The 56,375-nt window shown below is 70.9% G+C and carries 54 protein-coding genes (2 of these 54 cut by a window edge); 33 read left to right on the top strand and 21 right to left on the bottom strand.

Annotated elements, in window-relative coordinates:
• Window positions 1–1,293 carry the 5' portion of a thiamine pyrophosphate-dependent enzyme gene (locus tag JIG36_RS46700; RefSeq protein WP_203383363.1) on the bottom strand. It extends 978 nt beyond the left edge of the window, so only the first 1,293 of its 2,271 coding nucleotides appear in the window; its start codon is at window positions 1,291–1,293; the stop codon falls past the left edge of the window.
• A 54-nt stretch (window positions 1,294–1,347) separates the two neighbouring features.
• Here JIG36_RS46700 and JIG36_RS46695 point away from each other — a divergent pair, with 54 nt between their 5' ends.
• The 3 genes from JIG36_RS46695 (at window position 1,348) to JIG36_RS46685 (ending at window position 6,877) form a co-directional block, all read left to right on the top strand.
• Window positions 1,348–1,752, top strand: a complete 405-nt coding sequence (locus JIG36_RS46695; RefSeq protein ID WP_203383362.1) for a YjbQ family protein — start codon at window positions 1,348–1,350, stop codon at window positions 1,750–1,752.
• A 158-nt stretch (window positions 1,753–1,910) separates the two neighbouring features.
• On the top strand, window positions 1,911–4,649 hold the full coding sequence (aceE, locus tag JIG36_RS46690) for a pyruvate dehydrogenase (acetyl-transferring), homodimeric type (protein ID WP_203383361.1): 2,739 nt from the start codon (window positions 1,911–1,913) through the stop codon (window positions 4,647–4,649).
• Window positions 4,650–4,762: 113 nt separating this feature from the next.
• Entirely contained in the window at window positions 4,763–6,877 is a 2,115-nt protein-coding gene (locus tag JIG36_RS46685; RefSeq protein WP_203383360.1) for a methyl-accepting chemotaxis protein, read from the top strand.
• Here the strand turns inward: JIG36_RS46685 and JIG36_RS46680 are convergent.
• Entirely contained in the window at window positions 6,867–7,403 is a 537-nt protein-coding gene (locus JIG36_RS46680) for a dihydrofolate reductase family protein (RefSeq protein ID WP_203383359.1), read from the bottom strand. The two genes, JIG36_RS46685 and JIG36_RS46680, sit on opposite strands and share 11 nt — an antisense overlap.
• Window positions 7,404–7,613: 210 nt before the next feature.
• Between JIG36_RS46680 and JIG36_RS46675 the strand changes: the two genes are divergently transcribed.
• From JIG36_RS46675 to JIG36_RS46665, 3 genes are all read left to right on the top strand, one after another.
• Window positions 7,614–8,855: an MFS transporter gene (locus tag JIG36_RS46675; protein WP_203383358.1), complete on the top strand. Its 1,242-nt coding sequence runs from the start codon at window positions 7,614–7,616 to the stop codon at window positions 8,853–8,855.
• Between the two features lie 13 nt (window positions 8,856–8,868).
• Entirely contained in the window at window positions 8,869–10,275 is a 1,407-nt protein-coding gene (gene gltX, locus JIG36_RS46670) for a glutamate--tRNA ligase (protein ID WP_203383357.1), read from the top strand.
• A 307-nt stretch (window positions 10,276–10,582) separates the two neighbouring features.
• On the top strand, window positions 10,583–11,251 hold the full coding sequence (locus JIG36_RS46665; RefSeq protein ID WP_236049714.1) for a hypothetical protein: 669 nt from the start codon (window positions 10,583–10,585) through the stop codon (window positions 11,249–11,251).
• A gap of 25 nt (window positions 11,252–11,276) precedes the next feature.
• On the opposite strand, the gene JIG36_RS46660 is transcribed toward JIG36_RS46665, so the two are convergent.
• From JIG36_RS46660 to JIG36_RS46645, 4 genes are all read right to left on the bottom strand, one after another.
• Window positions 11,277–12,077, bottom strand: a complete 801-nt coding sequence (locus JIG36_RS46660; protein WP_203383356.1) for a hypothetical protein — start codon at window positions 12,075–12,077, stop codon at window positions 11,277–11,279.
• Window positions 12,074–12,553: an RNA polymerase sigma factor gene (locus JIG36_RS46655; RefSeq protein WP_203383355.1), complete on the bottom strand. Its 480-nt coding sequence runs from the start codon at window positions 12,551–12,553 to the stop codon at window positions 12,074–12,076. Before JIG36_RS46655 ends, JIG36_RS46660 begins: the two co-directional genes overlap by 4 nt.
• A 47-nt stretch (window positions 12,554–12,600) precedes the next feature.
• Window positions 12,601–13,146 (bottom strand): TetR/AcrR family transcriptional regulator, encoded by a 546-nt coding sequence (locus tag JIG36_RS46650; protein WP_203383354.1) that lies wholly within the window; start codon window positions 13,144–13,146, stop codon window positions 12,601–12,603.
• A gap of 96 nt (window positions 13,147–13,242) precedes the next feature.
• Window positions 13,243–13,482, bottom strand: a complete 240-nt coding sequence (locus JIG36_RS46645) for a hypothetical protein (RefSeq protein ID WP_203383353.1) — start codon at window positions 13,480–13,482, stop codon at window positions 13,243–13,245.
• A 311-nt stretch (window positions 13,483–13,793) separates the two neighbouring features.
• Between JIG36_RS46645 and JIG36_RS46640 the strand changes: the two genes are divergently transcribed.
• The 5 genes from JIG36_RS46640 (at window position 13,794) to fabF (ending at window position 18,499) form a co-directional block, all read left to right on the top strand.
• Entirely contained in the window at window positions 13,794–14,882 is a 1,089-nt protein-coding gene (locus JIG36_RS46640; RefSeq protein ID WP_307873195.1) for a PucR family transcriptional regulator, read from the top strand.
• A 204-nt stretch (window positions 14,883–15,086) separates the two neighbouring features.
• The gene (locus JIG36_RS46635; protein WP_203383351.1) at window positions 15,087–16,031 is read left to right on the top strand and encodes an ACP S-malonyltransferase; all 945 of its coding nucleotides are present in this window, start codon (window positions 15,087–15,089) and stop codon (window positions 16,029–16,031) included.
• The gene (locus tag JIG36_RS46630) at window positions 16,028–16,978 is read left to right on the top strand and encodes a beta-ketoacyl-ACP synthase III (RefSeq protein ID WP_203383350.1); all 951 of its coding nucleotides are present in this window, start codon (window positions 16,028–16,030) and stop codon (window positions 16,976–16,978) included. The genes JIG36_RS46635 and JIG36_RS46630 overlap by 4 nt, the downstream gene beginning before the upstream one ends.
• A gap of 50 nt (window positions 16,979–17,028) precedes the next feature.
• Complete coding sequence (locus JIG36_RS46625; protein WP_184953034.1) at window positions 17,029–17,271, top strand: acyl carrier protein; 243 nt, start codon at window positions 17,029–17,031, stop codon at window positions 17,269–17,271.
• A gap of 1 nt (window position 17,272) precedes the next feature.
• Window positions 17,273–18,499: a beta-ketoacyl-ACP synthase II gene (gene fabF, locus JIG36_RS46620; protein WP_203383349.1), complete on the top strand. Its 1,227-nt coding sequence runs from the start codon at window positions 17,273–17,275 to the stop codon at window positions 18,497–18,499.
• A 227-nt stretch (window positions 18,500–18,726) separates the two neighbouring features.
• On the opposite strand, the gene JIG36_RS46615 is transcribed toward fabF, so the two are convergent.
• Window positions 18,727–20,454, bottom strand: coding sequence for a glycoside hydrolase family 3 protein (locus JIG36_RS46615; protein ID WP_203383348.1), 1,728 nt, complete (start codon window positions 20,452–20,454; stop codon window positions 18,727–18,729).
• A 40-nt stretch (window positions 20,455–20,494) separates the two neighbouring features.
• On the bottom strand, window positions 20,495–20,986 hold the full coding sequence (locus tag JIG36_RS46610; RefSeq protein ID WP_203383347.1) for a DUF3145 domain-containing protein: 492 nt from the start codon (window positions 20,984–20,986) through the stop codon (window positions 20,495–20,497).
• Between the two features lie 234 nt (window positions 20,987–21,220).
• Here JIG36_RS46610 and JIG36_RS46605 point away from each other — a divergent pair, with 234 nt between their 5' ends.
• The gene (locus JIG36_RS46605) at window positions 21,221–21,547 is read left to right on the top strand and encodes a hypothetical protein (RefSeq protein ID WP_203383346.1); all 327 of its coding nucleotides are present in this window, start codon (window positions 21,221–21,223) and stop codon (window positions 21,545–21,547) included.
• Between the two features lie 200 nt (window positions 21,548–21,747).
• Here JIG36_RS46605 and JIG36_RS46600 read toward each other — a convergent pair whose 3' ends face one another.
• Window positions 21,748–22,368, bottom strand: a complete 621-nt coding sequence (locus tag JIG36_RS46600) for a carbonic anhydrase (RefSeq protein WP_203383345.1) — start codon at window positions 22,366–22,368, stop codon at window positions 21,748–21,750.
• Between the two features lie 170 nt (window positions 22,369–22,538).
• Here JIG36_RS46600 and JIG36_RS46595 point away from each other — a divergent pair, with 170 nt between their 5' ends.
• On the top strand, window positions 22,539–23,489 hold the full coding sequence (locus JIG36_RS46595; protein WP_203383376.1) for an alpha/beta fold hydrolase: 951 nt from the start codon (window positions 22,539–22,541) through the stop codon (window positions 23,487–23,489).
• A gap of 186 nt (window positions 23,490–23,675) precedes the next feature.
• The gene (locus JIG36_RS46590) at window positions 23,676–25,799 is read left to right on the top strand and encodes a HelD family protein (protein ID WP_203383344.1); all 2,124 of its coding nucleotides are present in this window, start codon (window positions 23,676–23,678) and stop codon (window positions 25,797–25,799) included.
• A 3-nt stretch (window positions 25,800–25,802) separates the two neighbouring features.
• Here the strand turns inward: JIG36_RS46590 and JIG36_RS46585 are convergent, their stop codons facing one another.
• On the bottom strand, window positions 25,803–26,726 hold the full coding sequence (locus JIG36_RS46585) for an SMP-30/gluconolactonase/LRE family protein (protein WP_203383343.1): 924 nt from the start codon (window positions 26,724–26,726) through the stop codon (window positions 25,803–25,805).
• A gap of 253 nt (window positions 26,727–26,979) precedes the next feature.
• On the opposite strand from JIG36_RS46585, the gene JIG36_RS46580 reads away from it, so the two are divergent.
• The 3 genes from JIG36_RS46580 (at window position 26,980) to surE (ending at window position 29,139) form a co-directional block, all read left to right on the top strand.
• A complete protein-coding gene (locus JIG36_RS46580) occupies window positions 26,980–27,309 on the top strand; it encodes a hypothetical protein (RefSeq protein ID WP_236049712.1) in 330 nt (109 codons plus the stop codon).
• Between the two features lie 61 nt (window positions 27,310–27,370).
• On the top strand, window positions 27,371–28,303 hold the full coding sequence (locus JIG36_RS46575) for a 1-phosphofructokinase family hexose kinase (RefSeq protein WP_203383342.1): 933 nt from the start codon (window positions 27,371–27,373) through the stop codon (window positions 28,301–28,303).
• Window positions 28,300–29,139, top strand: a complete 840-nt coding sequence (gene surE / locus JIG36_RS46570; RefSeq protein WP_203383341.1) for a 5'/3'-nucleotidase SurE — start codon at window positions 28,300–28,302, stop codon at window positions 29,137–29,139. The genes JIG36_RS46575 and surE overlap by 4 nt, the downstream gene beginning before the upstream one ends.
• A gap of 247 nt (window positions 29,140–29,386) precedes the next feature.
• Here surE and JIG36_RS46565 read toward each other — a convergent pair whose 3' ends face one another.
• Complete coding sequence (locus tag JIG36_RS46565; protein WP_203383374.1) at window positions 29,387–29,749, bottom strand: STAS domain-containing protein; 363 nt, start codon at window positions 29,747–29,749, stop codon at window positions 29,387–29,389.
• Between the two features lie 315 nt (window positions 29,750–30,064).
• Between JIG36_RS46565 and JIG36_RS46560 the strand changes: the two genes are divergently transcribed.
• The 5 genes from JIG36_RS46560 (at window position 30,065) to JIG36_RS46540 (ending at window position 34,062) form a co-directional block, all read left to right on the top strand.
• Window positions 30,065–30,481 (top strand): hypothetical protein, encoded by a 417-nt coding sequence (locus JIG36_RS46560; protein ID WP_203383340.1) that lies wholly within the window; start codon window positions 30,065–30,067, stop codon window positions 30,479–30,481.
• A 188-nt stretch (window positions 30,482–30,669) separates the two neighbouring features.
• A complete protein-coding gene (locus JIG36_RS46555; RefSeq protein WP_203383339.1) occupies window positions 30,670–32,103 on the top strand; it encodes a serine/threonine-protein kinase in 1,434 nt (477 codons plus the stop codon).
• 110 nt (window positions 32,104–32,213) lie between these two features.
• Window positions 32,214–32,564: a hypothetical protein gene (locus JIG36_RS46550; protein ID WP_203383338.1), complete on the top strand. Its 351-nt coding sequence runs from the start codon at window positions 32,214–32,216 to the stop codon at window positions 32,562–32,564.
• A 56-nt stretch (window positions 32,565–32,620) separates the two neighbouring features.
• The gene (locus JIG36_RS46545) at window positions 32,621–33,475 is read left to right on the top strand and encodes a MerR family transcriptional regulator (protein ID WP_203383337.1); all 855 of its coding nucleotides are present in this window, start codon (window positions 32,621–32,623) and stop codon (window positions 33,473–33,475) included.
• A 245-nt stretch (window positions 33,476–33,720) separates the two neighbouring features.
• Window positions 33,721–34,062, top strand: coding sequence for a hypothetical protein (locus JIG36_RS46540; RefSeq protein WP_203383336.1), 342 nt, complete (start codon window positions 33,721–33,723; stop codon window positions 34,060–34,062).
• Between the two features lie 68 nt (window positions 34,063–34,130).
• Here the strand turns inward: JIG36_RS46540 and JIG36_RS46535 are convergent, their stop codons facing one another.
• Both JIG36_RS46535 and argS read right to left on the bottom strand, forming a co-directional pair.
• Window positions 34,131–35,897 carry a bifunctional metallophosphatase/5'-nucleotidase gene (locus JIG36_RS46535; protein WP_203383335.1) on the bottom strand — a complete coding sequence of 589 codons (1,767 nt, stop codon included), beginning with the start codon at window positions 35,895–35,897 and terminating at the stop codon, window positions 34,131–34,133.
• Between the two features lie 135 nt (window positions 35,898–36,032).
• Window positions 36,033–37,631, bottom strand: a complete 1,599-nt coding sequence (argS, locus tag JIG36_RS46530) for an arginine--tRNA ligase (RefSeq protein ID WP_203383334.1) — start codon at window positions 37,629–37,631, stop codon at window positions 36,033–36,035.
• 190 nt (window positions 37,632–37,821) lie between these two features.
• Here argS and JIG36_RS46525 point away from each other — a divergent pair, with 190 nt between their 5' ends.
• Window positions 37,822–38,214, top strand: a complete 393-nt coding sequence (locus JIG36_RS46525) for a protein-tyrosine phosphatase family protein (protein ID WP_203383373.1) — start codon at window positions 37,822–37,824, stop codon at window positions 38,212–38,214.
• 68 nt (window positions 38,215–38,282) lie between these two features.
• A complete protein-coding gene (locus JIG36_RS46520; protein WP_203383333.1) occupies window positions 38,283–38,786 on the top strand; it encodes an SRPBCC family protein in 504 nt (167 codons plus the stop codon).
• Window positions 38,787–38,790: 4 nt separating this feature from the next.
• Here JIG36_RS46520 and JIG36_RS46515 read toward each other — a convergent pair whose 3' ends face one another.
• Window positions 38,791–39,600 (bottom strand): class I SAM-dependent methyltransferase, encoded by an 810-nt coding sequence (locus JIG36_RS46515; protein WP_203383332.1) that lies wholly within the window; start codon window positions 39,598–39,600, stop codon window positions 38,791–38,793.
• A gap of 385 nt (window positions 39,601–39,985) precedes the next feature.
• Here JIG36_RS46515 and urtA point away from each other — a divergent pair, with 385 nt between their 5' ends.
• The 8 genes from urtA to JIG36_RS46475 all read left to right on the top strand — a co-directional run bounded on the left by urtA (window position 39,986) and on the right by JIG36_RS46475 (window position 47,706).
• Window positions 39,986–41,263, top strand: coding sequence for an urea ABC transporter substrate-binding protein (gene urtA / locus JIG36_RS46510; RefSeq protein WP_203383331.1), 1,278 nt, complete (start codon window positions 39,986–39,988; stop codon window positions 41,261–41,263).
• Between the two features lie 78 nt (window positions 41,264–41,341).
• Window positions 41,342–42,226, top strand: a complete 885-nt coding sequence (gene urtB / locus JIG36_RS46505) for an urea ABC transporter permease subunit UrtB (protein ID WP_203383330.1) — start codon at window positions 41,342–41,344, stop codon at window positions 42,224–42,226.
• Window positions 42,223–43,317: an urea ABC transporter permease subunit UrtC gene (urtC, locus tag JIG36_RS46500; protein WP_203383329.1), complete on the top strand. Its 1,095-nt coding sequence runs from the start codon at window positions 42,223–42,225 to the stop codon at window positions 43,315–43,317. Before urtB ends, urtC begins: the two co-directional genes overlap by 4 nt.
• Window positions 43,314–44,117, top strand: a complete 804-nt coding sequence (urtD, locus tag JIG36_RS46495; RefSeq protein WP_203383328.1) for an urea ABC transporter ATP-binding protein UrtD — start codon at window positions 43,314–43,316, stop codon at window positions 44,115–44,117. Before urtC ends, urtD begins: the two co-directional genes overlap by 4 nt.
• Before the next feature lies 1 nt (window position 44,118).
• Window positions 44,119–44,802 (top strand): ATP-binding cassette domain-containing protein, encoded by a 684-nt coding sequence (locus tag JIG36_RS46490; RefSeq protein ID WP_203383327.1) that lies wholly within the window; start codon window positions 44,119–44,121, stop codon window positions 44,800–44,802.
• 56 nt (window positions 44,803–44,858) lie between these two features.
• Window positions 44,859–46,565 carry a purine-cytosine permease family protein gene (locus tag JIG36_RS46485; RefSeq protein ID WP_203383326.1) on the top strand — a complete coding sequence of 569 codons (1,707 nt, stop codon included), beginning with the start codon at window positions 44,859–44,861 and terminating at the stop codon, window positions 46,563–46,565.
• A complete protein-coding gene (locus JIG36_RS46480; protein ID WP_203383325.1) occupies window positions 46,565–47,131 on the top strand; it encodes a TetR/AcrR family transcriptional regulator in 567 nt (188 codons plus the stop codon). Before JIG36_RS46485 ends, JIG36_RS46480 begins: the two co-directional genes overlap by 1 nt.
• Complete coding sequence (locus tag JIG36_RS46475; RefSeq protein WP_203383324.1) at window positions 47,128–47,706, top strand: TetR/AcrR family transcriptional regulator; 579 nt, start codon at window positions 47,128–47,130, stop codon at window positions 47,704–47,706. The genes JIG36_RS46480 and JIG36_RS46475 overlap by 4 nt, the downstream gene beginning before the upstream one ends.
• Here the strand turns inward: JIG36_RS46475 and JIG36_RS46470 are convergent.
• From JIG36_RS46470 to JIG36_RS46440, 7 genes are all read right to left on the bottom strand, one after another.
• Window positions 47,703–50,261 carry an ATP-binding protein gene (locus JIG36_RS46470; protein ID WP_203383323.1) on the bottom strand — a complete coding sequence of 853 codons (2,559 nt, stop codon included), beginning with the start codon at window positions 50,259–50,261 and terminating at the stop codon, window positions 47,703–47,705. The two genes, JIG36_RS46475 and JIG36_RS46470, sit on opposite strands and share 4 nt — an antisense overlap.
• Window positions 50,262–50,300: 39 nt before the next feature.
• Entirely contained in the window at window positions 50,301–51,422 is a 1,122-nt protein-coding gene (locus tag JIG36_RS46465) for an FAD-dependent monooxygenase (protein ID WP_203383322.1), read from the bottom strand.
• Window positions 51,423–51,553: 131 nt separating this feature from the next.
• Entirely contained in the window at window positions 51,554–52,129 is a 576-nt protein-coding gene (locus JIG36_RS46460) for a PadR family transcriptional regulator (RefSeq protein WP_307873194.1), read from the bottom strand.
• 152 nt (window positions 52,130–52,281) lie between these two features.
• Window positions 52,282–53,904, bottom strand: coding sequence for a glycoside hydrolase family 3 protein (locus JIG36_RS46455; RefSeq protein WP_203383321.1), 1,623 nt, complete (start codon window positions 53,902–53,904; stop codon window positions 52,282–52,284).
• Between the two features lie 32 nt (window positions 53,905–53,936).
• Window positions 53,937–54,491 carry a flavoprotein gene (locus JIG36_RS46450; protein ID WP_203383320.1) on the bottom strand — a complete coding sequence of 185 codons (555 nt, stop codon included), beginning with the start codon at window positions 54,489–54,491 and terminating at the stop codon, window positions 53,937–53,939.
• Between the two features lie 3 nt (window positions 54,492–54,494).
• Window positions 54,495–54,881: a hypothetical protein gene (locus tag JIG36_RS46445; RefSeq protein WP_203383319.1), complete on the bottom strand. Its 387-nt coding sequence runs from the start codon at window positions 54,879–54,881 to the stop codon at window positions 54,495–54,497.
• The gene (locus JIG36_RS46440) at window positions 54,878–56,065 is read right to left on the bottom strand and encodes an extracellular solute-binding protein (protein ID WP_203383318.1); all 1,188 of its coding nucleotides are present in this window, start codon (window positions 56,063–56,065) and stop codon (window positions 54,878–54,880) included. Before JIG36_RS46440 ends, JIG36_RS46445 begins: the two co-directional genes overlap by 4 nt.
• Before the next feature lie 170 nt (window positions 56,066–56,235).
• On the opposite strand from JIG36_RS46440, the gene JIG36_RS46435 reads away from it, so the two are divergent.
• Window positions 56,236–56,375, top strand: the beginning of a protein-coding gene (locus tag JIG36_RS46435; protein ID WP_203383317.1) for a DoxX family protein. It continues 421 nt past the right edge of the window; 140 of the gene's 561 nt are visible here — the first part of the coding sequence; it begins with the start codon at window positions 56,236–56,238; its stop codon lies beyond the right edge, outside the window.

Raw genomic sequence — 56,375 nt, 5'->3', positions numbered from 1 at the left:
GGCCAGCGCGTCGGTGAGGGTCGCGTTGATGGTCTGGGCGAGGGTGAGCGGCCCGGACTGTTCGGGCAGCTTGCCGCCGAACGCGCGGGAGCGGGCGGCCGCGCCGGGGCCGAGGGCGCGGGTGGCGACCTCGGTGATGCGGTGGGCGGCGCGCAGCGGGCGGCGCGGGGCGAGCGGCGCCACCACCTCGGCCACGTTGGCCAGTTTGGGCTCGCCGAGCACCTCCTCGGCGACCTTGCGCACCTGCCAGCCGACCTCGTCGTAGCGCCCGATCACCTCTTCCGGTCCCAGCAGCCCGGCCTCGACGAGCAGGCGGGCCGTGCCGACCAGCGGGTCGCGGGCCAGGTCACGGGCGATCTCGTCGGCCGTGCGGTAGGCCACCTCGGCGTCGGCCCCGGCGTGTCCCATCAGGCGCACGGTCGACAGGTGGAGCACGGCCGGCCGGCGCTCGCGGCGCACGTAGCCGGCGGCCTCGGTCGCGGCGTCGTAGGTGGCGGCCAGGTCGCAGCCGTCGGCCGAGGTGTAACGCAGGCCGGGCCGGGACTCCAGCATGGCCGCCAGCCAGCCGTCGGGCGTGGGCACGCTGATCCCGAGCCCGTTGTCCTCACAGATCAACAGCAGAGGCAGCCGTACGCCGGAGTGTTCGAACCACCCGGCCGAGTTGAGCGCGGCCGTGGCCGCGGCGTGGTTGGCCGAGGCGTCGCCGAAGGAGGCCATGGCGATGGCGTCGCGCGGCCACCGGCTGTCGGAGCGCGGGCGCTCGATCGAGAAGGCCAGCCCGACCGCCCGGGGCAGGTGGGACGCCACGGTGGAGGTGGTCGGGACGATGTTGAGGTCGGCGCTGCCGAAGACCTTGTGCCGGCCGCCGGCGATGGGTTCGCGGGCCGAGGCGACCACGCCGCGCAGCACGTCGCGGGCGGCGTCGGGCAGGCTCTTGGCCCGGGCGCTGAAGAAGGCGGCCGAGCGGTAGTGCAGCAGGGCCGGGTCGGTGGGCAGCAGCGCGGCGGCCACGGCCGCGTTGCCCTCGTGGCCGGAGGATCCGATCGTGTAGAAGCCCTCGTTGAAGCTGCGCAGCCAGCGCGCGGCGAGGTCGAGGTGGCGGCTGGCCAGTTGGGCGTCGAACAGCTCGAGGGCGCGGGCGCCGGTGAGGGTGGAGCCGTCGCGGACGGCGTCGCCGGGAGCGCGGCGGGCCTCCGGGAGTGGCAGCGACGACACAGCGTCCCTGAAGCGCTCGTCGAGGTTCTGCGGGGTGGTCACCAGACCAGCATTACCGACATGAGCGAGCCTCGCCATGCCGGAAACTCGCCCACCCGCCGGGAGCTGCGGCGGGGCTGGCAGACTCGGCCCATGCGTACCGAAGTGATCACGGTCCGGACCGGCTCGCGTCCCGTGGTGCGGGACATCACGCGCGAGGCGGAGCGGTTCGTGGAGTCCGAAGGGGACGGGCTGCTGCACGTGTTCGTGCCGCACGCGACGGCCGGTCTGGCGATCCTGGAGACGGGCGCCGGCTCGGACGACGACCTGCTGGCCGCGATCGACCAGCTCCTGCCGGCCGAGGACCGGTGGCGGCATCGACACGGCTCGACGGGGCACGGGCGCGACCATGTGCTGCCGGCCTGGATTCCCCCGTACGCGTCCCTGCCCGTGATCGGCGGCCGGATCGCCCTCGGCACCTGGCAGTCGATCTGCCTGGTGGACACCAACGGTGACAACCCGGAACGCCAAGTAAGGTTCAGCTTCCTGCCCGGATGACCGGAAACATGAAGTTACTGGTCAGTACGTGTGTCGCGGATCGCGTACCCGTACGGTAGGCGTGACGATGCGCACGGCGAAGGGGCAGGATGGAGCTATACCCGAGCGACTCACACAATGGGCCGCCCGGTTCCGACACCCGACCAAGAGGAATGCCTGTGGCCACGGAGCGCAAGCGCCCGGTGATCAGCGACGGCCTGCCGAGCCAGCTTCCGGACATCGACCCCGAAGAAACCAATGAGTGGGTCGAGTCGCTCGACGGAGTCATCGACGAACGCGGCGCCAAGAGAGCCCGTTACGTTATGTTGCGCCTGCTCGAGCGGGCCCGGGAGCGACAGGTCGGCGTCCCGCCCCTGACCTCCACGGACTACATCAACACGATCCCGCCCGAGCAGGAACCCTGGTTCCCCGGCGACGAGTTCGTGGAGCGCCGGATCCGGGCGTACATCCGCTGGAACGCCGCGATGCTGGTGCACCGCGCGCAGCGCCCCGAGATCGGCGTGGGCGGCCACATCTCGACGTACGCGTCGAGCGCCAGCCTCTACGAGGTCGGCATGAACCACTTCTTCCGGGGCAAGGACCACCCGGGCGGCGGCGACCACATCTTCTACCAGGGCCACGCCTCCCCCGGCATGTACGCCCGGGCCTACCTCGAGGGCCGGCTCAGCGAGAACGACCTCGACGGCTTCCGGCAGGAGCTGTCGCACCCGGGTGGCGGCCTCCCGTCCTACCCGCACCCGCGTCTGATGCCGAACTTCTGGGAGTTCCCGACGGTCAGCATGGGTCTCGGCCCGCTGAACGCGATCTACCAGGCCCGCTACAACCGCTACCTGCACAACCGCGGCATCAAGGACACCAGCCAGCAGCACGTCTGGGCGTTCCTGGGCGACGGCGAGATGGACGAGGTCGAGTCGCTCGGCGCGATCGGCCTGGCCGCCCGCGAGGAGCTCGACAACCTCACGTTCGTGATCAACTGCAACCTGCAGCGCCTGGACGGACCCGTACGCGGAAACGGCAAGGTCATCCAGGAGCTCGAGGCCTTCTTCCGGGGCGCCGGCTGGAACGTCATCAAGGTCGTCTGGGGCCGGGAGTGGGACCCGCTGCTCGCCGCCGACACCGACGGCGCGCTGGTCAACCTGATGAACGTGACGCCCGACGGCGACTACCAGACCTACAAGGGCGAGTCCGGGGCGTACGTCCGCGAGAACTTCTTCGGCCGCGACCCGCGCACCCGCAAGCTGGTCGAGGGCATGAGCGACGACGAGGTCTGGAACCTCAAGCGCGGCGGCCACGACTACAAGAAGCTCTACGCGGCCTACAAGTCGGCCACCGAGCACACCGGCCAGCCGACCGTGATCCTGGCCAAGACCATCAAGGGCTGGACGCTGGGCTCGCACTTCGAGGCCCGCAACGCCACCCACCAGATGAAGAAGCTGACGCTGGACGACCTCAAGGGCTTCCGCGACCGGCTCTACCTCGACATCAGCGACAAGCAGCTCGAGGACAACCCGTACCTCCCGCCGTACTTCCACCCCGGTGAGAAGTCCGACGAGATGCAGTACATGCTCGAGCGCCGCCGGGAGCTGGGCGGGTCCATCCCGACCCGGCGCACCAAGGCCAAGGCGCTCAAAATCCCCGAGTCGAAGCAGTTCGGCGACATCAAGCGGGGCAGCGGCAAGCAGAAGATCGCCACCACGATGGCGTTCGTCCGCCTGCTCAAGGACCTCATGAAGGACAAGGAGTTCGGCGCCCGCTGGGTCCCGATCATCCCCGACGAGGCCCGCACGTTCGGCATGGACTCGCTCTTCCCGACCAAGAAGATCTACTCGCCGCACGGCCAGACCTACACGTCGGTCGACCGCGAGCTCTTCCTGTCGTACAAGGAGGCGACCAACGGCCAGATCCTGCACGAGGGGATCAACGAGGCCGGGTCGACCGCGAGCTTCATCGCCGCCGGCACGTCGTACGCCACGCACGACGAGCCGATGATCCCGCTCTACATCTTCTATTCGATGTTCGGGTTCCAGCGCACGGCCGACGAGCTGTGGGCGGCGGCCGACCAGATGACCCGCGGCTTCCTGCTCGGGGCCACCGCCGGGCGCACCACGCTCAACGGTGAGGGCCTGCAGCACGAGGACGGCCACTCGCTGCTGATCGCGGCGACCAACCCGGCCGTGGTGGCCTACGACCCGGCGTTCGCGTTCGAGATCGCGCACATCGTCGAGGACGGCCTGCACCGCATGTACGGCGAGAAGCAGGAGAACATCTTCTACTACCTCACCGTCTACAACGAGCCGGCCGTGCAGCCCGCCGAGCCCGAGAACGTCGACCGGGAGGGCCTGCTCAAGGGCATCTACCGGTACGCCGCGGCGCCCGAGACGAACGGCGCGAAGGCGCAGCTGCTGGCCTCCGGAACCGGCATGGCCTGGGCCCTGAAGGCGCAGACGCTGCTCGCCCAGGACTGGGGTGTCGGCGCCGACGTCTGGTCGGTCACCTCGTGGACCGAGCTGCGCCGCGACGCGGTCGAGGCCGAGGAGCACAACCTGCTCCACGTCGGTGACCAGCCCCGCAAGCCCTACATCCAGCAGAAGCTGGAGGGCACCGAGGGCCCGGTCATCGCGGTCAGCGACTTCATGCGGGCCGTGCCCGACCTGATCTCACGCTGGGTGCCGAACGACTACACGTCGCTGGGCACCGACGGCTTCGGCATGAGCGACACCCGGCACGCCCTGCGGCGCCACTTCCACGTCGACGCCGAGTCGGTCGTCGTGGCCACGCTGCGCCAGCTCGCGCTGCGCGGCAAGGTGCCGTCGCACGTGCCGGCCGAGGCGGCCAAGAAGTACGCGATCGACGACGTCAACGCGGCTCCGGTCGGGGAGACCGGCGGCGACAGCTAGACAAGATCAGACAAAGCGCCGGATCCGCCCGTACGGGGTGGGTCCGGCGTTTGTCGTCTCAGCCCCGGCCGGAGCGTGCCGATAGGGGCTGGGTGGGACGAAATCTCCGCGGCATGCAGATCAGTCACAAGCTCCTGGCCCTCGGGCTCAGCGGGGTGATCGTCACGGCCGCCGTCCTGGTCGGCGTGGGCGCCTGGGAGAGCGGCAACTTCGCCGACAACACCGAGCGCGAGGTGATCGCCCAGAACACCCGGACGCTCGACCGCCTCACCAGCAACATGACCACGCTGGTCCGCTCGGTCGGCGACGTGGTGCAGGACGGCGTCGACGCCCGCCTCGACGCCGCGGCCGGCCTGCTGAAGCAGCGCGGGGGCGTCCGGCTGACCGGCGGGACGGCGAGATGGACCGCCACCAACCAGGTGACCCAGGCCAAGACCTCGGTGACGCTGCCCCGCATGACGATCGGCGGCGACTGGCTCGGGCAGAACACCGACCTCCAGCGGCGTACGCCGTACGTCGACGACGCTCAGGCGGTGGCCGGCGGCGCGATCACCGTGTTCCAGCGGATGAACGCGGCGGGCGACCTGTTGCGGGTGGGTACGACCGTCAAGGCGGCGACCGGCCGCCGGGCGATCGGCACGTACATCCCCGCGGTGGGCGCCGACGGCAAGCCCAACCCGGTGGCCGCCGCGATCAAGGCCGGCAAGACCTACCGCGGTGTCGCCCTGGTCGTCGGAACCCCGTACATCACGACCTACGCGCCCATCAGGAACGCCTCGGGCGCCGTCATCGGCTCGCTGTTCGCCGGTGTGCCGCAGGCCGGGGCTCTCACCGACCTGACCGAGGCCGTGGCGGCGGGCGAGGTGGGCCGCAACGGCTGGGTGGCCGTCGTGAGCACCGCGCCGGCGGACGCGGGCCGGATCGTCGCCACCACCATCGAGGGCGGCGCCGAGGGCGTGGACCTCAGCGCGACCGATGCGACCGGCCGTAAGTACGTCGAGGAGATCGTCACCCGGGCGCCGGGCCTGACCGACGGCGAGGTCTGGCGGACGACCTACCAGCTGCCCGGTTCGGCCGGGGCGCCGGCCGGGCCCACCACGACCTCGGTCACCTACTACGCGCCCTATCAGTGGGCGATCGCGATCGGCGGCTACGACGCCGACGCCGCCGGGCCCGTCACGGCCGTGCGGGACGGCCGCCAGGAGATGCTGGTGATCTTCGGTGTGGCCGCTGTGCTGCTGGCCCTGATCGGTGGCGCGGTCGCGGCCGTGTTCGCCCGGCGCATCTCGAGCCGGCTCCGACGGCTGACCGGCGGACTGTCGCGTCTGGCCCATCGCGACCTGACGGTGACCGTGCCGGTGGAGGGCGCGGATGAGATCGCCGTCGCGGGGGCCGAGCTCAACAGCGCGGCAGCCGAGCTGCGGGCGGTGATGGTCGAGGTGACCAGCGCCTCGCACGACGTGACCTCGACCGCGGGGCAGGTGGCGGCGACCGGTGGCGAGCTGGCCGGTTCGGCCGAGGCCGCGGCGGGCCGGGCCGGAACGGTCAACCACGCCGCCGAGAGCGTCTCGACCGTGGTGCAGACGGTGGCGGCGGGCGCCGACGAGATGGGCGCCTCGATCCGCGAGATCTCGAGCAACGCGCAGGACGCGGCGGAGGCCGGCCGGGACGGCGTGGGCCTGACCGCGGCCGCGGCGGGAGTGATCGGGGAGCTGCGCGACTCCACCACCAAGATCGCGGACGTGGTGCGGCTGATCGCCAGCATCGCCGAGCAGACCAACCTGCTGGCGCTGAACGCGACCATCGAGGCGGCCCGGGCCGGCGAGACCGGCAAGGGCTTCGCCGTGGTCGCCAACGAGGTCAAGGAGCTGGCCCAGGAGACCGCGCGGGCCACCGAGGACGTGACCGCGCGGGTGGCCGCGATCGAGGGCGACACCACCCGGGCGGTCGACGCCATCGAGGCCATCACGGCCCGGATCGCGCAGGTCAACGACTATCAGACGGCGATCGCGGCGGCGGTCGAGGAACAGGCCGCGACGACCGCCGAGATGGCCCGCAACATCGCCGAGGTGGCCTCGGGCAGCCGGGACATCGCCGAGGGCATCGGCGTGGTCAGCGGCGCCGTGGAGGGCACCCGGGCCTCGGTCACGGTGTCGCACCAGGCCGCGGACGAGCTCAACGCCACCGCCCGGCGACTGACCGGTCTGGTCAACCGGTTCACGGTGTAGGCACGTAGGTCACCACGTCGACGCCGGTCTTGGTCTGCCACGAGCCGGTGAGGGTCAGCGCGATCTTGGTGCCCTCGGCCCACAGCCGGCGGCCCTCGCCCTGCACCACGGGGTAGACCATGATGCGGTACTCGTCGATCAGGTTGTGCCGCGTGAGGTGGTTGACCAGGTCGGCGCTGCCGTTGATGAGCAGGCTCGGCGAACCCTCCTTGAGCTCGCGCACGGCGTCGACGACCTCGCCCCGCAGGAAAGTCGCGTTCCATTCGGGCCGGGTGAGCGTGGTGGTGGCGACGTGTTTGGGCATCGAGTTCATCTTCTCGCCGAAGAAGCCGGTCTCGGACTCCATCTGCGGCCAGGCCGCCTTGAAGCCCTCGTACGTCTTGCGGCCGAGCAGCAGGGCGTCGGCCTCCCTCAGGTTGCCGGCCTGCCAGTTGCCGAGCTCGTCGTTGAAATAGGGCCCGCTCCAGGACGGCTCCTCGAAGACACCGTCGAGCGTCACGTATTCCACTGCCACGATCCTGCCCATGATCACTCCTTTTCGAAGGACAGGCCGACCGTAGCGGACCGCCGATGACAGTGCGGTCACGCACGTTAAGTGTTCGTTCGAATGCGTTCCGGAGTATGGACCGGTGGTGCGAGATTTCCGTAAGCTGCCCGCGTGGGTGGCAATGGGGCCTTCCCGGAAGATCGGTGATCCTCTAATCTCCGAGGAAAATGCGCCCCACGAGGAGGCCGGATGGCCGTCGCTCACGGAGTCCCCGTCCTCGCCACACCCGTCGAGCCCGTTCGACGCTCGTGGATCGGGTTGCTGTTCGCGGCCAACCTGGGCCTGTGGATGGCGTACTTCACGCCCATCCAGGTGCTGCTGCCCGAACAGGTCGCCGAGATCACGCCGGACAGCAAAGAGCTGTGGCTGGGCATCGTCACCGGGATCGGCGCGATCGTCGCCATCGTGGTCAATCCGCTGGCGGGGGCGCTCTCCGACCGTACGAGAATCAAGCTCTTCGGACGCCCGTACGGCCGCCGGCACATCTGGACGCTGGCCGGCTGCGCCCTCTCGGTGCTGTCGATCGCGGTGCTGGCCGAGGCGACCAACCTGCTCACGGTGATCGTGGCCTGGTGCTTCGTCACGGTCGGGATCAACATCATGCTCGCCTCGCTGACCGCCGCGGTGCCCGACCGGGTGCCGGTGGCCCAGCGCGGGCTGGTCTCGGGCTGGATCGGCATGCCGCAGGCGCTCGGCCTGGTCATCGGGGCCATCCTGGTCACGGCCGTGTTCACCGACATCGGTCCCGGCTACATCGCCCTCGGCCTCGGCCTGGTCGTGCTGGGTGTGCCGTTCGCGCTGCTCACCAAGGACGACCCGCTGCCGCCGGGCCACAAGGTGCGGGCGCACTGGAAGATCGATCTGCGCGGCCACCCCGACTACATGTGGGCCTGGGGCACCCGGTTCCTGGTGCAGCTGGGCAACGCGCTGGGCACGCTCTACCTGCTCTACTTCCTCGACGACGCGGTCGGGCTGGACGACCCCGACACCGGCCTGCTCTACATGATCCTGCTCTACACGGTCGGCATGATCGCGACGGCGATGGTGGGCGGCTGGCTCTCCGACCGCGTCGGCCGGCGCAAGATCTTCGTGATCTGGTCGGGTGTGCTGATCGCGATCGCCGCCACCCTGCTCGCGATCTGGCCCACCTGGGCGATCTCCCTGGTGGCGGCGTTCCTGTTCGGCATGGGGTTCGGGGTCTACCTGGCCGTCGACACCGCGCTGATCACCCAGGTGCTGCCCAACGAGGCCGACCGGGCCAAGGACCTCGGCGTCATCAACATCGCCAGCGCCGCCCCGCAGGCGCTGGGCCCGCTGCTGGCCGCCCCGATCGTGACCAGCCTGGGCGGCTACCCGACGCTGTTCGCGCTCACCGCGCTGGTCAGTCTGGTCGGGGCCGTGGCCGTGGTGAAAATCCGTTCTGTTCCCTAGGTAGTCTGAGCGGGTGACTGTTCGCGTACGCTTCGCCCCCTCCCCGACCGGCATGTTCCACGTCGGCGGCGCCCGCACGGCGCTGCAGAACTGGGTCTATGCCAAGCAGCACGACGGTGTCTTCGTGCTCCGGATCGAGGACACCGACGCCGCCCGAAACCGTCCCGAGTGGACCGAGGGCATCCTCTCGGCGCTCGACTGGATCGGGATCGAACGCGGGTCGTACGAGGGTCCGTACTACCAGTCCTCCTACGCGCAGGACCACACCGCCGCCGCCACCCGCCTCTACGGCGAGGGCAAGGCGTATTACTGCGACTGCAAGCGTGAGGACGTCATCGCCCGCACCGGCAACCAGCACACCGGCTACGACGGCTTCTGCCGCGACCGGGGCCTGGGGCCGGGCGAGGGCCGCGCGCTGCGCTTCCGCACGCCCGACGAGGGCGAGACGGTGGTCGTCGACCTGGTGCGCGGCAAGCCCACCTTCGAGAACAAGCTGATCGAAGACTTCGTCATCGCGCGCAGCGACGGCTCGCCGCTGTTCCTGCTGGCCAACGTCGTCGACGACATGACCATGGAGATCAACCTGGTCATCCGGGCCGAGGAGCACCTGCCCAACACCCCCAAGCAGCAGCTGCTGTGGGAGGCGCTGGGCCACACGCCGCCGACCTGGGCCCACGTGCCGGTCATCGTCAACGAGAAGCGGCAGAAGCTGTCCAAGCGCCGCGACAAGGTGGCCCTGGAGAGCTACCGCGACGAGGGCTACCTGGCCGCCACGATGAAGAACTACCTGATGCTGCTCGGCTGGGCGCCCAGCGGTGACCGCGAGATCGTGCCGTGGCAGGTCATCGAGGACGAATACCGCCTCGAGGAGGTCAACCACGCCTCCGCGTTCTTCGACATCAAGAAGCTGCGCGCGTTCAACGGCGACTACATCCGCGCGCTCTCGGTCGAGGAGTTCATCCAGCTCTGCACGCCGTGGCTGAGCGGCACCGACACGATCCCGGCCCCGCCGTGGGCGCCGGCCGCGTTCGACGCCGAGGTGTTCACGGCCGTGGCGCCGCTCGCCCAGACCCGCATCGCGGTGCTCTCCGAGATCGTGGACTACGTCGACTTCTTCTTCCTCGACGAGCCCGCGACCGACGAGGCGTCGTGGGCCAAGGCGATGAAGGAGGGCGCGGCCGACATCCTGGACGCCACCGCCGCCGCGTTCGAGGCCCTGCCGGAGTGGTCGGCCGAGCCGCTGAAGGCCGCGCTGGAAGAGGTGGGCCTGGCTCGCGAGCTCAAGCTCGGCAAGACCCAGGCTCCCGTACGGGTCGCGGTGACCGGCCGCTCGGTCGGGCTCCCCCTGTTCGAGTCGATCGAGGTGCTGGGCAAGGAGCGCACGCTCGCCCGCCTGCGGGCGGCCCGGGCGCGCCTCTGACCCGCATTTGTCCTCTTTACCGCATCTGGGGTCCGGTCGGCCATTCGCCCGCCGCCGTAACGGTGGTGAAATCCGCTGAGCGGGTGACCGGGCCCCTTCCGGGTTGCGGCGACTAGGTACTATCTCGCCACTGATCAACGGCCGTCGTCGTCTCGGATGTCATCCTGCGGATGGCAACAATTCGTGCGGCCCGAGATGCGCCCGGGCGTCTGCTCGGGAAGGCTGAAGGCCTCGGTCGTTCCACGGTTCGCGTGGGCGGCGGATGGCTCGCGAAGCCATGTCCACCACGGGGCGGGGAGGCCGGACGATGGTTCGAGGAGCGATCACGCGGTTCGTTGCGGCGACCGGAGTGCTCGCGGCTACGGCCGTGGCGGCGATCGGGCTCGCACCCGCCGCCGCCTATGCGGAGGGCGCGCCCAAGCCGGCCCCGAAGCCGAACATCATCCAGATCACCGGCAAGGGCATCGACGAGAAGATCGTCATCACCCAGGCCGAGAGCAAGCGGCTCTTCTCGAGCCTGCTCAGCGAGGTCAACTGGATGGCCTCGGCCCGCTCGCAGACCGCCGCCCTCGCGGCCGACAAGCTCGGCGCGAAATACACGGTCACCGTGTTGTCCGGCAAGACGGGCCTGCAGAGCTACGAGCTCTTCCCGTCGGCCGTCGGTGGCCCCCGGGCGCACCGCACGGCCAAGCAGCCGAACGGCAAGAAGGGCAGCGAGGGCTGGTTCTACGGCCGGCTCACCATGCCCGAGACGCTGCGGGTCAGCGGGGTGCCGCTCGAGGCGAAGCCCGACATCATCGGCGGCGGCATCGGCGGCGGCGTGGGTGAAGACCTCGACGACCCCGAGACCGAGGCCGCGGGCGTCGACGGGGTGTTCGGCCAGATGCGCCAGCTCTACCTGCTCAACGGCGCCGTCCTGATCGTCATCTTCGTCGGCCTGGCCGGCATCGCGTTCCTGATCCGCCGCCGGGTCTAGTCGGCGTCCTGGTCCGCCGCCGGGTCTAGTCGGCGTCCTGGTCGATGACCGGGGTCGGGAAGTCGGGGCAGCCGTCCTCGCAGTTCTCCCTCTTGCCGAACGCGTCGAAGATCCGCTCGTCGGTCGCCACCTGCTCGACCTGGGCGCCGGTGAGTCCCGGCTTGCCCCGCTGGGCTCCGGCGTCGCGTTCCCCGGCTGCCATCACCGCCACCGTACGGTCGTCGTCGAGCCGCTGGGCGATGGTCTGACGCACCTGCCGGTCGGGGTCGCTCACGTCGTCGTAGCGGACGAATTCGAGGCCGTCGGCGCGGTCGGGCCGGGCGCACTTGTCCGAGTCCGCCTCCACCGGGAAACACCACTTCTTCCGTACGTCGAAAACCGCGACCTCGACCGTGCCCCGGGGCCGCCCGTCGGAGTCGGCGATCTCGTACCGCCGCCAGCCACCGCCCCGCTCGGCCGATCCGGCCACCACCCGCAGCTGCCGGTCCTCGATCAGCGGCTCGATCACGTCGAGCACGCTGTCGGCGGCGGTCGGGCGGGGCGCCGGGGTGGCCTGGCTCGCGATCGGCGGAGGGGTGGCGGCGACGATGCCGGCCGTGGTCGGGACCGCCTTGACCGTGGCCGGGCGCGGCGCCAGCAGCGTCGAGGTCAGCACGTAGCCGAGCGCGACGATCACTACCGCGGTCACCGCCCCCAGAGCCAGAATTCCCTGCGTACGGCGTCGGCGCAGGGTATCGGCGCGGCGCATGACCGCCTCGGCCTCGTCGCCGAGCGGCGGCTCGCCCTCGAGCACGTGCTCGAGCAGCTGGCTCAGCGGCGCGCTCATCCGGCCATCGCTGCCTCGGACTCGCCGAGCAGCTTCTCCAGGGCCGCGAGCCCGGCCCGCTCGTACGCCGAGACCTGCTCGTCGTCCAGGTCGAGCATCGCGCCCGTGGCGTCGGTGTCGAAGCCGTCCCAGTAACGCAGCACGAGCACCGCCCGGCAGCGCGGCGTGAGCTTGTGCAGGGCGTCCAGCAGCAGGATCGACTCGGCCTCGACGCCCGCCGCCCCGGCCGAGGCCACGAAGACGTGCTCGCGGCGCCGGTTGCGGCGGCGGCAGGCCTCCATCAGGTCGGCGTAGGCGAAGACGTCCGGGTCGGCGACCGCGCCGCGGCGGCTGTCGGCCACCACGCGGGCCAGGGTCGCGCGGGTCAGCTCGGTCGCCATCTCCCAGTCGCCGCACATGAGAAAGGCCGTGCGGCGCAGCTGGGGCAGGCGGCTGGTCACGAACTCGCGCAGGGCCGTGTCGTTCTCGCCGGACATAGGCCCTTTATAGGCGGGAAACCGGGTCTACCGGTGCGGAACGGCCATCACGCGACTCGAACGGCGACCTCGACGAGGCGTACGAGGTCCTCCAGATCCGACTCGAACTCGGCGTCGCTGGTGGAGGCGACCGCGGTGACGCCGGTGACCTCACCGGTCGCGTGGCCCAGCAGGAACGCCAGGATCATCCGGGCCATCCGCGGGACGTGCTCGTCGCCGAGCCGGGCGTCGTGCAGGATCCCGCGCAGCGCGGCGGTCAGCCACGAGGTGGAGGCGCCGGCCGCGGGCCGGGTCAGCAGCAGCGGGAAGGCACCCGGGTGACGCGCGGACAGACCCCGTACGGCCCGGCCGATCGCCCGCAGGCGGTGCCGCCAGTCCTCGGTCCGCCCGTCGCCGACGTCGTCGCCGAGCTCCAGCGTGAGCAGGTCGACCAGCCCGTCGAGCAGGGCGTCCTTGCCACCCACGTACGGGTAGAGCGCCATCGACGTGAGCCCGACCCGCTCGGCCACCGCCCGCATCGACATGGCGGCGAGGCCGCGCTCGTCGACCAGGGCCAGGGCCTGGTCGAGGATCAGCCGTCTCTTGTCGTCCACCGGTTCACCGTTCCGGCCCGGCCGCCCGCCCGCGCGGGACGCGCCCGGCCAGACCATCCTGCTCACCCGGTCGGGTGAGTGATACCGCTGCCGCTCTCAGCACCAGCGGCCCGGTGGCCGGCCACGGCCGGCGGCCCGGCGGCGTGGGCGGACCGCACCGTGCAGGTGGGCGCCCGCCCAGCCCCGCAGGTCGGTGCGGCAGCCCACCCGGCCCGGCCCCGAGCCGGGATCGTCCTGGTCGACCGGCGGCTCGTCGCCTACCGGCCCGGCGATCACCGGAAGCACCCCGGCGGGCGTGTCCGCCACCGGCGCGGGATCGATCTCCCGTTCCGTCATCTCGCCTCCCCTCACCCTGTCGCGCTCAATGATCGGCAGCTCACGGCCCGGTTTGACCCCCGGAGGGCGCGAGTCTGCCGACGCTAGGACGACACCCTGCCAGGTCACCGACCGGAATCGCGGCAGGGGCGCACCGCTACTCCGGACTATAAGCCCAAATTGGTACAAAACCCCTCGCGCCGATGACGTGGCACGCTGGGGGCGTGCCTGAGAGCGAACCACCCCGCGGAGCCGCGAAACCGCCGCCCGCCGCCACGTTGCGGCGGATCGAGCGGTACGCGGGCGGGCTGGCCAGTTCGGCCGTCGTCCGCATGGACGAGACGCTGCCGTGGTTCCGGGCCCTGCCGGCCGACCAGCGCTCCCAGGTCATGCTCGTGGCCCAGGCCGGCGTGCGGTCGCTGGTCGAGTGGCTGCGCTCGGGCGGCGTGGTCGCGGCCACCACCCAGGAGATCTCGGACGAGGTGTTCGCGGCCGCCCCGCGCGCGCTGGCCCGGTCGATCACGCTGACCCAGACCGTGCAGCTGATCAAGGTGACCATCGACGTGGCCGAGACCGAGGTCGCCGCGCTGGCCGCCCCGGGCGAGGAGGAGGCGCTGCTCCAGGCCATCCTCAAGTTCTCGCGCGAGATCGCGTTCTCGGCGGCCCGGGTCTACGCACGCGCCGCCGAGTCGCGCGGAGCCTGGGACGCCCGGCTGCAGGCCCTGCTGGTCGACGCCCTGCTGCGCGGCGACTCGTCGGACGTGCTGGCCAGTCGCGCGGCCGCCCTGGGCTGGGCCGACGCGCCCCCGGTGGCCGTGGTGGTGGGCCGCTCCCCCGGTGGTGACATCACGGCGGTGCTGCACGCGGTCTACCGGGCCGCGCGCCGGGCCCGCATCGAGGTGATCGGCGGGGTGCACGGCGACCGGCTGGTCGTGGTGATGGGCGGCGCGACCGACCCCCTGGCCACGGCGGGCGCGCTCGCGGCGAGCTTCGGAGAGGGCCCGATCGTGGTCGGCCCGGCCGTGCCGTCGCTCGACCAGGCCACCGAGTCGGCCCGGGCCGCGCTGGCCGGCTACCGCGCGGCGCCCGCCTGGCCTGGCGCCCCCAACCCGGTGGCCGCCGACGCCCTGCTGCCGGAACGGGCCTTGGCGGGCGACATGGAGGCGCGGCGGACCCTGCGGCACGACGCGTACGGGGCTCTGGCCCGGGCCGGCAGCGGCCTGCTGGAGACGCTGGACGCCTTCTTCGCCACCGGTGGGGTGCTGGAGAGCGCGGCGCGGGAGCTCTACGTGCACCCGAACACGATCCGCTACCGCCTCAAGCGCGTCACCGAGGTGACCGGGTTGTCGCCGCTGGACGGGCGGGACGCGTTCGCCCTGCGGATCGCGCTGGCCGTGGGCCGCCTCGAGCCGGCGGCCTAGCCAACCCCGTACGGGAAACGGCTTTGACCTGCGACGTAGCTCACCTCGGCGGCTGAGGGCTTATTCAGCTTTTCGGACGCCATCAAAACGCGACAAAATCGGGCGATTCTCAGGGGCGTTTGTAGGGTTCCCACAACGGTCGTCGTAGGGTTTGGTAGACGCCGTCAGCCCCGTTACCCCCACCGATCCGGAAGAGTCGAAGACGTGTTCGCCGTACTCTCCCCCGGCCAGGGCTCCCAGAAGCCCGGCTTCCTGACCCCGTGGCTCGACCTGCCCGGCGCCGAGACCAAGCTGCGCTGGTGGTCCGCGCTGGCCGGCGTCGACCTGCTGCACCTCGGCACCCGGGCCGACGCCGAGGAGATCAAGGACACCGCCCGCACGCAGCCGCTGCTGGTCGCCGCCTCGCTGCTGGCCGCGGGTGAGCTGCCGCTCGACCGGGTCGACGTCGTGGCCGGTCACAGCGTCGGTGAACTGGGCGCCACCGCCATCGCCGGGGTCTTCCCGGCCGAGGCCGCGATCGCGCTGGCCGGCGTGCGGGGCCGCGAGATGGCCGCCGCCTGTGCCCTCGAGCCGACCGGCATGAGCGCCGTGCTCGGTGGAGACGCCGACGAGGTTCTGGCCGCGATCGAGAAGAACGGCCTGCACCCGGCCAACATGAACGCCACCGGCCAGATCGTCGCCGCCGGCTCGCTCGACGGGCTGGCCAAGCTGGAGGCCGAGCCGCCGGCCAAGGCCCGTGTCCGGGCGTTGCAGGTGGCGGGGGCGTTCCACACGCCGTACATGGCGCCCGCCGAGACCGCCCTGGCCGCGATCGCCGGCGGGGTCACCGTCACCGACCCGGCCCGCACGCTGCTCTCCGACCTGGACGGCACCGCGGTGACCGTGGGCGCCGAGATGGTCGAGCGGCTGGTCCGTCAGGTCACTGCCCCCGTCCGCTGGGATCTCGTGATGCGCGCGCTGGCCGATCTCGGCGTCACCGGCGTGCTCGAACTCCCGCCCGCCGGCACCCTGGCCGGGCTGGTCAAGCGCGAGCTCAAGGGCGAAGGGGCCCCTGAGATCGTCACCCTGAACACGCCGGACGACCTGCCCGCCGCGCGCGACCTCATCGCCCGGCACAGTGGGCACCAGATCGAAGGAGCAACACGATGACCGCCGGCACCCGCATCCTCGCGATGGGGCATTACCAGCCCTCGCGCATCGTCACCAACGACGACCTCGCGGCGACGATCGACACCAACGACGAGTGGATCAAGAGCCGGGTCGGCATCTCCGAGCGGCGTGTCGCCGACAGCGAGTCGGTGGCCGACATGGCGACCTTCGCGGCCGAGAAGGCCCTCGCGGCCTCGGGCCTGACCGCGGCCGACATCGACCTGGTCACCGTGGCCACCTGCTCCTCGATCGACCGCTGCCCCAACGTGGCGACCCGGGTCGCGGCCCGCCTCGGCATCAACGCCCCGGCGGCGTACGACCTCAACACGGCCTGCTCCGGCTTCTCCTACGCGCTCGGCACCGCCGACCACGCGATCCGGGCCGGCGCCTCCCGCAACGCCCTGGTGATCGGCGCCGAGAAGCTGTCGGACGTCACCGACTGGACCAACCGCACCACCGCCGTGCTCTTCGGCGACGGCGCGGGCGCCGCGATCGTGACCGGGGTCGCCGACGGCGAGCAGCCCGGCATCGGCCCGGTGCTGTGGGGCTCGGCGCCCGACAAGGGTGACGCGCTGCGCATCGAGGGCTGGCAGCCCTACATCGAGCAGGACGGCCAGACGGTGTTCCGCTGGGCCACCACCGCGCTCGCCCCGTTCGCGCTCGAGACCTGCGAGAAGGCCGGCATCAAGCCGTCCGAGCTGGCCGCGTTCGTGCCGCACCAGGCCAACACCCGCATCATCGACGGCATCGTCAAGCGCCTGGGCCTCGGCCCCGAGGTCGTCGTGGCCAAGGACATCGTGCACTCCGGCAACACCTCCGCGGCCAGTGTGCCGCTGGCCCTGTCCAAGCTGATCGAGAGCGGCGAGGTGGCCTCCGGCGCCCCCGTCCTGCTGTTCGGCTTCGGCGGCGGCCTCACCTACGCCGGCCAGGTCATTCGCTGCCCGTAAGCGTTGATCAACCGGAGCAGTCCCCACCATTTGAGAGGAAACACCTGAACATGGCTACTCGCGAAGAGATCACCTCGGGCCTGGCCGAGATCCTCGAAGAGGTCGCCGGCGTGAACCCGGACGACGTCGCCGAGGGCAAGTCCTTCACCGACGACCTGGACGTCGACTCGCTGTCCATGGTCGAGGTCGTGGTGGCCGCCGAGGAGAAGTTCGGCGTCAAGATCCCCGACAACGAGGTCCAGAACCTCAAGACCGTCGGTGACGCCGTGAGCTACATCGAGGCGAACCACTGACATGAGCAACGTCGACGTCGTCGTCACCGGGCTCGGCGCGACCACCCCGTTGGGCGGGGACGTCGCGTCCACCTGGGACGCCTTGCTCGCCGGCCGGTCCGGGGTGGGTCGCCTCACCCTGGACTGGGCCGACCAGCTCACCGTCAAGATCGGTGCCCAGCTCAAGGTGGACCCGTCCGAGGTCATCGACCGGGTCCGCATGCGCCGCCTGGACCGCTCCGAGGCGATCGCCCTGATCGCCGCGAAGCAGGCCTGGGCCGACGCCGGCCTCGAGGAGGCCGGGCTCGACAAGGAGCGCCTCGCCGTCAGCTTCGGCAGCGGAATAGGGGGTGCGCTCACCCTGCTCAACCAGGACGACATCCTGGAGGAATCCGGCCAGCGCAAGGTCAGCCCGCACACCGTGCCGATGCTCATGCCCAACGGCCCGGCGGCCTGGGTCGGCATCGAACTGGGCGCCCAGGCCGGGGTGCACGCCATGGCCAGCGCCTGCGCGACCGGGGCCGAGGCCATGTCGCTGGGCCTGGACATCATCCGCTCGGGCCGGGCCGACGTGGTCGTGGCCGGTGGCACCGAGGCGGTCATCCATCCGCTGCCGTACGCCGGTTTCGCCAACATGCGGGCCATGTCGACCCGCAACGACGAGCCCGAGAAGGCCTCCCGTCCCTGGGACAAGGGCCGCGACGGCTTCGTCTTCGGCGAGGGCTCGGGCGCGATCGTGCTCGAGCGGGCCGACCACGCGAAGGCCCGCGGCGCGCGGATCTACGCGCGTCTGGCCGGCGCCGGCATCACCTCGGACGGCTACGACATCGTGCAGCCCGACCCGGAGTGCAAGGGCGGCGCCCGCGCGATGGCCAAGGCGATCCGCGACGCCGGTCTCACCGGTGCCGACATCGCCCACGTCAACGCGCACGCCACCTCGACCCCGGTCGGCGACATGGGCGAGATCATCGGCATCAAGGCCTCGATCGGCACCCACCCGGTGATCACCTCGACCAAGTCGATGTCCGGCCACCTGCTGGGCGCGGCCGGCGCGCTCGAGTCGATCGCCACCATCCTGGCCATCCGGGACGGCGTGGTTCCCCCCACGATCAACCTGGACGACCCGGACGACAAGCTCGACCTCGACGTGGCGGCGCACAAGGCCCGCCCGCTCGAGATCCACGCCGCGATGAACAACTCGTTCGGCTTCGGCGGCCACAACGTGGCGCTGGTCTTCACCCGCGCCTGATCGTTCACGGACAGGGCCCGGCCGTTTGGCCGGGCCCTTTTCGCGCGCCGCGTCGTTCGGTTCTTGTTCTGTACGCCGGTCGGCCGCCCCGCAAAACGAACGATCGTTCCCGCACCTGGCACGCCTTATCGCAAAACGAACGCTCGTTCCAGAACTCCAGCCGCGCTACCGCAAAACGAACGCTCGTTCCCGCGATGGGAGCGGTGAGCCTGCCGGCGTTCAGCTGGTCAGCACACCGTGCGGGGTAGCCCGGTGACCGCGACCGGGGACTTGCCGGGCGCCTTGGCCTTGCCGGCCAGCACCGCGGCCAGGGCGTTCAGCGAGAGCTTGCTCGACGAATACGTGGCGACCAGGATCGGCGACCTGGCCGCGGCCAGCAGATACGGGGTGTCCATCATGACCGTCACGCGAGCCGCCGGGTCGAGGTCGACCGACTTGTCGCCGTAGCCGACGAGGTGCACCACCGTGCCGCCGGCCGCCTGCACCTGGAAACCCTGAGCCTGCAGAGCCCGTACGAGGTTGACCCGCGCCACCTCGCGGTCGCTCGACGCCGTGACCGTCACCGGGCCGCTGAGCAACGCCCCCGCGCAGGGGCCCCGGAGCACCGTGATCGAGGCCGCGTCCAGGGCCGACACCGCCTGCTGGTGGGCTTGTGAGGCCACCACCGAGAGGTCGGGCTGCTTCGTCTGCGCCGTCGTGAACTTGAGCGTGAGGATGCGGGTGACGGCCTGGGTCAGGCGCTCCTTCTTGAGCGAGCCGTCCTTGAGCCCGGCCAGGATGCCGTCGCGGGCGGCTGCGATGTTCGGGGGCATCAGCAGCATGTCGTTGCCGGCGTTGAGGGCGCGCACGGCGGCCTCGCCGGGCGGCCACTTCATCGCGGGCGGCATGTTCATGGCGTCGGTGACCGCGACGCCGGTGAACTTGAGCCGGCTCCGGAGCAGGTCCGTCATGATTTTCTTGGAGAACGTGGCCGGCACGCCCTTGTCGAACGCCTGCAGGTCGAGGTGGCCGGACATCACCACACCGGCCCCGGCGCCCACCCCCGACTGGAACGGTGGCATGTCCTGCGCCGTCCAGGCGGCCTGGCTCTGCTTCACCACCGGCAGGACCTCATGGCTGTCGCCGCTCGTGTGCCCGTGCCCCGGGAAGTGCTTGAGGCCCGCCGCGACCCCGGCGCCCTGGAGCCCGCGGACGGCCGCGGCGACCTGCTGGGCGTTGGCCTTGGCGTCGGCGCCGAACGCCCGCGACCCGATCACGGTGTTGGCCGGCGGGCCGAGCGTGTCGGCGACCGGGGCGAAGTCGACCGTGATCCCCATCGCGGCCAGCTCCTCGCCCGCCGCCCGCCAGGCCCCCTCGGTGAGCCTGGGCTGCCCGGCCGCCCCCGCGCCCATCGCCGAGGGCAGCATGGTGACGCCCTCGGTGACGCGGGTGACCACGCCGTACTCCTGGTCGGTGCCGATCATCAGCGGGGCCCCGCCGGGAAGTTGGCGGGCGGCGGCCTGCAGCCCGTCGGTCAGCTCACGGACCTGCTTCGGGTTCTCGACGTTGGTGGTCGGGTTGGTGGCGCCGGTCGGGTCCTCGGCGGTGAAGCCGACCAGGATGAGGCCGCCGAGGTGGAACTTGGCGATCATCTCGGCGGGCGTGTTCACCCCGGCCAGGCCCTGGTTGCCGGCCGCCGAGCCCTTGTCCACGGTGGTCGCATTGCTGCCGTACGCGTACGGCATCAGCACCTGACCGGCCAGATCGCTGTCGCTCATGGCGGCCACGGCCGCGGCCGCCTGGGCCGCCGGATCACCGGTCGGCGTGCTCGCCAGGGCCGACGGCACGGCCGAGGGCACGACCGGCGGCGCCGAGGCGGCCGGTGGCGCGGGCTTGTCGTCGGAGCCGCACGCCGCAGCGGCGAGCAGCAAGGGGACAAGCAGGGCAGCGCGGGCGGTCCTGATCACGCTGCCCATCGAATCAGCTCCCGGCCACCCGGGTGCGAGCGGGGGTAAATCAGCCCACTCTGGTCAGCAGCGTCACCGGGGCGCCGTCACCCGCGTACCGGTAAGGCTCGAGTTCGGCATCCCAGGCCGAGCCGAGCGCCTTTTCCAGGGCATGGGAAAGGGCCTCCGGCGCCCGCGCGGAGGCCATGATCGAGCGCAGCCGGTCCTCGCCGATCTGGATGTCCCCCGACGCGCCCATGATCCCGTGAAAGAGGCCGCGACCGGGGACGTGCATGAAACGCTCGCCGTCTACACCCGGGCTCGGTTCCTCGGTCACCTCGAAACGGATCATGGGCCACTGCCGGAGGGCAGCAGCCAGCTCGGCGCCGGTGCCGGACCGTCCGGTCCAGCTGCACTCGGCGCGCCGCATGCCGGGATCGACCGGTTGCGTAGTCCAGTGCAGCGTGACCGGCGCGGTCAGGACGCGCGCGATCGCCCACTCGACGTGTTGGCACACGGCGAGTGGGGTCGAGTGGACGTATACGACGCCACACGTTGGCACGGTGACCTCCCGAAGACCGAGGTGCGTCTTCCCCTACGACCTCGACCGCGGTTGATCGTGTCCCATGATGCCGGTTGGTACTGATGGTGCGCCAGAGAATCGGCAACATCGACATCGGATCGGCCGTAGTGGCACGTCCTGTTCAACGCTTCAACCTGCTCGGACGGCACGGTCCGCGGAGCATCGTGTAGAGTTGCCAAGGCCTTTTTTCTGCTTTCTTCAAGGAGTGCCGCCGTGGCGAGCAACACCTCAAAGACCGCCCGCGCATCAGTCCGCGCCGGCCAGGGCGCCGGTGGCGCCCTCAGCGTGCTCGGTGAGTACAAGTACCTCATCCCGCTCGCCAACGGTCGCTTCGCGTATGTGCGGAACCTGACCAATGGCAAGACCGCCCACCTCAAGACCGACTCGGACGCGTTCGTCGACGAGATCCGCGCCCTGACCGCCGCCGGTCACGGTGCCAAGATCCGCGCCGAGCTGTCCGCCCTCGACGAGGCGAACCCGTCGCACGGCTGGGGCGCCACCGAGAAGCGCCTGGCCGAGGCCGGCGTCTTCGAGGGCTGACCCTCACCGCACGCACAAAAGGCGCCTGCCGACCGCTGGTCGACAGGCGCCTTTTCGCACCCCTTGAAGATCAACCCACCGAGATCATCCGGGCAGGATCGCGACTTAACCGCCGATTCCGGGCGCGCGCCGCACGGGCGCCCTCGGGCCGCAGCTTGTTCGACCGCCGCTGATCCGGCCGCCCGAGGCGGCAGGGATGGTCAGGGCAGCAGTTCGACGATGCCGGTGTCGAGGTCGTAGACGGCGCCGACCACGTTGACCCGGCCCGCGCCGACCGCGTCGGCCACCACGTCGACGCCGCTCATGCGGCGGGCCGTGCGACCCACGTGGGCGCGCATCGCCTTCTCGGCGGCCTCGGGGTCTTCGACACCCACCGCGCGCACGGCGGGGGCGATCTCGTCGACCAGGTAGCCGATCTCGCCCGCCGGGATCTCGCCCGCCCGCAGCGCCGCCACCGTGGCCATGACCGCGCCGCAGCGCTTGTGGCCCAGCACCATGATCAGCGGGACGCCCAGCTCGGCCACGGCGAAGCCCACCGAGCCCAGCACCGCACGGTCGACCACGTGGCCGCCGGAGCGCACCACGCAGATCGACCCGAACGTCTGGTCGAAGATCGCCTCGAGCGGCACCCGGGAGTCGATGCACCCGAGCACCACCGCGTGCGGCTGCTGGCGCCCGGACGACGCGGCGGCCGCCGAGACCTGGTGCCCGTGCTCGGGGCGGCCGGTGACGAAGCGCTTGTTGCCCGCGACCAGCTCGGCCAGGGCTTCTGCGGCATTCGTGATCGGTACGGCGGGCCCCGCCGACGGGTCGGTCGTCATAAGTCTGATTCTCACCCAGTTCGGCGTCATGAACAGCGAGTGCGAGCCAACTCACGTTCTGCACGGGACTTTCGGCCCTACCGCAGATTCAGGCGTGGCATTTCGGGTGATCGCGAGTGATGATTATTACCCGTGGGTACGTACGGGGCGTGCGACTCACGGAGGTGCCCATGGCCGAGCGGTCGGAGCTGACGCTCCCCGACGGGGTCCGTCTGCACGTCGAGGCGTACGGACCGGCCGATGCCCCGCTCACCGTGGTGCTGGCGCACGGCTGGTGCCAGGACAGGCGTACGTGGCGGCATCAGGTGGCCGCCTTGCGGGTGCTCGGCGCCCGGCGCCCCCGGGTGATCATTTTCGACGCCCGGGGTCACGGCCGCAGCAGCGCGACCGGCGTCGGCGGCGCCACCCTGAGCCAGCTCGGCCACGATCTCGACGCCGTGCTGCGCCACTACGCCCCCACCGGCCCCGTGGTGCTCGGCGGCCACTCCCTGGGCGGCATGGCGATCATGGAGTACGCCGCCGCCTGCCCCGGCCCGTTCGCCGAACGGGTGGCCGGTCTGCTGTTCGTGTCGACCACGGCCGAGGGACACGCTCACACGCAGTACGGGCTGCCGGCCCGGATCGCCGCCCTGCTGCGCGCGGGCGAGACGATCGGCGCCGGGGTGCTGGCCCGTGGCGGTCCGTGGCGGCCCCACCGCGCCCTGCTGCCCGCGCTGCGCCCCGCCGTGCGCTGGCTGCTCTTCGGCGACGAGTGCGACGAGGCCGCGCTCGAACTGGCCATGCGCAGCTTCGGCCGGGCCCCGCTGCGCTCGATCGGCGCCTTCCGCCCCTCGATCGGCGCCCAGCAGCGCCTGGAGACCCTGGCCGCGCTGGCCGACGTGCCCGCGGCCGTGCTGGTCGGCGAGCGCGACCGGCTGACCCCACCCGCCTGCGCCGAGTCGATCGCCGGGGCGTTGCCCTTCGCCGAGCTGAAGGTGCTGCCCGGGGCCGGTCACATGCTGCCGATGGAGAGGCCGCACGAGGTCTCGGCCGCGCTGACGGCGATCGTCGAGCGCGCCACCCCGGCCCGCCGCCCCCGCCGCCCACGCCGGGCTTCCGGCACGCTCAAGAAAGCCGCCTGAACCCCGCCGCCCGGCGACACCACCAGCGGCAAGACCCGCAACCACCAGGTCGGACCGGGTTTGCCGGGCCGATGTCAAGGCCGGGTGAGACGCGACGGGCCTCAACGGAGTAAGTTCGAGTGCTCCCCTACGCGAGCACGCTGCCCGGACGCGTGCATGGGGGGCCGGAAAGAGAGATTCACCGTCTTGAGCGACGCCACCGTTCTTCAGCAGGAGATCGCGGTCGAGCAGGAACACGTCGATCGCGTCTACGCCCGGCTCGCCGAGCTCCGCCGCGACGCCTCACGCGCCGAGAAGGAGGGCTACCGGCTCGCCGGGGTCGGCACCTTCGGCGCCCTGGTCGAGCGGGATGCCATGGTCTTCCACGCCGCCCGCCGACGGCACGCGCTCGACACCGAGTACGAGGGCCTGGTCTTCGGCCGCCTCGACCTCAACACGGGCGCCACCCACTACGTCGGCCGCATGGGCATCCGTGACGGCAGCTCGCAGCCCCTGGTCGTCGACTGGCGGGCCCCGGCCGCCGCCGCGTTCTATCGCGCGACCCCGGCCGAGCCGCTGGGCGTCGTGCGCCGCCGCATGATCCAGTCGAGCCGCGAGCGGGTCACCGGCATCGAGGACGACCTGCTCGACCCCGAGGCCGCCCCGGCCGACATGCGGGTCGTCGGCGACGGCGCGCTGCTGGCCAGCCTGTCCAAGGCCACCGGCCGCGGCATGCGCGACATCGTGGCGACCATCCAGAAGGAGCAGGACGACGCGATCCGCTCCCCCTCGTCGGGCGTGACGATCGTGACCGGCGGCCCCGGCACCGGCAAGACCGCGGTCGCCCTGCACCGCGCGGCCTACCTGCTCTATTCCGACCGCAACCGGTTCGCCGGCGGCGGCATCCTGGTGGTCGGCCCGTCCGGCGTCTTCGTCGACTACATCGCCACCGTCCTGCCCTCGCTCGGCGAGGACACGGCGACCCTGCGCTCGCTCGGCACGCTGGTGCCGGGTTACGACGCCACGCGGGTCGACCCGACCGACATCGCCGCGATCAAGGGCTCGCTGCGCATGAGGCGGCTGCTCGAGCGCGCCTCGCACGACGCCGTGCCCGGCGGCCCGACCGAGCTGCGCCTGCTCTACCGGGGCACGCTGCTGCGCCTGGGCCAGGCCGAGCTCGACAAGATCCGCCGTTCGGCGCTGCCCCGGGGCGCCCGGCGCAACGAGGTGCGCGGCCACGGCTTCGACCGGGTCTTCGACGCGCTGTGGTCGCAGGCCCGCCAGCACAAGGTCACGGGCCTGCCCGAGAAGCCGGACTTCGAGGCGGAGCTGGCCGACCGGCCGGACTTCCGCGAGTTCCTGAAGGCGTGGTGGCCGCGGTTCACCCCGATGCGTGTATTGCGATGGCTGGCCGATCCGGCACGCCTGCGGGCGTACGGGAATGGTCTGCTCGCCAAGGACGAGATCGCGCGCCTGCAGGGATCGTTCGACGCGCTCGCCACGCAGGGCCCGACGATCGCCGACGTGGCGCTGCTCGACGAGCTCGACGAGCTGATGGGCCGCCCGCGGCAGCCCTCGAAGAAGACCAAGAACCCGTTCCACGTGCGCGACGGCATCCAGGAGCTGAGCACGGCCAACGAGCGGCAGGCGGCGGCCCGGGCCCAGCAGGTGCAGCGCGACGAGGACTACCGGGAGTACGCGCACGTGGTCGTCGACGAGTCGCAGGACGTCTCGCCGATGCAGTGGCGGATGATCGGGCGCCGGGGCTCGTACGCGTCGTGGACGATCGTCGGCGACCCGGCGCAGACCGCGTGGTCGGGTGACCTGGACGAGCTCGACCGGGCCCGGGACAAGGCGCTGGGTTCGCGCAAGCGCAACAGCTACGCGCTGACCACCAACTACCGGAACTCGTCGGAGATCTTCGAGGTGGCCGCCTCGGTCATCCGCCGGATCATGCCCGACCTGCCACTGCCCAAGGCCGTACGCAGCACGGGGGTGGACCCGGTGGACGTGGTGACCGACGCCGCCCGCCTGCCCGACGTGGTGCGGGAGGTGACCGAGAAGCAGCTGGCCGACGTGGACGGGACGATCGGCGTGATCACCCCGGTGCCCCGCCGCGACGAGATGGCCGGGTGGGTCGCCGGCCTGCCGGAACGGGTCCAGGTGGTCACGGCGCTGGAGGCCAAGGGCATGGAGTACGACGCGGTGGTGCTGGTCGAACCGGGTTCCCTCACTCGGGATCCGGCCGGCATGCGCACCCTCTACGTCGCCCTTTCCCGGGCCACCCAGCGCCTGACCACCATCGGAACCGATCCGGACTGGCGCGGCTAGAACCTACGGAATCGCCACGCCCACGGCGGTGTACGTCGTCGTGGGCTCGGCGGGCGTGGTGAAGCGGGCGTTCGGCAGGTAGAACCGCTGGCCGTACTCCGCGATCGTGGTCGGGACGTCGAACGAGGCATTCCCCGTACGGGAAATGACCTTGCCCTTGGTGGCGTGCCGGTCGAGCGAGACCTTGGCGATCACGTTGAGCCGGTTCTGGACGACGTAGAGCGAGGTGCCGCGCAGCCACAGCCCGTCGCCGTTCTCGACGGTCTCGGCGCCGTTCAGCGTGATCTCGGTGCTCCGGCCGTCGTAACCGACCCGGAAGAGCTTGCCGAGGTTGGACTGCACGACGATCAGGGCGCGGCCGTCCGGCGTACGGGAGATGCCGTTGGCGTTGTTGCCCGTCGTGTACTCGATGTCGCCGGTCAGCGGGACGGCCCGGGGCTCGCCGCCTAGGTTGAGCGGCACCTTCCACAGCACCGGGTTGGCCGAGTCGGTGAACCAGGCGGCGTCGCGGGTGAGCACGACGTCGTTGATGAACCAGCTCGTGGTGCCGGCGCCCTTGAGCGTGTACGACTTCAGCACCCGCCCGCTGCGCAGGTCGACCACGCGGGCGTTGCCGGCACTGCCGCCGGCCACGAAGAGCCGGTCATCGTCGATCTTGAGGCCGAGCGACGGGTTGCCCGCTCCGGGGCCCTCGGAGAAGACCGACCCCTTTCCCGTACGCAGGTGGACGCGATAGATGTCGCCGTCGACCCGGGACCCGAAGTAGGCGTACGGCTTCTCGCCGATGGCGATGCCCTCGGGCTGGAAGCCGGCCGGCAGGGCCAGCGTGGCAGGCCACCGTGCGGGGGAATGTGCGGCGGCCGGGGTCGCTCCGGCCACCACGGCGAGCACCGTGGAGATGACAATCGCGAGGGTACGTCTGGACACGGATATCCCTTTCCAGGCGGAACTTGGCTGTCACCACGTCGTACCCCGATCACGCGGGTTTGGTTCGGCTTCGATCGAAACAACCGGCGGGTTGCCGGTCGGGCCCGGCCGGGCGTCGCACTCTTCCGGATGGTGATTGCACGCCGGTGCAACTATGGCGATCATCACACCTGAGGGTGCAAGATCTTCACACCGGTCACCGCATGTGCCGACCGACGCCCGGTTCTCGGCATCCTCTCTACGCTTGGTGACCATGTCACGGGAGGACACCATCATGACCATGGTCATCCACCAGCCCCGAGTCGCGTGGGACGGCGCTCGTGCGTTCGTGCGCGCGGCGGGCAGCCCCCACTCTGAAGGTTTCGCCGCCCGGGTGCTGAGCCGGCTCGGCAGCGAGATGTACGGCCACTTCGCCGACACCCGCCAGCGCCTGCTGACCGCGCTGGTCGAGACCGGAGGCGACCGCTTCGCCGCCGACGTCGAGGCCGGCAAGTGGCGGGTCCGCTTGGAAGACCTGCTGCGCACTCGTCCCGAGCTGGCCGATTCCGTGATCGAGCTGACCAACGACGGGTTCGAGATCTGACCATCGGCCGCTTTTGCGGTAATCGGCACCGAGCGGGGCATTAGCGGCAACAATGCCCTGTATGGGCGACGCTCGGGTGATGGTCTTCGCGCCGGCACCGCAACTGACGGTGACCATCGAACAGCAACACAACCAGCCGGAGCTGCACGTCCACCCGGGCGGGCAGGGCATCTGGCAGGCCCGCATGATCACCTCGCTCGGCGCCGAGGTGACCCTCTGCACGGCCGTGGGCGGCGAGGTGGGCCGCGTGCTCAAACCGCTGCTCGACTTCAAGGGTGTCCAACTGCGCACGATCCCTCGCGAGAGCGGCAGCGGCTGGTATGTCCACGACCGCCGCAACGGGAAGCGCCAGGAGCTGGCCGAACAGCCGGGCGCCCCGTTCACCCGGCACGAGCTGGACGAGCTCTACAACCTCGCGCTGGCCGAAGGCCTGCGGGCGGGCAACGCGATACTGAGCGGCCCGGCGCACCCCTCGGTGATCCGGCCCGACGTCTACGGCCGGCTCGCCCACGACCTGAAGGCCCACGGCTGCCGGGTGATCGCCGATCTCTCCGGCGACCATCTCAAGGCGGTGCTCGAGGCCGGCCTGCACGTGGTCAAGGTCAGTCACGAGGAGTTGCTGCGCGACGGCATGATCAAGGACGCGACCGAGAAGTCGCTCACCGACGCGCTGATCAAGCTGCACGAGGACGGCGCCGAGGCGGCCCTGCTGTCCCGGGCCGACGCGGGCGCGCTGGCCCTGTTCAACGAGCAGATCTACAAGGTCGGCATCCCGAAGCTGTCCATCGCCGACCACCGCGGCGCCGGCGACTCGATGACCGCCGGGGTCGCCGCGGTGCTGGCCAAGGGCGGCGAGATGACCCAGGCGGTCCGCACCGGGGCGGCCGCGGGCGCCCTCAACGTCACCCGGCACGGGCTCGGCACCGGGCACCTGGACGCGGTCTCGGTGCTCACCGAACGAGTCAAGATCACCCCTCTCAAGAAGGCGACATGACGAGAATCCTGGTCACCAACGACGACGGCATCGACGCGCCCGGTCTGCGCTGGCTGGCACGGGCCGCGGCCCGCGAGGGGCACGACGTCGTGGTCGCCGCGCCGATCACCGAGGCCAGCGGCAGCAGCGCCGCCATGACCGCCGTCGAGGAACACGGCAAGATCATTCTGCACAAGCGGGAACTGCCCCACGCCAAACACATTCCCGCGTATGCGGTGGCGGCCTCCCCCGCGTACATCGTGCTGCTCGCCCTGCGGGAGGCGTTCGGCGAACCGCCGGAGATGATCTTCTCGGGCATCAACCGGGGCGCCAACGCGGGCGCCGCGGTCGTGCACTCGGGGACGGTCGGGGCCACGCTGACCGGCTCGTACGCGGGCCTGCACGGGCTGGCGGTGTCACTGGACGTGCTCTCGCCGCGGGCCTCGTCGGCGCGCAGCGGGGGTGCGGCGCTGGCCGCGCTCGACCACGAGGAGGACGAGAAGCGCCACTGGGACAGCGCGGCCGAGCTGGCCGTCCGCCTCGTGCCGACGCTGACCCACACGCCGCCGGGCACGATCCTCAACCTCAACGTCCCCGACCTGCATCTGGACGGGATCCGGGGGTTGCGGCGGGCGTCGCTGGCGCAGTTCGGCCAGGTGCAGGTGAGCATCGCCGAGGCGGGTGAGGGCTTTGTCCGTACGGCGGTGCAGGCCGTCGACGACACGCTGCAGCCGGACACCGACCTGGCCGCGCTCGCGGAGCACTTCGCCGTGGTCACGCCGATCCGGCCGCCGCACGAGATGACCGAGGTGAAGATCAACCTCGAGGCGGTTCCGGTGCACGCGTCGGCGCTCTGACCACCGCTGCCCACCGCCTGTGGACAACTGGCCGACCGCACCGCACGATCTGTGGACGGCCGGGCATTCCGAGCTTGACAAACGCCTATCGTCCAACCCAGGTCCCCGAGGCGGGTGGGGGCTAGGGATGGCCGTAAAACGATCTTGATGCGTTGGATCTTGATGCGTTGGATCTTGACGAGCCGAGCCACGGGACGGACACGAAAAAGCCGGCCCCCCGACGTGGAGGACCGGCTTTTCCGTCGTCTCAGGCCCCGGACACCGCCGGCTGGGCCGCATCGGCCTCGCCGAAGGGTTGCGGGTTGCCGAACAGACCGAGCAGCCCCGTCACCCACAACTGGCGGTGCGCGAAGCGGCTGGGCCGCGTCACGATGAGCTTGACCTCGCTGACCTGCGCGAGCTGGAACGCGGCGACAAGCGCGCTGATGCCCACGGAGTCGATGAAAGTCACGTTCTGAAGGTTGAGCTCGATGCGAGCGAGATGCCCGGCGGCCAACTGCCCCTGCACCGCTTCCCGGATCTCGTACGCGTTCTCGACGTCGATCTCACCGCTCGGCGAGACCTCCACCACGTCGTCGGCAAGCGTCGACGTCATTATCGACAGCGTCACGCCAATTCCCTCCACCCGCTCGGGATTTCCGAGCGTCGTTCCTCCAACACAGGCCACTACCGGGCGTTCCCAGTTCGCCCGGCCGCGATCCGTGCGCCAGGGGCGGTCGAGACTACCCCCGGAAGGTTCGGTGAAACTGACCAAAAGGTTAGGACCCGAACCTGTCAGACACCTGAGTGCCTGGTGTGAACCGGGTCAAGAGTACCGGGGCACAGCAACTCGTTTCCGAAACGTGACGGTGTCCACACGGGACACGTTTGCTGAATGGCGCACATGGGCAGGATGAAGAGGACGGCGAGCGCGGGAGGTAACAGCATGTTCTCCAGCAAGAGCAAGGCGGAACGGACGGCCGCGCAGGCCTGGGAGTACCTGTCGGCCGCGATGGCGGCCGCCGGCGACACCGCGAAGGACACCGGCGACAAGGCCGCCAAGCTCGCGGGCAAGGCAAGTGATCAGGGTCACAAACTGGCCGGCAAGAGCCACAAGCTGGCGGGCCAGGCGAGCGGCAAGGCCGACATCGCCTGGAACCGCGCCAACGCGGCCGCGGCCGCCCTGGCCGGGCGCCGGGCGTCCCGGCCGTGGGGTCTGATCATCGGGGTGGGGTTGCTCGGCGTCGCGGTGGGTTACGCGGTCGCCACGTCGACCCGGGCCGCCCTCGAGCGTCAGGCCGAGCAGGAAGAGCTCGAACTGGCCGAGACCGCGGTCGTGGTCACTCCGACGTACGACAACTAGATGTTCCGGATCCCCGGGCGGCACGAGGTCGCCGCCCGGGGATTTTTCGTATCCCGGGCCAGTTGATCGCCGATTCCGCCGAGGGCCGAAAGGTGGCCCCCTCTGACCCCCCGCCGAGACGCCGGGCCGGTTACAGTTTCGCCGTCTCTCCGCTGTGGCTCCGCCACCCGATTAGATAAGGTCCGTTGGTGCTCACTGCCGGCCACCTCCTCGGCAACCGCTACCGGTTGGACGAGCGCATCGCCACAGGCGGGATGGGTGACGTCTGGCGCGGCACCGATGTCGTGCTGGGCCGGGTCATCGCCGTCAAGGTGCTGCGCTCCAGCATGATGTCCGACCCCGAGTTCGCCGCGCGTTTCTACGGTGAGGCCCGGATGATGGCGGCCTTCCGCCACCCCGGTGTCGTCGAGGTCTACGACTACGCCAGTGCGGCCGAGTCCGGCGGCGACGACGGCGTGGCCTATCTCGTCATGGCCTACGTCGAGGGCGAGCCGCTGTCGACCCGGGTCAAGCAGGGCCCGATGCCGGTCACCGAGGTCATGTCGATCGTGGCCCAGGCCGCCGAGGCGCTGCACGCCGCCCACGAGAACGGCACGGTCCACCGCGACGTCAAGCCCGGCAACCTGATCGTCAAGCCCAACGGCACGGTCGTGCTGGTCGACTTCGGCGTGGCCCGCTCGGCCCAGGTGACCAGCGTCACGGCGGTCAACGCGATCGTCGGCACCGCTCTCTACATGGCGCCCGAGCAGGTCGCCAAGGGCAACGTCTCGGCCGCCACCGACATCTACGCGCTCGGCGCCGTGGCCTACCACTGCATCGCCGGCGAGCCCCCGTTCGACGGCGACAACGCGTTGCAGGTGGCCCTGCGCCACCTGGAGGACGAGCCGGAACCCCTTCCCGAGCACGTGCCGGCCGACGTGCGCGAGCTCATCCAGCGGGCCATGGCCAAGCAGCCGGGCGACCGCTTCGAGACGGCCGCCGAGTTCGCCGAGGCCGCGTTCGCCGCGGCCGGCCCGCTCGACTGGAAGAGGCTGACCGGCACCTCGATGGTCGCCCCGCTGAGCCCGGCCGCGCCCACCCGCGCGGTGCCGCTCCCCCGCGACCTGCCGCCGAAGACCCCGCCCGGCACCAACCTGCTCGCCCCGTCGTCCACGTCCACCGGCCTGACCCCGCGGCGCCCGCCCCGCAGTCAGACGGCCCTGCTCGTGGCCGTGATCGCGCTGCTGGTGCTGGCCGGCGGCCTGACGTTCGCCATCGCGCTGCGCGGCAACGACGACGACAAGCGCTCGGTCGAGAACTCGGTCCCCGGCGGCCCGTCCCAGCCGGCCGACGAGGTCACCGACACCCCGACGACGCAGTCGAGCCTGGCGCCGACCAGCCGTTCCACGCCGCGCGGCAACCCGGCCCCGCGCAGCCAGACCCCGAGCGCGTCGAGCAGCGCCTCCGCGTCGGCGTCGGCCTCGACGAGCGCGACGCCCACCACCACCAAGCCGCCCACCACGCCGCCGACGACGCCGCCCACGACGCCGCCGACCACCCCGCCCACAACTCCCCCCACCACGCCACCCACCACCGACCCCGCCGACGGCGGCGGGGCCGGCGCCAACGGCGGCGCACCCTAGGGTCTGTCGGGGGAGGCGTAGTGAGCTCGGATGAGCTGGTAAGCAGAGTCCTTGCCCTGGCCGACGTCGAACTGCCACGAGGTGACGGCAGCGATCCGTCACACCGGCACATGATTCTGTTTCTACGGGAGAGCCAGGACTTCTGGGACGACGATCAGCGCGATCTCATCGATCCGATCTGCGTCGAATACCTGGCGCACGGTGCCGATCTGGCCGCCCGGCTCGCCGCGTTCTGGGGTGATCCGGTCCGGGTTCCGCTCGGGCCGGTGCTCGACCGATGCATCGCGGGCGAAAATATCGCGCCGCTCCCCGGTGAGCTGTCGGAGTTCGCGGTTGATGTCGACGTCTGGCGGGTCGGCGACCGGGTCGTCTGTCTCGGCGTCGGGCAGCATGACAAGGAACTTCCGGTGGTGCTCTTCGCCGCGGTCGGTGATCACTGGCTGGACGACGCGCTGATGTGACCGGGCCGGAGCGCGGGGATTGACTCTCACACTGTGTCAGGGCGGAAGGTGGGTCCATGTTCAGTATCGGAGAGTTCGCCGGACTGGGACGTGTGTCCGTTCGCATGCTGCGGCATTACGACGCGATCGGGCTGTTGCGGCCCGCTCATGTCGATCCGCACAGCGGCTACCGGTCGTACAGCGCTGATCAGCTCCGGCTTCTCAACCGGGTCACCGCGCTCAAGGACCTCGGGTTCAGCCTGCAGCAGGTGCAGACGCTGATCGACGAGAAGGTCGGCACCTCGGAGCTGTGGGGCATGTTGCGGCTGCGGCGCGCCGAACTCGAGGCCCAGATGGCCCAGGACACCGCACGTCTCGCCCAGGTCGACGCGCGCCTCCGCATGATCGAGAGCGAGGGGCACATGGACACCGGAGACGTCGTCCTCAAGAAGATCCCGGCGTTGCGGGTCGCGATGCTGGGCGCCACGGCCACCAGCTACGACCACCCGACGTCGATCACCGAGAACCTCACGCCGCTGTATCCGCGGCTGATGGAACTCATGGAGAAACACCGGGTCCCGATGGTCGCGGCGCCGATCGCCTACTACCTTCCGGCGCCGACCGGGCCGGGCGACGAGACGATCACCGTGCACGCCGCGTTCCCGATCGGCGACGCCGAGGTGCCCGAGGAGGCCGGCTTCGAGGTGGTCACGCTGCCCGAGGTCCCCGAGGCGGCGACCGCGCTGCACCACGGCTCGATGAGCGAGGCGTTCCGCACCGGTCAGAAGATCGCCAACTGGATCGACGACAACGGTTACCGCGCGGTCGAGCCGGGGTTCGCGGTCGAGGTCTACCTGGAGTGCCCGCCGGGCGACTTCGACAAGTGGGTCACCGAGATGCAGGTGCCGATCAGAACCGCTCCCGAAAACTAGGGTCTGTGTCGAAGTGGGGGCCGGAGTGAGGCGAGGTCCAGGTGTCGTCTGGGTGTGCGCCGCGGGCGCCTGAATACCGGGGTTGTATTCAGGTGTTCGCGGCGTGCGGCCAGGCGGCGGCTGGGCCACGCCGCAGCCCGTCTCCCACTTCGACACAGACCCTTGCCTCAGGTTTGCGAGGGCGTGGCCGATGGGGCCGGGCGGCGAGGGACTGCAACCGAGCCGCTACCGAAAGGCTCCGCCCCATGACGACCCCGGCACCGTACGCCGCGTATCCGACCACTCCCCCGTGGGTGACCCCGGAACCGACGCCCGCCCCGGCCTCCGGCCCCGCGCCGGAGAAGGCGGCCCACCCCCGGTTGTTCGTGCGTTTCCCGGAGGAGATGGCCCGGGCCGCGCGGCCGCAGGCGCCGTCGTGGCTGCCGGTGGTGTTCTGGACCCTGCTCGGCGTGCCGGGGGTGATCTCGGCGGTGCGCCGGAGCGCGGAGGCCCGGCACGGCGGCCACGAGCGTTACCCGTACTGGATCGCCTTCGGCACGGTGGTGGCGGCGGGAGCGGTGACGCTGACTCTGCTGGGGTACGCCTGAGCGCGCCCGGCATGAGCGGGCGCGCACCCCGAGCATGAGCCGCGCACCCCAGCAGAGCCGGCGAAGGATCAGAACTCGATCGGCACACCCGCCCGCACGAGCTGCCAGTTGCGGACGAAGAAGTCGGCCGGGTCGATGGCGCCCTTGGCCTGGGCCCAGTCGATCAGCAGCTGCCGGATCTCCTGCTGCGCGTTGTAGACCTGCGTCTTCACGATGCCCGGGAAGTTGCCGCCGCCGGAGCGCCGGTAGTTGTTGACCGCCACCACGAACCGGGCCGCCGGGTCGACGTCGGCCCCGGCGATCTGCAGCCGGGTGATGCGCGAGCCCACCGGCTGCGCGATGTCGATGTCGTAGTCGACACCGGAGAACACGTCGTAGTTGTAGTCGGGCACCGCCGGGTCACTGATCGCGGCCGGGTCGACCGGTGCGCCCGGCGCCAGCGTGACGAAGTACTTCGCCGAGTACTCCAGGTAGGCCTTCACCTCGGCCCCGGTCAGCACGACCGCCTCGAGCGTGTTGTCGTAGATGTAGAGCCCGGCCACGTCCTTGATCTTCACGTCGCCTTGCGGGAACACCGCCGTACGGCTGAACGGGGCGGCGATCGAGAGCACGGGCAGGCTCGCGTACTCGGTGCCGGCCAGCGCCGCGGTGACGGTGTCGGTCTGCACCTTGTTGATGTAGTCGAGGATCGGCGTGTCCTCGTAGCGCGACGTGGCCGCCGAGAGCTCCTCGGTCGAGGTGGCCACGACCTGGTTGACGTACGCGACCGTCTTGGTGTGCTGGGACCGCACGGCCGCCAGCACCCGGGGGTCGGCGTCGACGGTGTTGGTGTTCAGCGTGGCCGACGACTTCGTGGTGACCGTCCAGCGGCCCCGCTCGCGGACCAGGTCGAAGTCCATCTTCGTCAGGCGCTGGCCCCACTTCGACGGCTCGGAGAGCAGAACCTGTTTCCCGGTACGGGTGTTGGTCACGAACCGCTGTGCCACCTCGGCGTGAGCGTGACCGAAAAGGATCGCATCGATGCCGGGCACCCGCTCGGCGATCAGCGCCGACGGGTTCTCGTTGGGCAGCTCCGGGCCATAGCTGGAGGTGCCGCTGTCGCCGCCGTGGGCCGAGATCAGCACGATGTCGGCGCCGCGGGCCCGCATGACCGGCACCCACTTGGCCGCGGTCGCGACCATGTCGAGGAACTCCAGCTTGCCCTCGACGTTGGCCCGGTCCCAGATCGCCACGCCCGGGTTGGTGAGCCCGAGGATGCCGACGCGCAGCGCCGGGGCGTGTTTTCCGAGCGAGACCTTTTTGATGACGTACGGGGTGAAGGCGGGCTTGCCGGTTTTCGCGCTGACCGCGTTGGCGGCCAGGGCGGGGAAGCCGAGCTGCCGGATCCACAAATTGAGCAGCGGCAGCCCGTAGTTGAACTCGTGATTGCCCAGCGTCACGGCGTCGTACTGCAGCACGTTCATGGCGCGGGCCATCGGGTGCTTCTCACCGGTCTCGGTGATGGGTTCCTGCTTGGCGTAGTACGTCGCCAGCGGCGTGCCCTGGATCGTGTCGCCCGCGTCGAGCACCAGCGTGGCGCCGGTCGCCTCGGCCCGCAGCTTGGTGATCAGCGCGGCCAGCTTGGCCACGCCGACGTCGTTGTGCGCGCTGTCGTCGTACTCGGCGTCCTTGTAGTAGTCCCAGTTGTACACATTTCCGTGCGTGTCGGACGTCCCCAGCACGGTCAGGCGGTACGACTTCTGAGCGGGGTGGGCCTGCGCCGCGCCGGAGGCGACGATCGGGGCCGCCACGGAGGCGGCGCCGGCGGCCAGCACGGTTCGCCGGGAGAGGTTCATGGTCCAGGGCCTTTCACTTGTCCGGGGCGCACCTCGTGAGCACGCACAGTCGGCACGATAGTCCTCGATATAACCCCAGGTCGATGCGGTCGGCGATCCTCCCGGGTCGTTCCACGGCCCGGGAGGAGGTGCCCGCTACATCTCGTCGGGAACCGGGATGCCGAGCAGGTCGAGGCCCAGCCGCAGGTTGTCGCCGGTGCGCGCGGTCAGGGCCAGCCGGCTGGGCGAGCCCAGGATCGGCCGGCACTTCTCATAGAACGTCGAGAAGGCCACGGCCAGCTCGTGCAGGTGGACGGCGAGGCGGTGCGGTTCCCGGTTCGCGATCGCGGCGGCGACCGCGGGTTCGAAGGCGTGCAGGGTCAGCGCCAGCCGCCGCTCGGCCGGGTCACCGAGCACCACCTCGCCCGGCTCGACGTCGGCCTTGGCCAGCAACGACCGGATCCGGGCCAGGGCGTACTGCAGGTAGGGGCCGGTGTTGCCGGTCGCGGCCAGCATCCGGTCCCAGTCGAAGATGTAGTCGCCGCGCCGGTCGTTGGCCAGGTCGGCGTACTTGATGGCGCCGATGCCGATGGCCGGTGACGACGCCCGGGCGTCGGACTCGTCGAGCAGGTCGGCCAGCCTGATCGTGTCACCGGACCGCGTCTTCAGCATCTTGCCGTCGATGCCCAGGATCGAGCCGAAGCTGATGTGCTCGGCGGTCACGTCGTCGAGCCAGCCCGCGGCCCGGCCGACCGCGAAGACCATCTGGAAGTGGGTCCGTTGCGGCGCCCCCACCACATAGAGCAGCCGGGTGGCCTTCACATCCCGGGTCCGGTGGCGCAGGGCGGCGAGGTCGGTCGCGGCGTACCCGAAACCGCCGTCGCTCTTGCGCACGATCAGTGGGAGCGGTTCGCCGTCGCGGCCGGTGAACCCCTCGGGAAAGGCGCAGAGTGCACCCTCGCTTTCGACCAGCAGACCCTTGGCGGTCAGCTCGTCGACCACGGACGCGAGCTGGTCCTGATAGGAGCTCTCGCCGCTGAAGTCGGCCATGGTCAGCGTGATGCCGAGCCGCTCGTAGTCGGCCACGAACGACCGCTCCGACTGGTCGACCAGCCGCTGCCACATGGCCCGGGTCGCCTCGTCACCGCTCTGCAACGCCACCACGCGCAGCCGGGCCCTCGTACGAAAATCGGGGTCGTGGTCGAACCGGACCCGGGCCTGCCGGTAGAACGCGGTGAGGTCGGCCAGGGAGAACTCGCCGGCCGGGTCGGCCAGATGCTCGATCAGCATGCCGAACTGGGTGCCCCAGTCGCCGAGGTGGTTGACCCGCACCACCTCGTGACCGGCCCAGACCAGCATCCGGGCCAGCGCGTCCCCGATGATCGTGGAGCGGACGTGCCCGACGTGCAGCTCCTTGGCCACGTTGGGGCCGGAGTAGTCGATGACGACCTTCTCGACCGGTCCGGGCGGCGGCTCGACCGGGTGCGGGGCGGCCAGCACGGCGTCGTCGACGGTGAGGTTGAGGAAGCCGGGGCCGGACATCTCGACCTCGGCCAGCCCGGTCAGATCGGCGGTGCGGGCGACCTCGGCGGCGATGTCACGCGGGGCGCGGCCGGTGGTGCGGGCCAGGGCGAGGGCCGCCCCGGACTGGAAGTCGGCGTGCTGGGACGCCCGCACCGCGGGATCGACCGGCTCGCCGGCGACCGCTTCGAACGCGACCGCCAGCCGGGCGGACAGGAGAGCTTCGAGATTCATTTCCCACCTCATCGACGTACGCGGAAGCGGGTCGACCGGTCAGGGAAACAAGAACCGGCGGGATCGACCCGCCGGAGGACAGCATGACTCAGCGGCGGTGGTCTCCACGCCGGCGTCGCTCGCTGAAGTGCTGCATGCCGAACACCGTAGCGTATGACCCGTGACATGGGTGGCCGGCGAGACCGGAGTGATGCGACTGCCGTCGGGGCGGCTCGTGCGGGGGCGCGGGCTGCGCGACCCGATGCCGTCGGGGCACCCGCCGACCTTCGGGGTCTATCTGCTCGGCTCGGCGCCGCCCGAGTTCGGCTGGACCAGCCGCTGGATCGCGTGGCCCGACTTCCGGCTGCCGCGCGATCCCCCGTACGCGGGAAAGGTGTTGATCGAGGCTCTGGAGCGCGCCGCCGATGAGCGGGTCGAGATCGCGTGCTACGGCGGACGGGGACGCACCGGGACGGCGCTGGCCTGCCTGGCCGTGCTCGACGGGATCTCCGGTGACGAGGCGGTCGCCTACGTGCGCGAGCACTACCATCCGCGCGCGGTGGAGACGCCGTGGCAGCGACGGTTCGTGCGCTCGTTCGCCTGAAAGAAAATCCGGCGATGATCAGAAGCGGCCATTAGTCTGAAGCGGCATGCCGACGCCTGGGGGGACTCATGATCGTCGTGGAGCGCACGCTGGCCGTGAGGGTCGCCCCCGGGCCGACGCTCGGCTATCTGACCGATTTCGGCAACACGGCGTCCTGGGACCCGGCCGTACGCCAGACCGTCCGCACCGGGGCCGGGCCGATCCGGCCGGGGTCGACGTGGCGGCAGGTGTGCCAGTTTCTGGGCATCACCACCGAACTGACCTGGATGCTGGTCGGCGCGGAGGCCGGGCGGCTGATGTTCCACGGGCGCAACGAGGGGGCCACCTGCGTCGACACGGTGGTCGTGCGGGCGGCCCCGACCGGCAGTGAGGTCACCTACCGGGTCGAGCTCGAGATGCACGGGCTCGCGAAGCTGGCCTCACCACTGATCAAAATGGAGTTCGAGAAGCTGGGGACGGTGGGCGCGGCGGCGCTGACGGGGGCCCTGAACCGCCTGGACGGGCGCGCCACCGAGTTGCAGTTCCCCACCGCTCCGGCCTCTTTCCCGACCGCTCAAGGGCAGGAGGCCTGACGGGTCACGCGCGGGTGGCGACGATCCGCAGGTAGGCCGACGGGATGCGGGCGCTGCCGTCCCCGGCCGTGTTGTACCGGCCGGCCAGCTCGACCAGGTCGTCGTAGAGCGGCTTGCCGCCGTCCGGGCCCAGCGCCTCGAACGCCTTGAGGGTCGGGCCGTAGAACTGGCGGAAGTAGTCGGCGAAGTGCTCCGGCGAGGCGAACCGGAACACGAACTCGCGGCGTACCGCGCGCAGGTCGCGGACCCGGTCGCCGAACAGTTCGCGGACCCGGTCCTCGCTGCCCCACTCGACCGGGCCGCGGATGCCGGGCGGCGGCGGCACGCGGCGGCCGACCGTCCGGAACATCTCGCCGATGAACCCGTCCGGCGTCCAGTTCGCCATCGCGATGGTGCCGCCGGGACGGCAGACCCGGGCCATCTCGGCCGCGGTGCGTTCCTGGTCGGGGGCGAACATCGCGCCCACCACCGAGATCACCGCGTCGTAGCGGCCGTCGGCGTAGGGCAGGTTCTCGGCGTCCGCGACCCCGGTCTCCAGGGGCAGGCGTTCCGCGTCGGCGCGTTCCCGGGCCCGGGCGAGCAGCCCCGGCACATAGTCGGTGGCGGTCACCCGGCAGCCGCACCGGGCCGCAGCGAGCGAGGCGTTCCCGGTGCCGGCCGCGACGTCCAGCACCTCCGCCCCCGGCGCGAGATCGGCGGCCTGCACGGTCTCCTCGGCCATCGGATGGATCAGGGCCGCCACCGCGCCGTAGTCGCCGCTGGCCCAGGTCTTCTGCTGCTTGGCCTTGAGTCCTTCGAGAATCAGCTCTGTCATGCCCTCGACGCTAGGAATCCGCGGCCCCCGGCACATGGGGAAGGCTCCCTATCTTTAGCCGGCTCGCGCCCGACTCCCCGATGTCAGGACTCTGCCATGCGATTCGCGTCGCCGATCTGGGTGACAGAACTTTGACATCGCAGACTGACGCCGCCACGCCTGTTTCCTGGGCTGTCGCGCCTCGGCCGACCCGTCGGCTACAGAGTTGGAACAATCAAGAAATGTCAGAGTAATGACTCACGGTCAGTCTGCTCTCACGAACAGCACCCGGCGGCCAAGGCTCGCCCTGGACTTTCCTCCGCACGATCCGCCGTGCCGCGACCCCGGCGTCACGTCCCCTCCCATAGGAACGGAGTTCTCACATATGTCCTCCACCAGCAAGCGGATGCGCGCGCTTGTAGCCACCGGCGCCATCGGGACGACCATGGCCCTCGTGCTCGCCGGCTGTGGCGCCCGGGCCGGCGACGACACCGCCGCCGCCGGGTCGTCCGCGGCAGCCAGCTGCGTCGACACCTCCGGCGACACCATCAAGCTCGGCTTCCTCAACTCCCTGACCGGCGGCATGGCGATCTCCGAGAAGACCGTCTCCAATGTGCTGCACATGGCCGCCGACGAGATCAACGCCGGCGGCGGCATCCTCGACAAGAAGATCGAGTACGTCCAGGAGGACGGCGCCACCGACTGGCCCACCTTCGCCGAGAAGACCGAGAAGCTGCTCACCCAGGACTGCGTCGCCGCGATCTTCGGCGGCTGGACGTCGTCCTCGCGCAAGGCCGTGAAACCGGTCGTCGAGAAGCTCAACGGCCTCTTCTTCTATCCGGTGCAGTACGAGGGCCTCGAGTCGTCGCCGAACATCTACTACACCGGCGCGACCACCAACCAGCAGATCATCCCGGCGATGGACTTCCTCGCCGCCGAAGGGGTGAAGACGCTGTTCCTGGCGGGCAGCGACTACGTCTTCCCGCGCACCGCGAACGCGATCATCAAGCTGTACGCGGCCAAGCTCGGCATCAAGATCGTCGGCGAGGAGTACGTGCCCCTCGACAAGGACGACTGGACCAGCCAGGTGGCGAAGATCGTGGCGGCCAAGCCCGACTTCATCTTCAACACCATCAACGGCTCGTCGAACGTCGGCTTCATCAAGGCGTACTACGACGCCGGGCTCACCCCCGCCAAGACGCCGATCATCTCGGTGTCGATCGCCGAGGAGGAGGCGCCGGCCATGGGCCACGAGGTGACCGGCAACTACGCGTCCTGGAACTACTTCCAGTCGCTCGAGACCCCCACCAACCCGAAATTCATCGAGAGCTGGAAGGCCTACCCCAACAGCAGCGGCGTCACCTCCGACCCGATGGAGGCCGCCTACATCTCGCTGTACCTGTACAAGGCCCTCGTCGAGGCGGCCGGCTCGTTCGACGTCAACGCGGTGAACGCCGCGGCCAAGGCGAAACCGATCACGTTCGACGCGCCGGAGGGCAAGGTCACGCTCGACGGCGAGAACCACCACATCTCCAAGCCGGGCCACATCGGACGAATTAACGCCGACAACCAGTTCGACATCGTCTGGGCGTCCGACAAGTTCATCGAGCCCGACCCCTACCTCGAAGGCTACGACTGGTTCCCGGCGGACATCCGCAAGCAGCTCACGGACGCGGCCGGCTGATCACCACCGGGGTCGCGTGCCGGCGACGACACGCGACCCCTTCCCCTCCACAAGAGACGCTAGAGAGAGCGAACGCACGTGGACGCACTGATCGCACCACTGCTGAACGGCAGCGCCCAGGGCGCGCTGCTCCTGCTCGCCGCACTGGGCCTCTCGCTCACCTTCGGCCAGATGGGCGTGATCAACATGGCCCACGGCGAGTTCCTCATGATCGGCGCCTTCGCCGCCTACCTCGTCCAGCAGGTCATCACCGCCAGCGACCTGTCGATCCCGGTCGCGCTCCCGGTCGCGTTCGTCGTCGCCGGCCTGTTCGGCCTCCTGCTGGAGGTCACCATCATCCGGTGGATGTACCGCCGGCCCCTCGACACCCTGCTCGTCACGGTCGGCGTCGGCCTGATCCTGCAGCAGGCGGCACTGCAGATCTTCCCGTCCCAGGGCGTGCCGGTGGAGAAACCCGGCTGGCTCGACGGGCAAATGAACATCCTCGGCTATAACTGGCCGCTGCGGCAGCTGTTCACCATCCTGCTGGCCGGCGTCTGCGTCGCCGCGCTGTCGGCCTGGCTCAAATACACCTCGTTCGGCCGCCGCATCCGGGCGACCGTGCACAACCGGGACCTCGCCGAGACCTCGGGGATCTCCACCCGCACCATCGACCGCCTCACCTTCTTCGTCGGGTCGGGTCTGGCCGGGGTCGCGGGCGTGGCCGCGTCGCTCATCGGCGGCACGAACTCCCAGATGGGCGCGCAGTACATCATCCCGGCCTTCCTCGTCGTCGCCGCCGGCGGCATCGGCCAGCTCAAGGGCACCATCGTCGCCGCGTGGGCGGTGGGTCTCGCCCTGGCGTTCTTCGCCTACTGGACGACCGGCAGCCTGGCGCAGGTGCTCGCCTTCATCCTCGTGATCGTCTTCCTGCAGGTGCGCCCGCAGGGCCTGTTCACGGTGCGAACCAGGAGTCTGGCATGACCAAGAAGCCTTGGATCTCCCTCAGCGGCATCGGGGTGTTCGCCGTCCTGCTGCTCGCGGTTGCTCCCCTCGTGCTCTCCGACCACTGGCTCAACAACCTGGGCAAGTACTGCTGCTGGGCCATCGCCGCCGTCGGTATCGGCCTGGCCTGGGGCCGGGGCGGGATGCTGGTGATGGGGCAGGGGGTGTTCTTCGCCCTCGGCGCCTATTCGATGGCCATGCATCTCACCCTGGAGACCGCCGGTGACCGGGTCCCCGGGTTCATGGTTCTCTACGATCCGCTCGCGCCGCTGCCGATGTTCTGGGAACCGTTCCGCAGCACGGGATTCACCCTGCTGGCGATCGTGCTGCTCCCGGTGGTCGTGGCCGGCGCCCTCGGCTACGCGCTGTTCAAGCGCCGGGTGAAGGGCGCCTACTTCGCGATCCTGACCCAGGCGCTCGCCGTCGCGCTGGCCACCCTGATCAGCTCCACGATCCGCGAGACCGGCGGCGACACCGGGCTCAGCGACTTCAAGTACTTCTTCGGCTTCGTGCTCAACGACCCGGCGAACCGGCTGATGGTCTATCTCATCGCGGCCACGCTGCTCATCGTGTGCCTGCTCGCGGTGTGGCAGTTCTACCGCAGCCGCTTCGGTGAGCTGCTCGTCGCCACCCGGGACGCCGAGGAGCGGGTGCGCTTCCTCGGCTACGACCCGGCCAACGTCAAGCTCGTCGCCTTCGTCGTCTCCGCGCTGATGGCCAGCATCGGCGGGGCGATGTTCGTCCCCATCGTCGGCATCATCACCCCGGCCGAGATCGGCGCCGCCGCCTCGATCCTCATGATCGCGGGGGTGGCCCTGGGTGGCCGCGCGTCGCTGTTCGGCCCCGCGCTCGGCGCGATGGCGGTCGGATGGGGACAGTCGAGCCTCGGCTCGACCTGGCCCGACGGCTGGACCTACATCCTCGGTCTGCTGTTCGTCGTCGTCATCCTCTTCCTGCCGAACGGGCTGTCGTCGCTACCGGCCCGGTTGATGCGTCGGCAGCGACCGGGTCCGGTCGAGCCGCCCGCTCCGGCGATCGCGCCCGCCGAGCTCGAGGAGGTCAAGTCATGACTGACGCTTCCCTTGTTGTCACGGATCTCCAGGTCGAGTTCTCGGGTTTCGTCGCGGTCGGTGGCGTCTCCTTCGACGCGCACCCCGGCGAGGTCCGGTTCCTGATCGGCCCCAACGGCGCCGGCAAGACGACCTGCATCGACGCCGTCACGGGGCTGACCAGGGGCACCGGGTCGGCGCGGCTCGGCGACACGGAACTGCTCGGACGGCCGGTCCACAAGATCGTCCGGCTCGGGGTCGGCCGCACGTTCCAGACCGCAAGCGTCTTCGACGAGCTCACCGTGCTGCAGAACCTCGACATCGCCGCCGGGCGCCACCGCCCCTGGGTCTCGCTGCTGCGGGCCCGGCGTGGCGTCGACCCGTCGATCGAGCACGCGCTGGAGGAGACCGGTCTCACCGGCGAGCTCGCCACACCGGCCGGCATCCTGTCGCACGGCCAGAAGCAGTGGCTGGAGATCGCGATGCTGCTCGTGCAGGACGCCAAGGTGCTGCTGCTCGACGAGCCCGTCGCCGGCATGAGCCAGGACGAGCGCACCGCGACCGGCGAGCGTCTCCAGCGCATCGCGGCCAAGCGCATCGTGCTCGTGGTCGAGCACGACATGGACTTCATGCGCCGCTTCGCCACCCGGGTGACCGTGCTGCACCAGGGCCAGGTGCTCTCGCAGGGCACGGTGGCCGAGGTTCAGGCCGATCCCAAGGTGCAGGAGGTCTACCTCGGCACCGCGGGCGCCGCCACGACGGCCGCCATGGCAGTCGTGCTCGAACCGTCGGCCGCGACGCAGACGCTGAAGGAGCAGTGACATGCTGGAGCTCACCGACATCGAGGCCGGTTACGGACGCACGCAGGTGCTGCACGGCGTGACCGTGCCGACCGGAAAAGTGGTGGCCGTGCTCGGCCACAACGGCGCCGGCAAGACGACCCTGCTGCGTCTCGCGATCGGCCTGATCAAGCCGTCGAAGGGCCGGGTGGTCTTCGACGGCGAAGACATCGCGTCGCTGGCCCCCAACAAGCGCGTCGCTCGCGGCATGGCGTACGTGCCGCAGGGTCAGCAGGCGTTCGGCCAGCTCACGACCCTGGAGAACCTGCAGCTGGTCGCCGACGGGCGCCGGCGGGGCAAGGCTCTCATCGAGGCGCAGATGGCCCGCTTCCCCGCCCTGGAGAAGTTCGCCACCCGCAAGGCGGGCCTGCTCTCGGGCGGGCAGCGCCAGCAGCTCGCGATCGCCCGCGCCCTGATCACCGAGCCGAAGCTGCTCATCCTCGACGAGCCGACCGAGGGCATCCAGCCCACGATCGTCGCCGAGATCGAGCACACCATCATGCAGCTGGCCGACGAGGGCATCAGCGTGCTGCTCGTCGAGCAGCACATCGGCTTCGCCCTCGAGGCCGCCGAACGCTACGTCGTGCTCGCCTCGGGCTTCGTCGCGCAGACCGGCGAGGGCGGTCTGGCGGCCGCCGCCACCGTGCGGGCCGCCATGGCGATCTGAGCCGCTGTGACCCACATCCGCAACGCCGTCGTAACACCGGACAGCGACTATGCCCTGTGTCGACGGACAACGCGCGTGCGGCCGCGGAGGACAGCCTCGAGGACTACGCGTTCCGCTATGTGCCGCGCACCTTCCGGCGCTGGAGCGCGGCCTCCGTCGGCGCGACCGCGCTCGGGTCCATCGCGTTCCTCGCCGACTTCTCGATCGGCGCGAGCATCGGCATCGACCACGGCACCGACAACGCCGTGCTCGGCATCCTGTTCGCGTCGGTCATCATCCTCGTCGTGGGTGTGCCCGTCGCCTACTACGCCGCCCGTTTCAACCTCGACCTCGACCTCATCGCCCGGGGTTCGGGGTTCGGCTACTACGGCTCGATCATCACGACCGTGATCTTCGCGGGCTTCACCTGCATCTTCTTCGCCCTGGAGGGCGCCATCATGGCGCAGGGGCTGCAGGTGGCGACGGACCTGCCTCTGTGGCTGGGCTACCTCATCTCGACCGTCGTCGTCATCCCGATCGTCATCTACGGCATGCGGGCGCTGGAACGCCTGCAGTTCTGGACCACGCCCCTGTGGCTCGCCCTCGCCCTGCTGCCACTGCTGTGGATCCTCGTCTCCGACCCCGAGGCGGTGCGCGCCTTCACGTCGTTCACCGGCAACTCCGACGGCTCGATCAGCTTCGGCGCCGTCGTCTCGAGCGCGGCCGTGTGCTTCGCCCTCACCCCGCAGCTCGCGGAACAGATCGACTATCTGCGCGCCATGCCACCGCGTACGCGGTCGAACGCCCGCTCGTGGTGGACGTCGTTCGTGTTCTCCGGGCCGGGCTGGGTCATCTTCAGTGGCACCAAGCAGGTGATCGGGGTGTTTCTCGCCGTCTATCTGCTGGTGAAGATCGACCCCGACCTCGGGCACCGCGCGACCGAACCCGTCAAGCAGTTCGTCGGGATGTACCAGACCCTCATCCCCGACTGGCTCGCGATCATCCTCGCCGTCGTGCTCATCGTGGTCGCGCAGGTGAAGATCAACGTGACCAACGCCTACTCGGGCTCGCTCGCGTGGTCGAACGTCTTCACCCGGGCCGCCAAGCACTACCCGGGCCGTACGATCTTCGTGCTGTTCAACCTCGTGATCGCGTACGTGCTCATGATGCTGGACGTCTTCACCCTCATCACCTTCGTGCTGAGCCTGTACGCGAACGTCGTCATGGCGTGGCTCGTGACGATCGCCACCGACATCGCGATCAACAAGTGGGTGCTGCGCATCTCGCCGCGCTACCCCGAGTTCCGGCGCGGCATGCTGCACGACTGGAACCCGGTCGGGCTCGTGTCGGTGGGGCTCGCCTCGGTGCTGTCGCTGCTCGCGTTCTCCGGGCTGCTCGGCGCCGCGGTCAAGCCGTTCTCGGTGCTCATCGCGATCGGTGTCGCGATCGTCACCACGCCGGTCATGGCCGTCGCCACGCGGGGGCGCTACTACCTGCGCCGCCGCTCCGACGGCATCGACTCCCCCCGGTTCGACGCCGACGGCAACCCCTCGGGCGAGCGGCTCCGCTGCCACGTCACCGGGTATACCTTCGAGCGGCCGGATATGCTGGCCTCGGCTGAGAGAGGACCGCACGGCCAGGTGCAATACGTCTCGTCGCTGGCGCTCACACTCGACGATTCCGACCAGTACGTGCTCCCTCCGGAAGTCACCGGGCCCCCGCGCTGGGCGACCGCCCGCCGGGCATCCCAACGCCGGGCATCCCAACGACGGGGAGAGACGTGATGGAGGAGCCGGTCGACACCGCGACCGCGATTCTCGCGAGCGCCGCGGTGCTGCTGCGCGAGCGCATGTTCGACGACATCTCCTACCGTGCCCTCGCCGACGAGGTCGGCATCTCGGAGCGCACGATCTACCGCCAGTACCCCACGCGCGCGCACCTGCTCGCCGCGCTCTCGAACTGGATCGAGCAGACCCGCTTCCCGCTGCCGCCGTTCGTGACCGTGTCCGACTTCCGCGCCGCCGTGCACGAGCGTTTCCGGGCCTTCGACACGCTGCCCGCCTTCGCGTACGTCGGCGCCCGGGCGTCCGCGATCTCGCCGACGCTCGACACCGAGCCGACCTACATCACCCGGGCGATCGAGGCGATGCTCGACGTGGCGGCGCCGACGCTCAACCGGCGGGACCGGCGGCGGATCGCGGCCTGTTTGCGCTACTTCTCGTCGGCGATGTTCTGGGCCCGCCTGCGTACGGGCTTCGACCTGGACGCCGGCGACATCTGCGACGCGTTCGACCGGGCCGTCGACACTGTGCTGGCCAAGCTTCCCGACCCGACGTGGGCCGAGCCGTGACCGTTCCGGAGCTCAGCGGCACGCAGGAGGCGATCCTCGCCGCGTACGCCGGACTGATCGAGGAACTCGGGAGCGACGACGTGTCGTACCGGGTCATCGCGCGCCGGGCCGGCATCGCCGAGCGCACGGTGTTCCGCAACTACCCCACCCGCGTCGACCTGCTGCTGGCGACCGCGGCGTGGATCGAGGCGACGCTGTTCGCCCGCGAGGAGTCGCATTCGATCTTCGATGTCCCCCTCGCGATCCGCGAGGCGATGGAGCGGTACGACGCGCGGCCGGAGCTCGCGCACGTCGTCGCCGAGACCGCGATGCGGGGCGTGAGCGGCGCGGCGCCGTCGCCCGGCCGGGCGCAGCTCGAGCGGCTGCTGGACGCCGAGGTGCCCGCCCTCGACGCGGCGCAGCGCCGGGCGGTCATCGCGGCCCTGTCCCACCTCGACTCGGTCGGGACGTGGGTGACGTACCGCCGCGAGTTCGGCATGGACCGGCGGGACATCGCCGACGCCGCCGCGTGGGCGGCGGAGGCAGTGCTCGACAGCATCCGCGACCGCGTCACCCCGTCGCGGGACACGCTCTAGAGCAGACCGCGGGATCGGGCCTCGGCCGCGGCCTTACCGCGAGATGAGACGCCCAGCTTTGCCAGCACGGCGGAGACGTGGTGGTCGACCGTCTTAGTCGACAGGGTGAGGCGGGACGCGATGTCGGCGTTGCTCAGGCCCTCGGCCAGCAGTTTCAGCACCTCGCGTTGGCGGCCGGTCAAGCCGGTCGAGTCGGCGGTCGTGGCGGCGCGCGGGCCGCGGGGCACCGGCAGGCCGCGTTCACGCAGGGAGGAGCGCAGCTGCCGGGCCGGGGCGGTGGCGCCCAGGCGGTCGAAGACGCGCAGAGCGGCGGCGGCGTCACCCTGCGAACGGGCCACCGCGGCCTGATACGGGCTGCCCAGCTGATCGAACTGGGCCGCCGCGGCCCGCCAGTCGCCGTTGATCAGCAGGCGGAACGGTTCGGCCGCGCCCGGTGGGGCCGGGGCCGGGTCGCCGCTGCGCCACAGCCAGAACGCGAGCTCGCCGATGAACCAGGGCTGCTCGGCCCGCAGCGCGACCTCGAGACCCCGGCGGGCCTCGGCGGCGGCCGCGGAAAGGTCGCCGGCCAGCCAGTACGCCTCGGCCAGCGCGGCCGCGGGCGGGCAGACGAACTGGGACTCACCGGTGGGGTAGCCACGCTCGGTGGCCCGCCGCGCGTCGTCGAGGGCGCCCGGCGCGTCGCGCCGGACCCGCAGCAACGCCCGGGCGACCAGGGCCGGCACGAGGCCGCCGCCGTGCATGGGCGGGCCGGTCAGGGCCTGCTCGGCGTCGTCGGCGGCCGCGGCCCAGTCGCACCGGGCGAGGTGCAGGCGGGCCCGGTGGCCGAGCAGGTGACGGGTGTAGCCGTCGAGGTCGCGCGCGGTCAGGAACGGGATGATCCGGTCCAGGGTCTGCTCGGCGACGGCCAGGTCGTGCCAGTCGACGGCGCTGCTGGCCAGGTTGGTCAGGGCGCGCCCGGCGTGGTCGTCGAGCCCGGCCGCGACCGCCCGCTCGTGGGCCCGCCGCAGGTCGCCCACCCCGGTCGCGTCACCCCGGTGCAGCCGGGCCGAGCCGATGTTGATCAGCGCGTGGACCTCGGTGTCGAAGTCACCCAGGCGCTGGGCCAGCTCGGTCGCGCGGGTGGCCCATGCGATCGCCGCGGCGTTCTCGTCACGCAGCATGAACAGCTGGGACAGGTTGCTGTAGGCGGCGGCCAGTTCGGGCCCGGGCGGCTGTCGCTCGAGCACCTCGACCGCCCGGAAGCCGAGCTCGCGGGCCTCGTCGGGGCGGCCGTTCCACCAGCTCAGCCGGGACACCCAGCGCAACGCGACCCCGGTCGGCACGGGCTCGTCGAGCTCGGCACGCAGGGCCAGCGCGGCCCGGCTGGCGTCGAGGGCCTCGGTCAGCCCGCCGTGATAAGCCGCGACCGAATACTCCTCGAGAAGAGCCGCCCGATCCCGTACGGGGTGATCAGCGGCCAGTGGCAGGGCCAGCGCATAGTGCGCGGCGGCCTGCCGGTACGCCCCCAGCGAGGCGGCCCGGCGGGCGGCCACCGGGGCCCAGCGCAGCACCGCCTTGGGGTCGCCGGCGTGGTGGGCGTGGTGCACGAGCGCGGCCGGGTCGACGCCGGGCTGCGCCTCGTACGCGCTCAGGATCTCGGCGTGCAGGGCCTGCCGGCGTACGGGGGAAAGGCTCTCCTCGACCGCCCGGCGCAACAGCTCGTGGCGGAACGCGACGCCGCCGCCCCGCGCGGTCAGCACACCCCGCGCGAGGCATTCGTCGACCTCGGCCAGCCGGTCGCCCAGCAGTTCGGGGCCCGCGTGCGAGGGTGCCACCGACACCAGGCAGGCGACCTCGCGGGCGTTCGCGGTGAGGGTGGCCAACCGGCTCAGAATCAGATCGCGGACGGTCGGCGGCACGCCCTCGGCCGGCGCGGCCAGCACCTCGGTGACCAGCAGCGGGTTGCCGCCGGTCGTCTCGTGGACGCCGGGCGCGTCCCGGCCGGCCCGGCGGGCGAGTTCGGCGACCGCGTCCACGGTGAGCGGCGGCAGGCTGATCCGGCGCAGCAGGCCCGGCGGCAGTCCGGCCAGGACGGCGCGCAGCCGGTGGTCGGGGCCGATCTCGTCCTCGCGATAGGTGATCAGCAGCAGGGCCCGGCACAGGGCGAGGCGCCGCCCGAGGAACGCCACCATGTCGAGTGTGGCCTCGTCGGCCCAGTGCAGATCTTCCAGGACGACCACCGGCCGAGCGGCCCGCGGCGGCCGGTCGAGCGCCTCGAGCAGCAGGTCGAACACCTCACCGCGGGGCCCCTCGGCGATCCGCTCGCGGAGCCGGCCGCCGAGCCGCCGCGCGATGTCGTGCAGCGGCCCGAGCGCACGCGGCGTCAGCAGCGGATCGCAGGCGCCCCACAGCACCTGCGCACGCGGACCGGCCGCCTCGGCGAACGCGGCCACCAACGTGGACTTGCCGGCCCCGGCCTCCCCACTGACCACGGCGACGCGTCCACCGGCGGCACTACCGGCGAGCAGGCCGTCGAGGGCACGCAGCTCGGCCGACCGCTCCAGAAGCGGAGTCACGCGCTCAGGCTAAGCAGCGGGACCGGCTCGGCATAGCGCCTATCGGACAGGCTCAGCCCAGTCGATCCGGTAGCGCAGGGTCTTCCCGGTGCCGCCGGCGAGCCGCAGGAACAGCGGCATCACGTACGGAAGCAGCGCCCGCGCGACTGGACCGGGCACCTTGGCGTGGTTGATCTTCGCGGCCTGCGCGGCGATCGCCTCCACCCGCGGGCGGCGCCGGGACTCGTACGCGCGGAAGGCTCTTTCGACCGTGGTCTCGTCGCGCAGACAGCGGGCCAGCACGATCGCGCTCTCGATGGCCAGGCTGGCGCCCTGTCCGGACGAGTTGGACGGTGCGTGCACGGCGTCGCCGGTCAGCACCATGCGCCCGCGATGCCAGCGCGGCACCGGGGGCATGATGTGCAGCGGCCCGTTGACCTGCAACTGGTCGGCGTGCGCGATCAGCTCGGCGCCGGGCGAGTCGTCACCGTAGACCTCGCGGAGCAGGGCGGGCCAGTCGTCGGTGGTGAAGCCGGCCGGGCGTGGCAGGTTGATGCCGAACATGGTGCCACCGCCGGCCGCGGGCCAGTACAGGTAGTACGCGCGCTTGCCGAAGGCGAACGTCATGGTGCCGGGCGGGGCCGGAACCTCGGCCGTCGAGTGCCCCTCGAGGCCGATCATCCCGGTGTAGCGGGGGCCGGGCGCGTTCGGGTCGATCAGCCGGCGCACGGTCGAGTGGACGCCGTCCGCCCCGATCAGAACGTCCGCGGTAGCGGTGTGGCCGTCGGCGAAGGTCGCGGTGACCTGTCCATCGCGGTCGCTCGCGGAGATCAACCGCCGGCCCGGGATCACGCCGGCCCGGTCGCGGAGGATGCGGTGCAGGTCGCTGCGCCGGATCACGTGCAGCGCCCCCGGGCCGGGGAGCTCCACCATGCGGCGGCCGATGCTCATGATCTGGCGGTCGCCACGGTGGGAGACGGCCCGGACCGCGTCGGCGGCCCCGACTATCTCGAGGGCAGCCAGGCCGTTGGGCGCGATGGCGAGCGTGCCGCCGACGTCGTCGGCCGGGGTGTCGTAGGCCTCGAAGACGGTCGCCTCTATTCCGGCCTTGCGCAGCGCGAGCGCGGCGACGGGCCCGGCGATGCCGCCGCCGATGACGACGGCCGTGCGGATGGCGGACATGGTGATTCCCTCCGGTGTCGGTGACAGGTCACCGCGGAAGGACCCGGATATCCTGTGGTTGCCGCCTATCGGGCCGGGCCGTTCCGCGGTCGTGCTCGAGGGGTTCCGCCCCGGTGGCCTGTTGCAGCAGGTCACCGGGGTTCGTGATGGCTCTTCCAGGCCTCCAGTCCGTCGAAGGTGCCGCGGGTGATCTCGTCGCGCAGCGCGCCGGTCCAGACCGCCTCGGCGGTGGCCATGGCGATGTCGTACTCGACCTCCACGAGGAACAGCCGGGGCGCGGTCTCGCGCTCCAGCTGGTCGCGAAGCTCGGCGATGCGGGCCGCCAGCGCGTCGGCGTGCTGTTGCAGCAGCACGACGGCGTCGTCCGGAGGCACGACCGAGAGCAGAGACAGGCCGGCGCGGAAGGGCTCACCCGTGGTGAGCAGCTCCCGCGTCCAGTCGAACAGCTCGGCGCGGCCCTCGTCGGTGAGGCGATAGACGGTGCGTTCAGGGCGGGCGCCCTCGCGCACGGTCTCGACCTCGGCGATGAGCTCGTGGCGGGCCAGGTTGCGCACGACCGTGTAGAGCGAGCCCCACTTGATGCCGAGGTCACGATCCTTGCCCCAGCCGCGCAGGGTGCCGGCCATCTCGTAGGGGTGCATGGGGCGATAGGCCAGCACCGAGAGCACCCCGAGCGCCAGCAGATTGCCCACACGGCGTTTCTTCACGATCAACCCCTTATTCGCGTACGAGTATACGCCCGCGAATATAAGGTTGTTGATCTCGGGAGTCGGCCATCCCTATCCCCCACCCACCACGGGGACTCGGTGGGGGACGCTACGCCTTTGTCAAGCCCGGCGTGGGTGGGCTGTGGACGACTTCAGTGGGCGCGGTAGCCGTACGGGTACAGGCCCTCGATCGTGACCGGCAAACGCCCCGAGGCCCTGGCCTGGCCGCGCAGGACGGCGGCCAGCGCGGCGACTGTCGGGGGCTGGTAGCCGTACGCGGCGACGAAGGTGGGCGCGGCCGGGAACGAGGCCAGGTCGTACGGGGTCTGCACGGCGACCACGACGATCGGCTGGCCGGTGGCCAGCAGCGCCTGCACCAGCTTGACCTGGGTCGGGTCGGCCCACACGTTGGACGTGGTGACCACGGTGACGTCGTGCTGGGTGGCGGCGGTGACGGCCTGGGCTATCACGGCCTCGGTGGGCGAGCCGGTGTAGAGGCGGGTGGCCCCGAGCGCGGCCGCCAGGTTGGTTGTGGTGCCCACGCCCCAGCCGGTGACCAGCACCTTCTGGCCTGCCCGGAGTGGGAGGGCCGCCGAGCGGAGCGTGGTGATCGAGCGGGCGGCGATCCGGTTCATCGTGTCCACTGCGGTCGGTGCGCCCACGACGGGCGGCTCAGTGACGTACGGGGAACCGGTCTTCTTGGTCTTGAGGATGCGGCGGACGGACTGGTCGATGCGGCGCTCGCTGATCTGGCCGGACTCGACGGCGTCGAGCAGGATCCGGATCGCGCCGGGCACGCTGCGCGGCATCAGCAGCTGGTCGACGCCGGCCCGCACGGCCCCGACAATCACCTGCTCGTCGGTGTAGTCCTCGAGCGCCGCGGCTTCGAGGGCGTCGGTCACCACGACGCCGTCGAAGCCCAGTTGCTCGCGCAGCAGGCCGGTGATGATCGGGCGGGACAGGCTGGCCGGGACGCCGGTCGGGTCGAGCGACGGGGCGACGATGTGGGCCGCCATGATGCTCTCGGCGCCGGCCGCGATGACCGCCCGGAACGGTGGTACGTGGGTGCGCAGGATCTGCTCGCGGGTCTCGTCGGTCACCGCGACCCCGTTGTCGGTGTTGACCGTGGTGTCGCCCAGGCCCGGGAAGTGCTTGGCCGTCGTGCCGATGCCGGCCGCCCGATAGCCCCGCTCGGCCGCGACGCCGAAGGTGGCGACATGCGCCGTACGGTCGCTGAACGCCCGCACCCCGTCGGCGGCGTTACGCGGGTTGGTGTTGACGTCGACGACCGGGGCGTGGGTGACCGTGATGCCGAGCGCGCGCAGCTCGGTGCCGCTCACCTTGGCCGCGTCATAGGCCGTACGGGGGTCGAACGTGGCACCGATGGCCATGTTGCCGGGCGAGATCGCCAGCGGCGCCCCGATCCGGTTGACCGTGCCGCCCTCCTGGTCGGTGCTGATCTGCAGCGGGATCCCGGTGTCGGCCAGCGCCGCCCGCTGCAGCCCGTTGGAGAGGGCGGCGATCTGCGGCGGGTTCGTGAGGTTGCGGCTCCACGTGAAGTAGATGACGCCGCCCAGGTGGTATTTCTCGACGGCCTGGGCGCCGGTGGTGACGCCCGCGCCGAACATGGCCTCGTTGGCCGCGGCGTCGGCGGCCGAGACCGTGGTCGCCGAGTCGCCGTAGACGTACGAGACGACCATCTGCCCGACCTTCTCGGCCAGGGTCATCCCGGCCAGGCGGTCGCGGGCCGCGGCGGTGGTCGGGATCGCGGCCATGGCCAGGACGATAACCGGAATCAGGCGTCGCTTCACGCACCCATGTGAGCGCGGCTATCGATCCTTGTCAAACCGAAGACGTCTTCGACCAGGTCAAGCGCCTTGATCCAGGGGAAGGCGGCGGTGCTGCCGGGCACCCAGCCGTCGACCGGGCCGAACAGCACCCGGACCCCCTCGGCGCGCAGCTCGTCGAGGGAGCGGCGGAACGGGCGGCGGGCGGCCAGGGGCTCGTTGACCGCGGGTACCACGACGGTGGGCACGCCGCGGCCGATGACGTCGGCCATCGAGCTCAGTGCGTACGTGTCGGCGATGCCGTTGGCCAGCTTGTTGATCGTGTTGAACGTCGCCGGGGCCACGATCATGGCGTCGGCCGGCGGGGAGATCCGGGTGCCGTCGGCGGCGAACTTGTACGTCGTGCGGATCGGCCGCCCGCTGGCCCGGGCCACCTCGGCCGGGTCGAGGAAGTCGAGGGCGTTCTTCGTCGCGGTGACGTCGACCGACCAGCCGCGTTCACAAGCCGCCCTGATCAGTTCGAGCACTCCCCCGGCGGCGCCGCCGCCGCACACGACCACCCGTAAATCGCCCATAACTCAGGATTCTCCTGGATCTTCGGGTCCCGGCGCTGACTTACCGGGAGACTGTTCTTCCTTGATGTTCGGCCTGGTGGCCGTGTTGCTCTCCTCGGCGTTCGCGTTCGGCCTGGTGATTGTGTTGTAGGAGCGGTAGGTGAGCCACAACGCGACCACCGCGGCGACCGCCGCCGCCACACTGGACAACTGGTCGGCCCGGCTCGGCCCGAGCGCGGCCACGAAGACGATCACGGTGAGCACGACCAGCACCCCGAAACCGACGGTGCGGATGCGCTGCGACGGCACGGGGCTGCCGAGCCGCTTCAGAACGAGGTTGAAACCGGTCTCGACCAGCAGCACCAGAGCGGTCACCAGGATCGGCAGCTGCCAGGCGTCGACCCCTTTCATCCCAGCTCCTTCTGGATGTCTTCGATGAAACGCTGGCTGAGCGGCTCCCCGTCGTAGAGGTAGCGGTGGGTGTGCTGGGCGAACAGCCGCGCGAACTCGGCGTAGTTCTCGTGCATGGGTCGCGGGCGGGACGCCTCCACCGCGTACCGGATGGACTGGACGTGCGGGAGGCTTTCGAGCAGGCGCTGGTCGATGTAGGCGTCGAGCACGGTGGGCGCGAAACCGTACTTGGCCAGGAGCAGTTGGGCCGTCTTGGAGGTGAGGAACCGGATCGCGGCCTCGGCGACGTCGCGGTTCTCGCTCCGGGCCGAGATCGCCAGACTCTGGCCGCCGATGATGCCGGTGGGCAGGGTGCCGACCCGGATCTCGGCCGTGTCGCGCTTGGTGCGCTCGGCCCGGTCGATCGCCGGGAAATAGACCGGCCAGTTGCGCATGTAGCGCAGCCCGGACCGCTGGAAGGTGCGGTTGGTGTCGGCCTCACCGGCTTCGGCGCCGATCCGTTTGGCCTTGATCGCGGCGGCGAGCGGGCCGAGCGCGGCGCGCCACTGGCCGAGGTTGAACGAGAGCACGCCGTCCTCGGTGAGGATCGCGTCGTCCTGGGCGAGGGCCTGCTCCAGCACGTTGATGACGAAGGCCTCGTCGGTCTGCTGGCTCACCGTCTGGAGCTGGCCGACGAACTGGCCGGGCGAGGAGGCCACCACGCCCTTGAGGGTGGGCGGCGGGTCGGCGACCGACTTGTCGGTGACCCGGCGATAGAGCATGCCGACGTCGGTGTTGAACGGGACCGCCCAGAACTCGTCGCTGCCGGGGCGCTGGGAGAGCCGGCCGACCTCGGCCATCAGCGAAAGGTCGGGCGGCAGGGCGACCGGGACGATGCGGCCCTGCGCGGCGAACCGGGGGATGTGGATGACGTCGAGGTTGAAGATGTCGGCGTCGGTGCCGAGGAACTTCTCGTACTGGTCGCGGGTGGAGCTGGGCACCGTCTCGGCGCGGATGCGGGCGTCGGGGTTGAGCTGGTTCCACATCGTCAGGAGCTGCGAGCGGCCGCCGGTGGTGTCCACACCGGTCGCCAGCACGAGTTCGACGGGCTCCTTGCGGGTCAGGACGTAGCCCGCTCCGGCCGACAGGGTTCCCACGGTGAGGGCTCCGGCGAGGAACGACCGTCGAGAGTAGAGCTCCGTCATCCACACCTCCGTTCGCTTACGTACGGTACTCGCTTGATCGCCTCCACGTGACCCCGGTCACTCCCCGCCCACGGGACTTTGGTCCTTCCAGGTCGGGATCGACGGCCCGGGTGCGGCGCCTTCATCCAGAGGAATCTCAGAGGCGAGAGATAACGATGAAGGAGGCAGAGATGACCACCATCCGCCGGAACGCCGTGGCCCACCTCGAGACGGTCGAGGCTCCCGGCGCCATGCTCACCAAGACTGCCGCGAAGGCCCTCGCGGTCACCCGGATCTCGCTCGGATTCGTCTTCCTCTGGGCGTTCCTCGA

It is taken from the genome of Paractinoplanes ovalisporus (assembly GCF_016834655.1).
GTDB classification, from domain to species: Bacteria; Actinomycetota; Actinomycetes; order Mycobacteriales; family Micromonosporaceae; genus Actinoplanes; species Actinoplanes ovalisporus.
The sequence above is the reverse complement of the archived record's forward strand: the minus strand, read 5'-3'. Positions and strand labels throughout refer to the sequence as shown.

Excerpts from the sequence above, each read along its gene's own strand:
- JIG36_RS46695 (WP_203383362.1), top strand. The coding sequence starts at position 1,348 with ATGCGTACCGAAGTGATCACGGTCCGGACCGGCTCGCGTCCCGTGGTG.
- JIG36_RS46685 (WP_203383360.1), top strand. The coding sequence starts at position 4,763 with ATGCAGATCAGTCACAAGCTCCTGGCCCTCGGGCTCAGCGGGGTGATC.
- JIG36_RS46680 (WP_203383359.1), bottom strand. The coding sequence starts at position 7,403 with ATGGGCAGGATCGTGGCAGTGGAATACGTGACGCTCGACGGTGTCTTC.
- JIG36_RS46675 (WP_203383358.1), top strand. The coding sequence starts at position 7,614 with ATGGCCGTCGCTCACGGAGTCCCCGTCCTCGCCACACCCGTCGAGCCC.
- JIG36_RS46665 (WP_236049714.1), top strand. The coding sequence starts at position 10,583 with ATGGTTCGAGGAGCGATCACGCGGTTCGTTGCGGCGACCGGAGTGCTC.
- JIG36_RS46660 (WP_203383356.1), bottom strand. The coding sequence starts at position 12,077 with ATGAGCGCGCCGCTGAGCCAGCTGCTCGAGCACGTGCTCGAGGGCGAG.
- JIG36_RS46655 (WP_203383355.1), bottom strand. The coding sequence starts at position 12,553 with ATGTCCGGCGAGAACGACACGGCCCTGCGCGAGTTCGTGACCAGCCGC.
- JIG36_RS46645 (WP_203383353.1), bottom strand. The coding sequence starts at position 13,482 with ATGACGGAACGGGAGATCGATCCCGCGCCGGTGGCGGACACGCCCGCC.
- JIG36_RS46640 (WP_307873195.1), top strand. The coding sequence starts at position 13,794 with ATGGACGAGACGCTGCCGTGGTTCCGGGCCCTGCCGGCCGACCAGCGC.
- JIG36_RS46630 (WP_203383350.1), top strand. The coding sequence starts at position 16,028 with ATGACCGCCGGCACCCGCATCCTCGCGATGGGGCATTACCAGCCCTCG.
- JIG36_RS46625 (WP_184953034.1), top strand. The coding sequence starts at position 17,029 with ATGGCTACTCGCGAAGAGATCACCTCGGGCCTGGCCGAGATCCTCGAA.
- fabF (WP_203383349.1), top strand. The coding sequence starts at position 17,273 with ATGAGCAACGTCGACGTCGTCGTCACCGGGCTCGGCGCGACCACCCCG.
- JIG36_RS46615 (WP_203383348.1), bottom strand. The coding sequence starts at position 20,454 with ATGGGCAGCGTGATCAGGACCGCCCGCGCTGCCCTGCTTGTCCCCTTG.
- JIG36_RS46600 (WP_203383345.1), bottom strand. The coding sequence starts at position 22,368 with ATGACGACCGACCCGTCGGCGGGGCCCGCCGTACCGATCACGAATGCC.
- JIG36_RS46595 (WP_203383376.1), top strand. The coding sequence starts at position 22,539 with ATGGCCGAGCGGTCGGAGCTGACGCTCCCCGACGGGGTCCGTCTGCAC.
- JIG36_RS46580 (WP_236049712.1), top strand. The coding sequence starts at position 26,980 with ATGTCACGGGAGGACACCATCATGACCATGGTCATCCACCAGCCCCGA.
- JIG36_RS46575 (WP_203383342.1), top strand. The coding sequence starts at position 27,371 with ATGGGCGACGCTCGGGTGATGGTCTTCGCGCCGGCACCGCAACTGACG.
- surE (WP_203383341.1), top strand. The coding sequence starts at position 28,300 with ATGACGAGAATCCTGGTCACCAACGACGACGGCATCGACGCGCCCGGT.
- JIG36_RS46560 (WP_203383340.1), top strand. The coding sequence starts at position 30,065 with ATGTTCTCCAGCAAGAGCAAGGCGGAACGGACGGCCGCGCAGGCCTGG.
- JIG36_RS46550 (WP_203383338.1), top strand. The coding sequence starts at position 32,214 with ATGATTCTGTTTCTACGGGAGAGCCAGGACTTCTGGGACGACGATCAG.
- JIG36_RS46545 (WP_203383337.1), top strand. The coding sequence starts at position 32,621 with ATGTTCAGTATCGGAGAGTTCGCCGGACTGGGACGTGTGTCCGTTCGC.
- JIG36_RS46540 (WP_203383336.1), top strand. The coding sequence starts at position 33,721 with ATGACGACCCCGGCACCGTACGCCGCGTATCCGACCACTCCCCCGTGG.
- JIG36_RS46535 (WP_203383335.1), bottom strand. The coding sequence starts at position 35,897 with ATGAACCTCTCCCGGCGAACCGTGCTGGCCGCCGGCGCCGCCTCCGTG.
- argS (WP_203383334.1), bottom strand. The coding sequence starts at position 37,631 with ATGAATCTCGAAGCTCTCCTGTCCGCCCGGCTGGCGGTCGCGTTCGAA.
- JIG36_RS46525 (WP_203383373.1), top strand. The coding sequence starts at position 37,822 with ATGCGACTGCCGTCGGGGCGGCTCGTGCGGGGGCGCGGGCTGCGCGAC.
- JIG36_RS46520 (WP_203383333.1), top strand. The coding sequence starts at position 38,283 with ATGATCGTCGTGGAGCGCACGCTGGCCGTGAGGGTCGCCCCCGGGCCG.
- JIG36_RS46515 (WP_203383332.1), bottom strand. The coding sequence starts at position 39,600 with ATGACAGAGCTGATTCTCGAAGGACTCAAGGCCAAGCAGCAGAAGACC.
- urtA (WP_203383331.1), top strand. The coding sequence starts at position 39,986 with ATGCGCGCGCTTGTAGCCACCGGCGCCATCGGGACGACCATGGCCCTC.
- urtC (WP_203383329.1), top strand. The coding sequence starts at position 42,223 with ATGACCAAGAAGCCTTGGATCTCCCTCAGCGGCATCGGGGTGTTCGCC.
- urtD (WP_203383328.1), top strand. The coding sequence starts at position 43,314 with ATGACTGACGCTTCCCTTGTTGTCACGGATCTCCAGGTCGAGTTCTCG.
- JIG36_RS46490 (WP_203383327.1), top strand. The coding sequence starts at position 44,119 with ATGCTGGAGCTCACCGACATCGAGGCCGGTTACGGACGCACGCAGGTG.
- JIG36_RS46480 (WP_203383325.1), top strand. The coding sequence starts at position 46,565 with ATGGAGGAGCCGGTCGACACCGCGACCGCGATTCTCGCGAGCGCCGCG.
- JIG36_RS46465 (WP_203383322.1), bottom strand. The coding sequence starts at position 51,422 with ATGTCCGCCATCCGCACGGCCGTCGTCATCGGCGGCGGCATCGCCGGG.
- JIG36_RS46455 (WP_203383321.1), bottom strand. The coding sequence starts at position 53,904 with ATGGCCGCGATCCCGACCACCGCCGCGGCCCGCGACCGCCTGGCCGGG.
- JIG36_RS46450 (WP_203383320.1), bottom strand. The coding sequence starts at position 54,491 with ATGGGCGATTTACGGGTGGTCGTGTGCGGCGGCGGCGCCGCCGGGGGA.
- JIG36_RS46445 (WP_203383319.1), bottom strand. The coding sequence starts at position 54,881 with ATGAAAGGGGTCGACGCCTGGCAGCTGCCGATCCTGGTGACCGCTCTG.
- JIG36_RS46440 (WP_203383318.1), bottom strand. The coding sequence starts at position 56,065 with ATGACGGAGCTCTACTCTCGACGGTCGTTCCTCGCCGGAGCCCTCACC.